The organism is Chryseobacterium candidae, from assembly GCF_004916905.1.
In the GTDB taxonomy this organism is placed as follows: domain Bacteria; phylum Bacteroidota; class Bacteroidia; order Flavobacteriales; family Weeksellaceae; genus Chryseobacterium; species Chryseobacterium candidae.
In genome coordinates, this window is sequence record NZ_SDLV01000016.1 from 1 (window position 1) to 57,671 (window position 57,671).

51 protein-coding genes and 1 riboswitch (1 of these 52 running past the window's edge) are annotated in these 57,671 nt (G+C 36.3%); of the genes, 30 read left to right on the top strand and 21 right to left on the bottom strand.

The window, feature by feature from the left end; translation table 11 throughout:
- Window positions 1–73: 73 nt before the first annotated feature.
- From EK417_RS08450 to EK417_RS08470, 5 genes are all read right to left on the bottom strand, one after another.
- Window positions 74–706, bottom strand: coding sequence for a hypothetical protein (locus EK417_RS08450; RefSeq protein WP_136521906.1), 633 nt, complete (start codon window positions 704–706; stop codon window positions 74–76).
- Window positions 707–896: 190 nt separating this feature from the next.
- Complete coding sequence (locus EK417_RS08455) at window positions 897–1,832, bottom strand: YeiH family protein (RefSeq protein WP_076594215.1); 936 nt, start codon at window positions 1,830–1,832, stop codon at window positions 897–899.
- Between the two features lie 143 nt (window positions 1,833–1,975).
- A complete protein-coding gene (locus EK417_RS08460; RefSeq protein WP_076594216.1) occupies window positions 1,976–2,851 on the bottom strand; it encodes a LysR family transcriptional regulator in 876 nt (291 codons plus the stop codon).
- Window positions 2,852–2,979: 128 nt separating this feature from the next.
- A complete protein-coding gene (locus tag EK417_RS08465; protein WP_181446072.1) occupies window positions 2,980–4,287 on the bottom strand; it encodes a voltage-gated chloride channel family protein in 1,308 nt (435 codons plus the stop codon).
- A gap of 31 nt (window positions 4,288–4,318) precedes the next feature.
- Window positions 4,319–4,386, bottom strand: a riboswitch (Fluoride riboswitch).
- 160 nt (window positions 4,387–4,546) lie between these two features.
- The gene (locus EK417_RS08470) at window positions 4,547–5,014 is read right to left on the bottom strand and encodes an acyl-CoA thioesterase (protein WP_047423514.1); all 468 of its coding nucleotides are present in this window, start codon (window positions 5,012–5,014) and stop codon (window positions 4,547–4,549) included.
- A 121-nt stretch (window positions 5,015–5,135) separates the two neighbouring features.
- Between EK417_RS08470 and EK417_RS08475 the strand changes: the two genes are divergently transcribed.
- Entirely contained in the window at window positions 5,136–5,492 is a 357-nt protein-coding gene (locus EK417_RS08475; protein ID WP_076594217.1) for an arsenate reductase family protein, read from the top strand.
- Window positions 5,493–5,617: 125 nt separating this feature from the next.
- Here the strand turns inward: EK417_RS08475 and gcvT are convergent, their stop codons facing one another.
- From gcvT to idi, 3 genes are read right to left on the bottom strand one after another with little or no spacing between them, the layout of a single operon-like run.
- Window positions 5,618–6,694 (bottom strand): glycine cleavage system aminomethyltransferase GcvT, encoded by a 1,077-nt coding sequence (gene gcvT / locus EK417_RS08480; protein WP_136521907.1) that lies wholly within the window; start codon window positions 6,692–6,694, stop codon window positions 5,618–5,620.
- 9 nt (window positions 6,695–6,703) lie between these two features.
- Complete coding sequence (locus tag EK417_RS08485; RefSeq protein WP_076594219.1) at window positions 6,704–7,177, bottom strand: hypothetical protein; 474 nt, start codon at window positions 7,175–7,177, stop codon at window positions 6,704–6,706.
- Window positions 7,177–7,686 carry an isopentenyl-diphosphate Delta-isomerase gene (gene idi / locus EK417_RS08490; protein ID WP_110367290.1) on the bottom strand — a complete coding sequence of 170 codons (510 nt, stop codon included), beginning with the start codon at window positions 7,684–7,686 and terminating at the stop codon, window positions 7,177–7,179. The genes EK417_RS08485 and idi overlap by 1 nt, the downstream gene beginning before the upstream one ends.
- Before the next feature lie 558 nt (window positions 7,687–8,244).
- Here idi and EK417_RS08495 point away from each other — a divergent pair.
- Complete coding sequence (locus EK417_RS08495) at window positions 8,245–8,655, top strand: LNS2 domain-containing protein (RefSeq protein WP_076594524.1); 411 nt, start codon at window positions 8,245–8,247, stop codon at window positions 8,653–8,655.
- Between the two features lie 86 nt (window positions 8,656–8,741).
- Window positions 8,742–9,701 (top strand): D-2-hydroxyacid dehydrogenase, encoded by a 960-nt coding sequence (locus EK417_RS08500; protein ID WP_076594221.1) that lies wholly within the window; start codon window positions 8,742–8,744, stop codon window positions 9,699–9,701.
- A 77-nt stretch (window positions 9,702–9,778) separates the two neighbouring features.
- Here the strand turns inward: EK417_RS08500 and mscL are convergent, their stop codons facing one another.
- Window positions 9,779–10,156 carry a large conductance mechanosensitive channel protein MscL gene (gene mscL / locus EK417_RS08505; RefSeq protein ID WP_076594222.1) on the bottom strand — a complete coding sequence of 126 codons (378 nt, stop codon included), beginning with the start codon at window positions 10,154–10,156 and terminating at the stop codon, window positions 9,779–9,781.
- Window positions 10,157–10,402: 246 nt separating this feature from the next.
- Between mscL and EK417_RS08510 the strand changes: the two genes are divergently transcribed.
- Window positions 10,403–11,920 (top strand): NAD(P)H-hydrate dehydratase, encoded by a 1,518-nt coding sequence (locus EK417_RS08510; RefSeq protein ID WP_136521908.1) that lies wholly within the window; start codon window positions 10,403–10,405, stop codon window positions 11,918–11,920.
- A 114-nt stretch (window positions 11,921–12,034) separates the two neighbouring features.
- Here EK417_RS08510 and lgt read toward each other — a convergent pair whose 3' ends face one another.
- Entirely contained in the window at window positions 12,035–12,883 is an 849-nt protein-coding gene (gene lgt, locus EK417_RS08515) for a prolipoprotein diacylglyceryl transferase (RefSeq protein ID WP_076594525.1), read from the bottom strand.
- A 450-nt stretch (window positions 12,884–13,333) separates the two neighbouring features.
- Entirely contained in the window at window positions 13,334–13,585 is a 252-nt protein-coding gene (yidD, locus tag EK417_RS08520; protein WP_034695943.1) for a membrane protein insertion efficiency factor YidD, read from the bottom strand.
- 100 nt (window positions 13,586–13,685) lie between these two features.
- Between yidD and EK417_RS08525 the strand changes: the two genes are divergently transcribed.
- Window positions 13,686–14,963 carry a replication-associated recombination protein A gene (locus tag EK417_RS08525; RefSeq protein ID WP_136521909.1) on the top strand — a complete coding sequence of 426 codons (1,278 nt, stop codon included), beginning with the start codon at window positions 13,686–13,688 and terminating at the stop codon, window positions 14,961–14,963.
- A gap of 46 nt (window positions 14,964–15,009) precedes the next feature.
- Here EK417_RS08525 and EK417_RS08530 read toward each other — a convergent pair whose 3' ends face one another.
- The 5 genes from EK417_RS08530 to EK417_RS08550 all read right to left on the bottom strand — a co-directional run bounded on the left by EK417_RS08530 (window position 15,010) and on the right by EK417_RS08550 (window position 20,528).
- Window positions 15,010–15,447, bottom strand: a complete 438-nt coding sequence (locus EK417_RS08530) for a hypothetical protein (protein ID WP_076594225.1) — start codon at window positions 15,445–15,447, stop codon at window positions 15,010–15,012.
- Between the two features lie 116 nt (window positions 15,448–15,563).
- Window positions 15,564–17,798, bottom strand: coding sequence for a DUF2339 domain-containing protein (locus tag EK417_RS08535; protein ID WP_136521910.1), 2,235 nt, complete (start codon window positions 17,796–17,798; stop codon window positions 15,564–15,566).
- Between the two features lie 112 nt (window positions 17,799–17,910).
- Window positions 17,911–18,621, bottom strand: coding sequence for a hypothetical protein (locus EK417_RS08540; RefSeq protein ID WP_076594227.1), 711 nt, complete (start codon window positions 18,619–18,621; stop codon window positions 17,911–17,913).
- A 362-nt stretch (window positions 18,622–18,983) separates the two neighbouring features.
- Window positions 18,984–19,832, bottom strand: a complete 849-nt coding sequence (pheA, locus tag EK417_RS08545) for a prephenate dehydratase (RefSeq protein ID WP_076594228.1) — start codon at window positions 19,830–19,832, stop codon at window positions 18,984–18,986.
- Between the two features lie 285 nt (window positions 19,833–20,117).
- Entirely contained in the window at window positions 20,118–20,528 is a 411-nt protein-coding gene (locus EK417_RS08550; RefSeq protein ID WP_136522006.1) for an acyl-CoA thioesterase, read from the bottom strand.
- Between the two features lie 136 nt (window positions 20,529–20,664).
- On the opposite strand from EK417_RS08550, the gene dnaA reads away from it, so the two are divergent.
- From dnaA to EK417_RS08570, 4 genes are all read left to right on the top strand, one after another.
- Complete coding sequence (dnaA, locus tag EK417_RS08555; protein ID WP_076594230.1) at window positions 20,665–22,119, top strand: chromosomal replication initiator protein DnaA; 1,455 nt, start codon at window positions 20,665–20,667, stop codon at window positions 22,117–22,119.
- Between the two features lie 101 nt (window positions 22,120–22,220).
- Window positions 22,221–22,670: a low molecular weight protein-tyrosine-phosphatase gene (locus tag EK417_RS08560; RefSeq protein WP_136521911.1), complete on the top strand. Its 450-nt coding sequence runs from the start codon at window positions 22,221–22,223 to the stop codon at window positions 22,668–22,670.
- A 63-nt stretch (window positions 22,671–22,733) separates the two neighbouring features.
- A complete protein-coding gene (locus tag EK417_RS08565) occupies window positions 22,734–23,432 on the top strand; it encodes an SAM-dependent methyltransferase (protein WP_136521912.1) in 699 nt (232 codons plus the stop codon).
- Window positions 23,433–23,890: 458 nt separating this feature from the next.
- Complete coding sequence (locus EK417_RS08570; protein WP_136521913.1) at window positions 23,891–25,693, top strand: lytic polysaccharide monooxygenase; 1,803 nt, start codon at window positions 23,891–23,893, stop codon at window positions 25,691–25,693.
- Between the two features lie 290 nt (window positions 25,694–25,983).
- Here the strand turns inward: EK417_RS08570 and EK417_RS08575 are convergent, their stop codons facing one another.
- Window positions 25,984–26,871 carry a DUF4349 domain-containing protein gene (locus EK417_RS08575; RefSeq protein ID WP_136521914.1) on the bottom strand — a complete coding sequence of 296 codons (888 nt, stop codon included), beginning with the start codon at window positions 26,869–26,871 and terminating at the stop codon, window positions 25,984–25,986.
- A gap of 166 nt (window positions 26,872–27,037) precedes the next feature.
- Between EK417_RS08575 and EK417_RS08580 the strand changes: the two genes are divergently transcribed.
- Window positions 27,038–28,105, top strand: a complete 1,068-nt coding sequence (locus EK417_RS08580; protein ID WP_076594235.1) for a DUF2891 domain-containing protein — start codon at window positions 27,038–27,040, stop codon at window positions 28,103–28,105.
- Here the strand turns inward: EK417_RS08580 and EK417_RS08585 are convergent.
- Window positions 28,102–28,575, bottom strand: coding sequence for an Mpo1 family 2-hydroxy fatty acid dioxygenase (locus EK417_RS08585; protein ID WP_076594236.1), 474 nt, complete (start codon window positions 28,573–28,575; stop codon window positions 28,102–28,104). The two genes, EK417_RS08580 and EK417_RS08585, sit on opposite strands and share 4 nt — an antisense overlap.
- 74 nt (window positions 28,576–28,649) lie before the next feature.
- On the opposite strand from EK417_RS08585, the gene EK417_RS08590 reads away from it, so the two are divergent.
- The 5 genes from EK417_RS08590 (at window position 28,650) to EK417_RS08610 (ending at window position 34,784) form a co-directional block, all read left to right on the top strand.
- The gene (locus tag EK417_RS08590) at window positions 28,650–29,495 is read left to right on the top strand and encodes a helix-turn-helix domain-containing protein (RefSeq protein WP_076594237.1); all 846 of its coding nucleotides are present in this window, start codon (window positions 28,650–28,652) and stop codon (window positions 29,493–29,495) included.
- Between the two features lie 89 nt (window positions 29,496–29,584).
- Window positions 29,585–30,895: a TolC family protein gene (locus tag EK417_RS08595; protein WP_076594238.1), complete on the top strand. Its 1,311-nt coding sequence runs from the start codon at window positions 29,585–29,587 to the stop codon at window positions 30,893–30,895.
- 24 nt (window positions 30,896–30,919) lie between these two features.
- A complete protein-coding gene (locus EK417_RS08600; protein ID WP_136521915.1) occupies window positions 30,920–32,035 on the top strand; it encodes an HlyD family secretion protein in 1,116 nt (371 codons plus the stop codon).
- A gap of 109 nt (window positions 32,036–32,144) precedes the next feature.
- Complete coding sequence (locus tag EK417_RS08605) at window positions 32,145–33,737, top strand: MFS transporter (protein WP_136521916.1); 1,593 nt, start codon at window positions 32,145–32,147, stop codon at window positions 33,735–33,737.
- A 342-nt stretch (window positions 33,738–34,079) separates the two neighbouring features.
- Window positions 34,080–34,784, top strand: a complete 705-nt coding sequence (locus EK417_RS08610) for a class I SAM-dependent methyltransferase (RefSeq protein WP_136521917.1) — start codon at window positions 34,080–34,082, stop codon at window positions 34,782–34,784.
- A 184-nt stretch (window positions 34,785–34,968) separates the two neighbouring features.
- On the opposite strand, the gene EK417_RS08615 is transcribed toward EK417_RS08610, so the two are convergent.
- Both EK417_RS08615 and metG read right to left on the bottom strand, forming a co-directional pair.
- Window positions 34,969–35,637: a hypothetical protein gene (locus EK417_RS08615; RefSeq protein ID WP_076594242.1), complete on the bottom strand. Its 669-nt coding sequence runs from the start codon at window positions 35,635–35,637 to the stop codon at window positions 34,969–34,971.
- Window positions 35,638–35,701: 64 nt separating this feature from the next.
- A complete protein-coding gene (metG, locus tag EK417_RS08620; RefSeq protein WP_136521918.1) occupies window positions 35,702–37,738 on the bottom strand; it encodes a methionine--tRNA ligase in 2,037 nt (678 codons plus the stop codon).
- Window positions 37,739–38,073: 335 nt separating this feature from the next.
- Here metG and EK417_RS08625 point away from each other — a divergent pair, with 335 nt between their 5' ends.
- The 9 genes from EK417_RS08625 to EK417_RS08665 all read left to right on the top strand — a co-directional run bounded on the left by EK417_RS08625 (window position 38,074) and on the right by EK417_RS08665 (window position 50,226).
- Window positions 38,074–40,812, top strand: a complete 2,739-nt coding sequence (locus EK417_RS08625) for a SusC/RagA family TonB-linked outer membrane protein (protein WP_136521919.1) — start codon at window positions 38,074–38,076, stop codon at window positions 40,810–40,812.
- 5 nt (window positions 40,813–40,817) lie between these two features.
- Entirely contained in the window at window positions 40,818–42,416 is a 1,599-nt protein-coding gene (locus tag EK417_RS08630) for a RagB/SusD family nutrient uptake outer membrane protein (RefSeq protein ID WP_136521920.1), read from the top strand.
- A 20-nt stretch (window positions 42,417–42,436) separates the two neighbouring features.
- A complete protein-coding gene (locus tag EK417_RS08635) occupies window positions 42,437–43,507 on the top strand; it encodes a SusE domain-containing protein (RefSeq protein WP_136521921.1) in 1,071 nt (356 codons plus the stop codon).
- Between the two features lie 82 nt (window positions 43,508–43,589).
- Window positions 43,590–45,743: a glycoside hydrolase family 97 protein gene (locus tag EK417_RS08640; RefSeq protein ID WP_136521922.1), complete on the top strand. Its 2,154-nt coding sequence runs from the start codon at window positions 43,590–43,592 to the stop codon at window positions 45,741–45,743.
- 84 nt (window positions 45,744–45,827) lie between these two features.
- Window positions 45,828–46,046: a hypothetical protein gene (locus tag EK417_RS08645; RefSeq protein ID WP_136521923.1), complete on the top strand. Its 219-nt coding sequence runs from the start codon at window positions 45,828–45,830 to the stop codon at window positions 46,044–46,046.
- A gap of 63 nt (window positions 46,047–46,109) precedes the next feature.
- Complete coding sequence (locus EK417_RS08650) at window positions 46,110–47,354, top strand: radical SAM protein (RefSeq protein ID WP_136521924.1); 1,245 nt, start codon at window positions 46,110–46,112, stop codon at window positions 47,352–47,354.
- Window positions 47,351–48,184 (top strand): hypothetical protein, encoded by an 834-nt coding sequence (locus EK417_RS08655; RefSeq protein WP_076594249.1) that lies wholly within the window; start codon window positions 47,351–47,353, stop codon window positions 48,182–48,184. Before EK417_RS08650 ends, EK417_RS08655 begins: the two co-directional genes overlap by 4 nt.
- 5 nt (window positions 48,185–48,189) lie before the next feature.
- A complete protein-coding gene (locus EK417_RS08660; RefSeq protein ID WP_136521925.1) occupies window positions 48,190–49,062 on the top strand; it encodes a hypothetical protein in 873 nt (290 codons plus the stop codon).
- Window positions 49,063–49,080: 18 nt separating this feature from the next.
- Window positions 49,081–50,226 (top strand): hypothetical protein, encoded by a 1,146-nt coding sequence (locus EK417_RS08665; protein WP_136521926.1) that lies wholly within the window; start codon window positions 49,081–49,083, stop codon window positions 50,224–50,226.
- A 75-nt stretch (window positions 50,227–50,301) separates the two neighbouring features.
- Here the strand turns inward: EK417_RS08665 and EK417_RS08670 are convergent, their stop codons facing one another.
- Window positions 50,302–51,225, bottom strand: coding sequence for a sterol desaturase family protein (locus EK417_RS08670; RefSeq protein WP_110367269.1), 924 nt, complete (start codon window positions 51,223–51,225; stop codon window positions 50,302–50,304).
- A gap of 153 nt (window positions 51,226–51,378) precedes the next feature.
- Here EK417_RS08670 and EK417_RS08675 point away from each other — a divergent pair, with 153 nt between their 5' ends.
- The 6 genes from EK417_RS08675 to purM all read left to right on the top strand — a co-directional run.
- Window positions 51,379–53,238, top strand: a complete 1,860-nt coding sequence (locus EK417_RS08675; protein WP_136521927.1) for a glycoside hydrolase family 13 protein — start codon at window positions 51,379–51,381, stop codon at window positions 53,236–53,238.
- A gap of 9 nt (window positions 53,239–53,247) precedes the next feature.
- Window positions 53,248–53,766: a nuclear transport factor 2 family protein gene (locus EK417_RS08680; RefSeq protein ID WP_181416118.1), complete on the top strand. Its 519-nt coding sequence runs from the start codon at window positions 53,248–53,250 to the stop codon at window positions 53,764–53,766.
- Window positions 53,766–55,184 carry an MFS transporter gene (locus EK417_RS08685; protein ID WP_136521928.1) on the top strand — a complete coding sequence of 473 codons (1,419 nt, stop codon included), beginning with the start codon at window positions 53,766–53,768 and terminating at the stop codon, window positions 55,182–55,184. Before EK417_RS08680 ends, EK417_RS08685 begins: the two co-directional genes overlap by 1 nt.
- 587 nt (window positions 55,185–55,771) lie before the next feature.
- Window positions 55,772–56,500, top strand: a complete 729-nt coding sequence (locus EK417_RS08690; protein WP_110367265.1) for a pirin family protein — start codon at window positions 55,772–55,774, stop codon at window positions 56,498–56,500.
- 37 nt (window positions 56,501–56,537) lie between these two features.
- Window positions 56,538–57,089, top strand: a complete 552-nt coding sequence (locus tag EK417_RS08695) for an NADPH-dependent FMN reductase (RefSeq protein ID WP_076594255.1) — start codon at window positions 56,538–56,540, stop codon at window positions 57,087–57,089.
- Window positions 57,090–57,397: 308 nt separating this feature from the next.
- Window positions 57,398–57,671: the start of a phosphoribosylformylglycinamidine cyclo-ligase gene (gene purM, locus EK417_RS08700; protein ID WP_110367264.1), read on the top strand. The gene runs 719 nt beyond the window's last position; 274 of the gene's 993 nt are visible here — the first part of the coding sequence; its start codon is at window positions 57,398–57,400; its stop codon lies beyond the right edge, outside the window.

The following is a 57,671-nucleotide window of genomic DNA, read 5'->3' on the forward strand; positions in this document are numbered from 1 at the left end:
TAAATATTGTCTAATTTTATGTCAACCTATTTTAGGACTAGTCAAAAGGTTTAGGCTGGATCTTATTATTTCCTTATCCCCCCAAAGCCACTACAGAAATCTGAGCTGAGGTAATGGAAGAAGTTCTGGTGTAATCAGTAGTAAGTTTGAAAGTATCACCAGGGTTTAAATATACTACATAGGTGAAATTCTGATTAGTTGATTGTGTTCCAGGAAGATATCCGTTGATTATAATATTTACGACAATGTTGTTGACTAATAAGCTAACAGCCGATGATCCGTCAGTTGGATTATTCATACTGACATCTTTGTTTACGGTTGCTGTAATTTGATAATATCCCTGTTTTAAAGCTGTATATACACCGGTAGCTGAGGCATAAGTAAAATTATTAAGAAGCGGATTGGTATTAAAAATAACAGTTGCTTGTAAGTTCGCAGCAATATTAGAGCTTTTTGTTGTTTTACTTCCTATTACCGAAGTGCTGGGAATAAATAAACTGCTTTTTACTTTTAATACCCCGTTGGGATCTGTAACGACCAATTTGTCTGTAGAATCAGTACTGATGTTTGAATTGATATCCCTTATTCTGATATTTCCACTGGCCACATCAATAGACTCTGTAGGCTGTGCTGTCTTTATACCTATCTGTGAAAAGGCAAGTCCCGGCAGTAATATAAATGACAGGTTTACAATTGTTTTTTTCATTTGTTGTTTTTTAGAAATAAAAATCATTCTGATTGCGAATTTATATAATACCTTCGAAAACGTAATAATAAAAACATACATCAAATATACATCACTTATCTATGATTTATTAATAGGTGCTTTTTTTGAATAATGATGTACATGAAGCGAAACAACTAGATCAAGAAAAAAATATAAACGACAGAGATAATTATCCTATAATATAGACCAGACTTCCTGTACTGATAACAACCCATAGAATTACTGCGACTAATAAAGGTTTTAATCCTATTGATCTCAACGTTTGAATAGAAAGGGTAGAACCAATGAAAAATAAGGTCAGATTCAATCCTGATTTTGCCAAAACTGTAATGGAAGCACTGAAACGGTCAAGAAACGGGAAGTAAGTATTCAAAAGAATCGCCACAATAAAATAACCAATAAACCACGGAATCTTTATTTTGGAATCCTTACTTTTAAAAATAAACATGGTAATCAACGAAACAGGGATGATCCATAAAGCACGGGCGAGTTTTACTGTAGTTGCAATTTTCAAAGCTTCATCTCCATACTTACCGGCGGCACCTACTACAGAACTTGTATCATGAATTCCTACTGCACACCAGAGTCCAAACTGTTCCTGGGAAAGATTAAGAAGATGCCCTACGGCAGGGTAAATGAATAATGCAATAGAATTTAGGGTAAAGACGATCGCCAGGGCAAGAGAGATCTGCTTGGTGCTTGGTTTAATAATAGGAGATACTGCTGCAATTGCACTCCCTCCACAAATAGCTGTTCCAGCAGAGAGAAGATAGGATAAAGGTCTTTCCAGTTTAAATGCTTTTCCCAGCAAATACCCCAGAATCATGACTGTAAAAATACTTACAACCGTTAATAGTAAACCTTCTTTTCCTGCGTGAAGTGCTTCATCCAGTTTCAGCCCGAATCCCAGCCCAACAATTGAAATCTGCAACAGCAAATGGATATAATGATGCAGATGTTTTTCAAAAGGATTTCCTATGAGAACAGCCAGTACAAATCCTAAAATCAGGGCTATAGGTGAAGATATAAATGGTGTAAGACATAAAACTGCCAATACAATAAAAAAAACTTTCCGTATCGTTTCATTTTGAATGAAATCTTTCATAATGCGAATTTTTAAAATCTGCACCAAAATTCCGGAAAATAGTATTACAAAGTAAATTGTATTTCGTTATGTTGGATAACTAGAAGTTATATCTTTGCTTATCACTTATCACTTATCACTTATCACTTATCATTTATCACCTGTCATTCTGCAAATCTCAGGAAAAGTTTGATAAGTTCAGACTGGTCTCCTTTAGGTAATATAAAATGAAAATCTCTTTCAATACTGAAATTTTTAATATCAATAACGGTCAATATATTGTTTTTAAGCTCATTCAGGATGGTGCTGATGGAAAGAAATGCCATACATTCCGAGTGAAGAAGATAATTTTTAATACTTTCACTGCTTCCCAGCTGCATGACGGTATTCAGCTCATGAATATTAATTTCTTTTTCTCTGAGTCTGTTTTGTATAAACTCTAAAGTCCCGGAACCTTGCTCTCTGAAGATAAGATCCAGTTGATAGAGATCTTTTAAGTTTAAAGTTTTATGAGCAAGAGGATGATCTGACTTTGCTGCCAAAACAATTTCATCCGGCTTAAAAGTTTTATATTCAAAATAAGAAGACTGTGATTCTCCTTCAATGATACCGAGATCAATTTTTTCTTCTTTTAAAAGCGTTGAGATCGTTTCTGTATTTCCTGTAAGAAGTTCAATCTTAATATCTCTGTAATACGAATTGAATTTGGCTAAAATTTCCGGTAAAATATACTGTGCTACAGTTGTACTTGCCCCGATAATCAATTTTCCTTTATGCTGCTGACTGATCTGGCTGATCTCAAATTCCATGTCACGGTAGATATTTCTGATCTTCTCTGCATGCTCAAACAAAATTTTTCCGCTTTGGGTCAGTTGGATAGAAGTTCCTTTACGGTCAAATAATTTAGCGCCTATCTGAGTTTCAATCTCTTTAATGTGTTTAGTAACAGCGGGTTGTGAAATATGCAGCTCTTCTGAAGCCTTAGTGAAGCTTAATCGGGTAGCCACCGTGTGGAAAACTTTTAATCTGTAATCGAACATGGGAGTAAAATTACGAATTAAAGTTGGAAATGGAGTGAGGGAATTGGTGAGTTTGAGAGTTGGAGAATTCGAGAGTTTCGGGTTTCGGGATGCGAAATACGTACTTCGCATCCCTAAACCCGAAACCTTTATAAAAAATCCGAAATAGAGCTGTCCTGCTGGTTTTCAAACCTACTGTTTTTTGCCTCTCCAATCTTCTGTTTTGTATAAATACTGTTATGTCCTGAGAGAAGATAAGAAACTACACAGGCAATGGCTACATACACACCAGATTCTGCTCCGAACAATTCAATTCCCATCAGCATACAGGCTAGTGGAGTATTGGTTGCTCCGGCAAATACAGCCACAAATCCCATTCCTGCCAATAATCCGAAAGGCAGAGGAATAAACAGAGACAAAGCACTGCCTAATGTAGCTCCGATAAAGAACAAAGGAGTAACTTCCCCACCTTTGAATCCAGCTGAAAGCGTCACAATCGTAAAGATCATTTTTAAAGCAAAATCATACAACGGAAGCGGCTTTTCAAAAGATTCTGCAATCACAGGAATTCCTAATCCAATATAGCGGGTTGTGTCTATTGCAAAAACGGCAAGTGCAATAATAATTCCTCCCACAACGGGACGAAACGGAGGATATTTGATTTTTGATTTGAAAACAGAACCCATCCAATGAATTATTTTGCTGAAAGCAGCGGCACAGATTCCGAAGGCTATTCCTGCAAGAATACTGTAGAGGATTGGCAGCAGTTCAAGTTTGGGTATAAAATCAATATGATAATGGGTGTGTTGTACATTCCAGAGATTGGTAGCCCAGTCCGCCAGAATTGCAGAAGCAAATGCCGGAAAGATAGCATTGTAGCGAATTCTTCCCATCAGAAAAACCTCAAGACCAAAAACAGCGCCGGCCAGTGGAGTTCCGAATACAGAACCAAATCCAGCTGCAATAGCTGCAATAATCAATATTTTTCTTTCGTTTCTGTCAAGTTTAAAAGGTCTGGTAAGCTGGTCGGCAATAGCCCCTGCCATTTGAAGTGCGGTTCCTTCACGGCCTGCTGAACCTCCGAAAAAATGAGTTACAATTGTCCCCAGATAAACAAAAGGTGCCATTTTGAAAGGAATGATTCCCTTAGGCTCATGGATTGTATCAATCAGCAAATTGTTTCCGGCCTCAACATCTTTTCCGAAATAATAATAGAGAAGTCCTATCAGAAATCCTGCAACAGGAAGTAAAGCAATCAGCCATAAATGATTTTCCCTGAAGTTCGTTGCCCATTCCAATGACTGAAGAAACCCTGCAGAAGCTGTTCCTGCCAAAGCACCAATAATGATACTGATACACAGCCATTTTAAAATATAGAGAAACGCCGGAAATTTTCTGAAGAAAAAATGAGTGTGAAAAACTGCTTTTTTAACAAGTGTTCGTTGACTTTTTGACATAATACTCCTGATTAGTTATTTGTTAATAATCTTTTAATCAGGCGTCATCAGCTTTTGTAAAGCGGTTGGGTAAGGAAGAACACCATTTCCTTTGATAGTGCAAATATAAAAAGAAGAATTTGTTTTTCAAAAAGAATTTCTTGTTTGCTGGTTGTTTTTGGGCTGCTGATTACCCAGAAACTTTAAATCTTAAACTTTGAACATTTAACATTTAACTTTCATCCTTAAACTCTCAAACCCAAACTCCGCATCTCACGTATTACAAAAAAGGCTTCATCTCATCTTCAATCTGTGTTCTCAGCTCCATCAGGCGCTTTGCATATATTTCCTGTTGTTTCTCTTCTTCTGTTTCCGGTGTCCATTTCGGTACAGGCAGCTTTTTTCCATTTTCATCTACAGCTACAAAAACGATGATACAGTGGGTTTTTTTCTCAAAGTTTGGCTGTTTCAGGTTTCTTGAAAAAACATTGATGGCGATATGCATGCTTGAAGTTCCGGTATAGATCACCTGTGCGTCTACTTTTACAACTTCACCAATTTTAATGGGATCATAAAAACGGATTCCCCCTACATATACTGTGACAGAATAATTACCGCTCCAGGTTGTCGCACATGCATAACCGGCCTGGTCAATCCATTTCATGACACTTCCTCCATGTACATTTCCTCCGTAATTAACATCTGAAGGTTCCGAAATAAACTGAAAAGTAATAGGCTTGTTCTGCATCTTTATAAAATTTGAATAAAGTTATTTAATAATTTCCAAAGTTTTAGATTAAATCCTACTTTTGAAAGACGAAACTTTCAATGAAAGGGAATTTTAACCAATAACAGATTTAGCAACAGTAATGAAGAAAGTATTTTATCTCAACACCTGTGATACCTGCAGAAAAATTTTAGCCCAATTTGATCTTACAGACTGGGAACTTCGCGAAATAAAAAAAGAACCTGTCACGAAAGAGGAATTGGCAGAAATGCATAAGAAAACAAAATCATACGAAGCATTGTTCAGCAAAAAATCTACTCAGATCAAATTGAGAGGACTGGATGTGAAATCACTGACAGAAAAAGATTTTAAAGAATTATTGCTGGATCACTATACATTCCTTAAAAGACCTGTCTTTATAACAGACAAAGAGATTTTTGTTGGAAATGATAAAAAGAATGTGGAAGAATTGCAGAAGTTCTTTGGGGTAAATGAATAAATTTAACCGGAGACTGATTTTGCAAATAATAAACCTTACAGGTTTTTAAAACCTATAAGGTTTGGATATAAACCCAAAAGAGGCTGTGATTTGTTCACAGCCTCTTTTTTGCTATTTTTTTTCAATTATACAAAAGGAGCTTTCACCACTTTTGCAGGAATGTTCTTGTTTCTTACCTGAATAAAGATCTCAGACCCTAATTTGAAGTGAGGTTTGTCCACATAAGCAAGGCCCAAACCTACTTTTTTCATTGGAGACTGTGTTCCTGAAGTTACTTTTCCGATTATGTTTCCTTCTGCATCCACTACAGGATAGTCGTGTCTTGGAACTCCTTTATCTGTAAGTTCAAAACCTACTAATTTTCTTGTAATACCTTCTTCTTTCTGTTTTGCGAAAACATCTTTAGAAACGAAGTCTTTATCAAACTTAGTGATCCATCCTAAACCAGCTTCAATAGGAGAGGTAGTATCATCGATATCATTTCCGTACAGACAGAATCCTTTTTCTAATCTTAAAGTATCTCTGGCAGCCAATCCGCAAGGAATGATTCCTTCTTCTTTACCAGCTTCCATTACAGCATCCCAAAGTTTTTCAGCACTGGTATTGTTGAAATAAATCTCAAAACCTCCGCTTCCTGTGTATCCGGTGTTTGAAATGATCACATTATTTTCTCCTGCAACACTTCCTACAGTGAAATGATAGTAAGGGATTTCTGAAAGGTTTACATCTGTAAGTTTTTGAAGGATTTCAGTAGCTTTAGGCCCCTGAACTGCCAATAAAGACATCTCATCAGAAGCGTTGGTCATTTTAGCTCCGAAAGTGTTATATTTTGAAATATGATTCCAGTCTTTGTCGATGTTGGATGCATTTACTACCACAAAATATTTGTCATCTTCCATTTTGTAAACGATAAGGTCATCTACAATTCCTCCGTTTTCGTTCGGAAGACAAGAATACTGTGCTTTTCCGTTTTCAAGAGCATCTACATTATTGGAAGTTACCAATTGTAAAAGATCTTTTGAGCCTGGCCCTTCGATGAAAAACTGTCCCATGTGGGAAACATCAAATAATCCTGCTTTTTCTCTTACGGCAAAGTGCTCTTCTGTAACCCCTGAGTATTGAACAGGCATTTCAAAACCTGCGAAAGGTACGATCTTAGCTCCCAAAGAAACATGTTTGTCGTACAAGGCTGTTTTCTTCATATTTAATTTTTATTTCTTTATTTTAAAACTGTTAAAAGTCTCATTGAATAAGGTCATATAGTTTCCGTTCCAGAACTTCTGGCCACAATTGATGGAAACTAAATATAAGTTTTTGTCTTTCTGAAAAGCTTTGGTGATCCAGAACAGCTTCTCTTTTTCATCGAAATGTTCATAGAAATATTCTGTATACCCTTTCTGGCTCTTCTTTTCTTTTACTTTTTTCTCTTCATCATGGGATTGATAAAGGGCCAGAATGAATTTTTTTACTTCTTCCTTGGGCAGCGGAAGATCATGGTATTCCGAAATGGTAATAGCTCCGATCTGGCTGGTAGGGAAAATGTTGATAATCTCGCTGTCATTAGTGGATTTCCAGCCTTCAGGAACATTGATAGAGTAATTTGGAGTGTCAAATACACCTGCTTTTTGGGCAAAAAACAGACTTCCTGTCAAAAGAGCAGAAAAGAACAATATTTTTTTCATCATTAAAAATGGTGTTTATATTCTTCGAGGATGATTTTAAACCATTCCGTAAAATTTTCAGGATGTTCGGAAATTTCCTTGTCCAGCTCTTCCATGGAAATGAATCTTACTTCTTCCACTTCTTCTTTATTTAAATTGAAATCAGCTTCATGACTTCCCACAAACACATGATCCAGCTCGTGTTCCCACAGACCACCGCCTACATCTGCTTTGTAAATAAAATTGAATTTTTCTGAAAGTTCCGCTTCAATTCCCAGTTCTTCCTTCAGCCTTCGTACCGCTCCTTCCTGATAAGTTTCCCCTTCTCGCGGGTGTGAGCAAACCGCATTGGTCCATTGGTTGGGAGAATGATACTTCCCTGAAGCCCGTTTCTGAAGAAGCATTTCTCCTTTACTGTTGAAAAGAAATACAGAAAAAGCACGGTGTAACAGGCCATTGATGTGAGCCTGCTGTTTTTCCATCAGTCCTAAAACTTCATCTTCAGGGTTTACTAAAACGACAAATTCTTCCATTCCTACAAATGTAAGAGTAATAAATGTATTTTGGAAATTTTTAGATAAACATCATGCTTTTTATAATAATGATAACAAGATAAAGGGAAACATAAAAAGTAACGGGTAAAATTATCATTCTCCGATTTGTTTTATCTGTAATCCTGATTTACTTTAAGGTTGTTTAAACTTTATATTCATTATTTTAACCACAAAAGACACAAAAGTTTTAAACACTTAAGTTTTCAGAACCAAGCCTTATGCTTAATATGTACACTCAGGTTTTGCGAAAATCTTTGCCTATTGAGCGAAGTCGAAATGTTCCTCTTGTCTGAACTTTTCTGCGGTATCATTTTAAATTAAAACCTTTTGTGACTTTTGTGGTTGGGTAAAGTTTTAACAACTTTTTATTAAAAGAAAATTAAAAACGAAAAATTTTAACCATTTGCAGTAAAATAACGAATAAAATATTGATATTATTCTTTAAATAATAGTTTTTATAGTAAAATATTAACATAAATCGAGATTATCATGCCTGATAGTTGTAAAAACGCTAACTTTGTTACTTAATATTTAATGATGGAATTAGAATACATTGAACACATTAGTCCTATTCTAAAGGATGGAATAAAAAATTATTTAATAGATATCGACGGAACCATTACTGATGACGTTCCCAATGAAGAGCCCGAAAGAATGGTTACCTGCGAACCATATCCTGATGCCCTGGAAACGATCAACAGATGGTATGACGAAGGACATCAGATCTGCTTTTTTACTTCAAGAACCGAAAATCTGAAACAAATCACAATCGACTGGCTGGATAAGAATGGCTTCAAATACCACAGTGTGCTTTGCGGAAAACCTAGAGGAGGAAATTATCACTGGATAGACAACCACCTGGTAAGAGCTACAAGATACAAAGGAAGATTTACGGATTTGGTTGAAAAACAAGTAACCATTGAAGTATTCAAAGAAGACGGAGAATAAAAATATAATTCAAAGATTTAAAGATTAAATGCGAACCTGTTCCTTTAATTTTTAAATCTTTCATTTTTTAATATACTTGATATTTTATGAAAGTTTTAGCAAACGACGGCCTGGATCAATCTGGAATAGATGCATTGACAGAAAAAGGCTTTGAAGTGATTACTACAAAAGTTCCACAGGAGTTTTTAGTAGATTATATTAATGAGCACAAAATCCGCACATTATTGGTTAGAAGTGCTACACAGGTAAGAAAAGATATTATAGACGGATGTCCGTCCATCGACATTATTGGGAGAGGAGGTGTTGGTATGGATAATATTGACGTAGATTATGCAAGAGAAAAAGGAATCCATGTGATCAATACCCCTTCAGCTTCTTCGGAATCTGTGGCGGAGCTTGTTTTCGCCCATTTGTTTTCCGGGGCAAGATTCCTTCAGGATTCGAACAGAAGAATGCCGGTTGTAGGAGATACTGAATTTGCAGGTCTTAAAAAAGCATATGCTGCAGGTATCGAATTGAGAGGAAAAACCATTGGAATTGTAGGAATGGGAAGGATCGGTCAGGAAGTGGCAAGAATTGCTTTAGGACTTGGGATGAGAGTGGTTGCTGCTGATAATAATGTAGGAAGAGCAAGTATCAAAGTGAAATTTTACAACAATCAGTTCATCAATGTTGATATCGAAACAGAGCCGTTACAGGATGTTTTAAAACATTCAGATTTCATTACTTTACACGTTCCTGCACAGAAGGACGGTTACATGATCGGAAAGAATGAATTTGAAATCATGAAAGACGGAGTGGCTATTGTAAACTGTTCAAGAGGTGGGGTTATTGATGAAGCGGCTTTAATTGAGGCTTTGGACTCAGGCAAAGTAAGATTTGCCGGATTAGATGTTTTCATTAATGAGCCAACACCATCCAAAGAAATTCTTACTCATTCCAAAATCTCTCTTACCCCGCACACAGGAGCCTCTACTCTTGAAGCACAGGATCGAATAGGGCTTTCCCTTGCAGAGCAGATTTCAAGTATCTTACAGATTCAATAATTTGAAATAGATCATAAATAAAAGCACCTCGGTCTGCTAACCGAGGTGCTTTTTTATTTTAAACTGTTGTTTGCAGACTAGATATTTTTGCTTTTCAGCAAATCTCTGATCTCCATCAGTAATTTTTGATCTTCTGTAGGTCCGGCAGGAGCTGGAGCCTCTTTTTTGTTTACTTTATTGGCGAATTTAATGATCCAGAAAAGAACCATCGCAATACAAAGAAAACTGATTACTGCGGAAATAAAATTTCCGTAAGCAACACCATTCCATGAAAGTTTTGAAATGTTTTCTGCACCGGCTGCTTTTAATGCCGGGTTGAGTATCAGAGGAGTGATTACATCTTCCACTAAAGAGGAAACAATTTTACCAAATGCTGCCCCAATGATCACACCGACAGCAAGATCGAGAACATTACCCTTAAAGGCAAACTCTTTAAATTCTTTTACAAATCCCATAATTTATATTTTTTTAATTAGCATAAACACAAAAATATAATTAAAAAATGTAAAAAACACTACGTTTTTATAGTTTTTTGTTCCCAAAATATTGAATTTTATGCAGAATTTCTATCATCTGTTTTAATGAATATGCCAACATTATATCAATACATTATTTCATTAATGATGACTTTTTATTTTTATTAATGACGTGATATCATAATAAAAAATCTTTTGTAATTTGCTTAAAAGTTTGTTTTACCTATGAAAGTTTTCACCGCAGAACAGATACGCAGCTGGGATCAGTTTACCATCTCCCATGAGCCTGTTTCTTCTATTCAATTAATGGAAAGAGCTTCAATAGCTGCAGCTCATTGGATTTCGGAGCACTTTAAAAACCATAAGAAACTTGCTGTATTCTGTGGTAACGGAAATAACGGAGGTGACGGCCTGGCTGTCGCAAGAATACTTTATCTGAAAGGTTTTGATGTGGATGTATTTGTTGGTGATTCCAAAAGGAAATTTTCAGAAGATGCTTCTGTAAATCTGAAAAGACTTCGCGATTTGTCGGGAATTTCGGTCAGAAAATTGAGCCCCGGTGAACACTATAATTTCGATGAGAAAACAATTATTGTAGATGCTCTTTTTGGAACAGGATTATCCAGACCATTGGAAGGAGATGATAAAAAGCTTGTTGAACAATTGAATAATAAAAAAAATAGTAAAATATCCATCGATATCCCTTCAGGATTGTCTGCAGATGGAATATTTGATGATAGTTCTGTTATTCTGAAAGCTGATTATACGTTGACTTTCCAATGTTGGAAAAGAACCTTTCTTCATCCTGAAACCGGAAATTATACAGGAAAAGTAGTACTGCTGGATATTGATTTAAGTAAAACATACGCAGAAACAACCGGTTCTGATTACTCTGTGATTGATGATCAGCTGATTGGTTCGATATTCATTCCGAGACAGGAATTTTCTCATAAAGGAACTTATGGTAAGGCAGTTATCGTAGGAGGCAGCTACGGAAAAATAGGAGCTGCAGTGCTGGCAACACGATCGGCGTTGAAAACAGGGGCAGGGCTTACCTTTACACTCGCTCCGGAATGTGGGTATGACATTTTGCAGCTCTCTTGTCCTGAGGCCATGTTTATAAAAGGAGGGGATACATTTATATTCAATTTTGAGACTGATAAAGATGTTACCTGTGGTGTAGGACCCGGTTTGGGAACTCATTCCGGAACAGAGAAAAGCTTTTTGAGTTTTTTGAAAAGCCATTCTCAGCCGTTGGTTCTGGATGCAGATGCGTTGAATATTATTTCAAAAGATCAGAAGAATTTGAAACTGATTCCCAAAAAATCAATCATAACCCCTCATCCGAAAGAGTTTGAGCGACTTTTCGGAAATACAGACAATTCTTTTAAAAGACTTGAACTGGCCAGAAAAAAGGCAAAAGAACTTAATCTTTATATCATTCTGAAAGATCATCACACGCAGATCATTACTCCGCATGGGAAGGTATTTTACAATATAACGGGAAATGCAGGGCTGGCAAAGGGCGGAAGCGGAGATATTCTTACCGGAATTCTTACTTCGCTGCTGGCCCAGAAATATTCCGAGGAAGAGACTTGTATTCTTGGTGTGTGGTTACATGGCAGAGCTGCGGATGTAGCTTCAGAAAAGCATTCAAAAGAATCGATGCTGCCTACTGATGTTATTGATGCGTTGGGGACTGTTTTTGAGGAACTGAACAGGAAAGCAGAAAGGAATCTGTAATAAGGCGAACAGACAAAGAAGTCAATGATTTTAAAATATTTAAAAAGGCAAATCTGTATTTTACAAATTTGCCTTTTTATTTTTTTATTGCTGAATAAAACGTTTAGTCTTCAATTATTCCGGCTTTGCGTTCTCTTCTTCTGTGATTTTAAATTTCTTGGAAACAATCATGATGACAACCCCTGCAATCATAAAAGGAATTGAAAGAACCTGACCTGTATTCAGACCTCCAATCTGGATAAACTCATCTCCCTGTGGCTCTTTAAGGAACTCTACAAAGAATCTGATAGCCCAAAGAATGATAAAGAACAGACCGAATAACCATCCCTGCTGATATTTTTTATCTGTTTTTCTGTAAAGTACCCACAATAAAATAAAGAGAAGAACATATCCTGCTGCCTCAAATAACTGGCTTGGATAACGGGGTACAGTAAGACCATACTCACTGCTCTGCTGCGGGAAAAGAAGAGCAAACGGAGAGTTGGGATCAGCTGGTTTACCAACAATTTCAGAGTTGAAAAAGTTCCCCATTCTTACAAATGCTCCTCCTAAAGCTACTACAATACCCAATCTGTCATATACCCAGAAAGGATTTTTCTTAATAATTTTAAATGAATAATACAGCGTAGTGAAAATCAAAGCAATGGTAGCTCCGTGGCTTGCCAATCCTGAAAATCCTGTAAACTTAAACCCGTTTTTTGTGCTGATGGGTAAAAATACGCTCCAGAAATCTTCTTTAAATAATTCCGGCTGATAAAAGATAACATGTCCTAATCTTGCTCCCAGAATAGTCCCGATTAATGTCCATGTGAACAGAGGTTCAAGGTATTTTTGATTCACATTATCAATCTTAAAGATTCTCATCATTAAAACATAGCCGAAACCAAATGCAAAAACAAACATCAAACTATAAAAGTGAAGCGTAAATGATCCAATGTGAATACCCTTTGAAGGATCCCATATTTTAAAAGAAGTTTTAAGCTCTACTTTATCAGAATCAGTGATAGGTTTTACAGATTTTACAGCATATTTAAAAGTGGTGATGTTTTCTTTGGTAACACCGGTATCAATCAGTTTAAAATTTTTATCGAAAAACTGATATTTTGAATCTTTGTACTTTGCTAAAGTGGAAGCTCCATAATTATAATAAGCAGGTTCAAAACTAGATTCATTAAGGATGACAACAAAAGACTGGTTCTTATCTGATTCTCTGTCCGGAAAAGCCGTAAGGTCTCCCATCTCTGTAGTAGAATAGATTTTTACAGGAATATTGCTTCCATTGATATCTAAAGTTCCGTCAGATAAACCCCCAGGGTATTCCTGTGCAAAAAGAAGCTGCGTTGTAAACGCAAACAGCACAAGATAAATTCTGAAAAAGATAGTATTCATTTTTCTATTGATTTAATAGTTTGATTATTGACATTTATGTTTGGGTGGAACAGGATCATAACCGCTTCCTCCCCAAGGATGGCATCTTAAAATTCTTTTAAATCCCAGCCAGAAACCTTTAAAAACACCATGTACCTGAAGGGACTCAATCATATAATGAGAACAGGTAGGTTCGTAACGGCAGTTTTTGGGAAGTAAGGGCGAGATGAACCATTGGTAAAATTTGATCAAAATTACCAGCGGAAATGTAATGATTTTATTGAATGTAAGTTTCAAAACAATGCAAAAATAGGGTAAAAAAATGAAAATTAGTTTAAATTTGTTATAAGTTTCGGAGATCAGAAATCCGGACATTGATCTTAAAAAAAGAATTACTTTGAATCAAAATATTCCATTAGCTGAAAAATTAAGACCTAAAACCCTTAACGATGTATTGGGACAGGAGCACCTTACCGGCGATAAAGGAACAATCAGAAAAATGATTGAAAATAATACCCTCAATTCACTGATATTCTGGGGACCTCCCGGAACAGGAAAAACTACGCTGGCTGAAATTATCTCAGAACAGTCTGGGAGGAAGTTTTATAAACTTTCGGCAGTTTCTTCAGGGGTAAAAGACGTAAGGGATGTAATTGAAGATGCCAAAAAACAGAATCTGTTCTCTGGGAAATCACCTATCTTATTTATTGATGAGATTCACCGGTTTAATAAGTCGCAGCAGGATTCATTATTACATGCAGTAGAGAAAGGATGGATTGTTTTGATTGGAGCAACTACCGAGAATCCAAGTTTTGAGGTGGTCTCGGCACTCCTGTCAAGAAGCCAGGTCTATGTTTTAAAAGCCTTAAGCTACGAAAAGCTGGAGGAGCTAATTGATATCGCTTCAGAAAGATACAATAAAGATGAAGGAACAGATTTTACAATCCTTGAAAAAGAAGCTTTCATCCAGTATTCCGGCGGTGATGCGAGAAAACTGATCAATTCCGTAGAACTGGTTTTGAATCAATATAAAAATTCCGGGACAACAGAAATTATTAATTCTGATGTACTGGAAGTTTTGCAGGAGACAATGGCTCTTTATGATAAAAACGGAGAACAGCATTATGATATCATTTCAGCTTTTATCAAATCTATGCGTGGAGGTGATCCGAACGGAGCGGTGTATTGGCTGGCCAGAATGATTGCCGGAGGAGAAGATATTAAGTTTATTGCAAGGAGAATGCTTATTTTGGCAGCTGAAGATGTGGGTTTGGCTAATCCCAATGCTTTGGTGGTTGCCAACAGCTGTTTTCAGGCGATTAATGTAATCGGGAATCCTGAAGCAAGGATTATATTAAGTGAAACAGCGGTGTATCTGGCGGTTTCACCTAAAAGCAATTCTGCATATATGGCTATCAATGAGGCTTTAGCTTTGGTAAAACAGACGGGAAATCTGCCTGTGCCGCTTCATTTGAGAAATGCGCCTACCAAACTAATGAAAGATCTGGATTATGGAAAAGAATATAAATATGCCCATTCCTACGAAGGAAACTTTGTAGAACAGGATTTTCTTCCGGAAGAAATAAGAAATGTCAAACTGTACGAACCGGGAAATAATGCTACGGAGAAGAAAATCTATGAGGAACTCAAGAAAAAATGGAACAATAAATATTAAAATAAAAAGGATGCTGTTTTTTAGCATCCTTTTTTATAGTATTCAATTATTCGGTAGTATAAATAAATAATGTTTTCTTACCGTTATAATCTTTTGTTTCCGTTCTTTTTTTGATTTCAGGATAGATCATAGTATTGGTATCCGTAAATTCATATCCTTCAATAAATACCGGATTGTCTGCCGGAATATTGTATTGTACGTTGATGGACGATAATGGCATTCTGTCCAGAATATTTTCTCCGTTTTTGAACTTATATTCGGTAACTCCTTTTGTAAAAACAGAACTGTATTTTTTTAAACTTTGGGGAAAGCCTGAGGGAGTATTGTATACTTTTAAAACCTGTAATGCGTTCTTTTTTGTATTGAATAATTCTACTGTCCCAATGGCGTTATCAGCCACTGCGAACTTCACAGCAGGATTTTTTTGCTGGGCAAATAGAGCAGCTGAGGACAGGAGTAAAAAAGAATAGAGTAATTTTTTCATAATCAGAATATGTAACTGTTAAAAACGTGATAAATATAGTTATTTTTTGTAAAATTTGAATAAAATATTGAATTGTTTTAAATATTATTTAGAAATAAAAACTTTTACCCTTATTGTTAGTCTGTGCTTTCTTCCTTTTTATCTTTTTTATCCACCATATTTCTGATCATGTTTTTCAGGCGCTGAAAAGTGAAAGAGCTTAGCAATAAAATAATTCCGAGAACAATAAAGGCGCTGATTCTTGAAATATTATCCATCTGCCACACATCGTAACCATAAAGTTTTAATACCATAAGGCCTACCAATGCAAAGCCAATCTTGTTGTATTCCTGAATATTCTTTTTCAAGCCGGTATAAATAAAGATGCTGGCAAGAATTGTCCATATAATAGGAAGATAAAGAATATTGAAATGTTCACTTGCTTTGTAAGAATGAGGAAGGTCATTGGAGGTCATTAAAATATAAGCATGATGAAATTCGCAACTTACAGAGATAATGAGTGCTAAAGATAGCATCCAGTAAGAAACCTGTTGTTTGTGGAACGCTGAAGAAGGAATAATCCTGTACCATACATATATAAAAGGAATCCATTGTAGCAGATGCAGGAAATAAAAACTTAAATGGAGTGTCTTTGTTAAGATAGCCGTCACAACGGGAAGCGTAGATACAGAGGTGTTTATTGCAATCAGGAAAAAAAACAGATACATCAGTATATTTTGGATGTCGTTTCTGATGTTCAGTAGTTTTCTGAAAAGCAATAAAACAAAAATATAATAAATACTGAATAAAAGTCCTGTGCTGGTAACGGCTGACCATGGCATTTCTGAAACATGGTATGTAATCTCAAGAAGAAAAGTGATGTAAATGACCCCATAGCTAATCACCGTAATAAGATCTTCAAAAAAGTTACTCTCTTTTCCATTGGGCTCTTTGGAGAAGTTCCTTAATAAATACAAATTAATTATTATGGAAACAATGGTAAACGAACTGGTGATAAACGGAGGATTGAATATGATATTGAGATCTTTTGTTTCAAAATAATCAGTCCAGGTTACGAGCTGGGCAATCATCACTAATGGAAACAGGATATAAAAGAAAATCTTGAAAATCTTCTGACCGGTTTTTTTCCAGATAAAAAGAAGAAGAGTAGTTTCTATTGCCCAAATGCTGGTAATGAGGTGGGTTTTAAACTGAATAGCAACTGCAATTGTAATAAGACTGGTAACAAGTCCTGCGAATACGGAATAGGCAACTCCGGAATCTTTCCGTTTATATTCTCTAAACAGCAGAACAGAATTGACAGCAGTAAAGATAAGAGGAAAAATAATGGGAGGTTCGTATTTTAATGTATCAAAAATATAAAGCAGCCCCAGAATACTTGAAAAATTAGCGAGAGCAAGTATTAAAATATCTGAGGTTGAAAGTATATTTCTTTTGAAATAGTCATTCAGGGCAAAAATGTAGAAAATTGCATAACTGATAAGATAAAAGGTGATGTTTAAAAGCTCAGGGCTTTTATGAGTCCAGGATAGAAGATAGCCTGTGGTAAAAATATAAGCTGTCCATCCCACGCTTTTCCAGTGCTGCAGAAAAGAGGCGGCCAGCATTCCGGTATTTAAAAGAGTAATATAAATAAAAAGGAAAAGATAGTTACTTTGTCCTGTGCTTATCATGAGAGGAGCTGCAAAACCTCCTATGAGCGAAAAGATAATCAGTACTTCACTTTTATAATAATAGGATAGAATAATAGAGGCTGCAGTAATCAGTACCGTGATGATAAATGCCGTATTCTGGGTAAACAGATGGTATTCACGGAAGGCAATGGTGGCAGTGAAATACAGAACAGCAACACCACCTCCTGTAATGATGGAAGAAAAGGCCTGGTAATTTTTTCTGAGAAAATGGGCGGTTATGATAATTCCTGCACCGGTACAAAAACCAATTCCTGCTCTTGCTGCTTCACCAATCCAGTTTTTATCAATGGCATATTTTACAAAATAACCGATTCCGAGAACAAGTGTGAAAATACCAATAATGGTAAGCGCATTTTGTTTTAAAAAATCAAAAACAGGAGTGAGCCGGTCTTTTTGACCTGGGGTTGAATTTTTTTCATTTTCTTCACGGTATTTTCTGCTTTCATGATGAATCTGCTGAGATTGCTCTTGCTGTGGGAGGAATGTCTCTTCCGCAGAAGTTTTTTTATGAATTACTTCAGTCTGAGCCGGAGGGATATTATTGATTTTATAATTAAGATCTGAAATCTCCTTCTCCAATTTTCTGATTTTGGTATTCAGATTATTGAAAATAATGAAGATAATTATAAAGATGATGACCGCAACAAATTCATTCATTTCATTAGTTTTATCAAATATAAAGAAATGTTTTGTATGCTATTAAAAAAATTAACCCATCGTGGTATAAACGATGGGCTAAATGGTATAGATAACTAACAATATGTTTTTACTAGTTTGATACTTTATAAATGTAGAAGGATGCAATACTGGATCCTAATAATCCTGCTGAAACAATACCGGAATCTACAATTCCAAAAGATACTTTGTCACCTGCCTGAAATGAATACAAAGAATTAATACTGGAATCGGAAAGTGTTAAGTTAACTGCTAATGCAAGATTAACACCGCTGAACGGACGTGTGTCTATAAGAGTTGTTATTCCGGATCTGGTTCTTGCAATTGCGATACCAGGAGCTCCTGATAATAAAGAAGCTTGTAATCCTGTTCCATATCTGAATGCGAACCCAACAGCATATACTCCAGTGGATGGAATATTATAAGAACCGTCAGCATTGGTAAACAAAGCAGCACTTCCTATAGTTCTATCAGTTTGTACAAAGCTTACAGGTTGAAAATCAGAAGGTAAAACTCCTAGATTCAAGAGCGTTATACCTGTTGTTTTTTTTGCGGAATAGACAGAAGTATTGGTTCCTGCAGCGGCTGTTATTAAGGATGGATCCATGGAGAAAACCTGATTAGTTCCCTGATTGAGTGCTAAAATTTGATATCCCGGTAGTGCTGTAGCTGCAGGGGTAACACGAACTTTCATAGTTCCATTTACGTCTAAGGTTGCGGATGGGCTAGCTGTATTGATACCAACTTGCGAGAATAATAGTAACGCAGCACATGCTAACATTAAGCTGTAAAGTTTAGTTTTCATGATCAATATTTTAATTAGTTGCTAGACAAATATACAACAAAAACCATACCCTGAATTATTGTATTTGTAACATTTGTGTTAATATAATGTAATATTTTTAAACATATGTTTATATTTTAATTAATAATTGTATATAATTTAATTACTGTTTATTATATTTATTTTTAAATTAATTGGTTGTTTATCAGTGTTTTAATAAAAAAAAATTCTCTCTGTTGTGTGGGTTATTTTTTTATCAGACAGAATGTGCTGTTTGTGAAATAATTTATTATAAAAGTTATTTGAATTTTATTTCTTTTGTTTAGTATGAATAAAAAAACACTGCTGTTAAGGCAGTGCTTTTTATGGATTTATGGATTTTTCTAGCTTTCAAGAAGAAATTCTTTATAATTTCCAAGGAAATCTACATTGGCATTGATAGATTCAAGTTCTTTTAAGGCGTTTTCATGTAAGACTTTTTTCCATGGCCCTTGAACATTGATGAAGAAGAAGTAATTTCCCAGTCCTGTTTTTAATGTTCTGGATTCAATCTTACTGAGATTCATTTTTCTCCATGCAAAAACTGATAAAACCTGATGTAATCCACCGGGATGATCTTCCGGAAGAGTAATCAGCATTCCTGATTTTTCACCCAGTGTTTCCAATTTATCATTTTGGTATTTATTCTGCTCCTTGGAAATGATAATAAATCGGGTATGATTCTGTTCAAAATCCTGAATATTCCGGTTTACGATTTTCAAACCATATAAATTGGCTGCAAACTGATTGGCTACTGCAGCAATTGGAGTTTCGGGATTCTCAGAAACAAATTTTGCTGCAGCTGCTGTGGAGGAAAAGTCCTGTTTGGGAATTTCTTTATAATGAGTGTCCAGAAAATGAAAACTCTGTGCGAGAGCCTGTGGGTGAGAATATATTCTTTCCATATGCTCAACAGAATTTCCCGGATGAATCATCAGATGATGTGCAATAGGCATTACAGCTTCTGCTTCTATCTTAATAGACGGAGTTTTATATAAATAATCCAGCGTCATAGAGACGGTTCCTTCAATAGAGTTTTCCAAAGGTACAACGGCTTTTAATGCTTCTCCTCTTTCAACAGCATTAAAACAGTCCAGAATGCTGGCCTGTGGTACTATTTCGTCATCAGGGAAAAGCTGTGCTGCGGCAAGCTGGGTAAAACTGGCATGAGGTCCCAAAAATGCAATCTTCATAATATATAATATAAAGGAGGTTAAAATAAAGGTACAAAGGTGCGAATTAATTCATAAATAGAATACGTATTGTGGGGTGTTTTGTTACGGATGAGAGTTGCTGGTTTATTTTGTTGCTGGTTTCTTTTGTTATTAGTTAAGTAGAGATAAATATATCTTAATTGCGTTAAAACATTCACCTTTCACTTGCGAAGCAAAATTGACCATTGACATCAATACTCCTGCATTAATATTTCACAGAGTAATTTCTCTAATTCCTGCAACCTACAACCTGCTACCTACGATTTATTTCTTCCAGTTCTTCTCAATAAGTTCCATCAGGAAATCCGGGCACTTGATCACTTTATTGCTTTTTGCGTCGAGAAAGAATAGAGTAGTGGAAGCTTCGGTTATTTTAATATGCTCTTCATTGTAAATTTCATACTCAAATTCAAGCCTCACCCCTGGAATTTTTTTTACATAAGTATGAATTTCTAATTTTTGATCGTACAAAGCAGGCCGGATATATTTAATTTTGTAGTCCGAAACCGGCAGCCAAATTCCTTGGTTTTCAATTTCATCGTATGAAATTCCTATGCTTCTGAAGAGCTCAACTCTCGCTACTTCGAAGTACGTTGCGTAATTGCCATAGTATACATATTTCATTGGGTCTGTCTCCGCGTAACGTACTCGTATTGAGTGGGTTGTGTGTATCATTTTAGATGTTAAATTATACATACAAATATATTTTTAAATAATCAATACCTGCAATATTTTTTTTTGAAAAGAAAATATTGGACCTTTGTCTTCCTTCTAAACACAGTACAAACAAAGAATAATCGGGGCTTAAAAAATGGATGACAATTTAATGATGATATGGCAGAAATGCCTTCAGTTTATGCGCGATAACCTGAACGCTGCTGAAGACAATTCTGACCTTAAAAAACTTGAAAAATCTTTCGATATGCTATTCGATAAGGTTCAGCCGCTTTCATTGGTGGCCAACAACCTTACGTTGATCGTGCCGAGCGATTTTTACAAGGAATATATAGAGGACAATTACCTGTCCTTACTTTCTGCTGCCCTGAAGAAAAATATTGGAAAAGGAGTGAAATTATGGTATTCTGTGATGGAAAACAGACCAAAAGGTGAAGAAAAACCTGTTACCATGAACATCAAAGGACAAAGCGTTCCTACTCCAAAAACACAGGAAACTATGCCACAAGGATTTTCTGCTAATATTGTAAATCCGTTTGTAGTTCCTGGAATTAGAAAAGTAAATATAGATTCTAACCTGAAGCCTGACTATTCATTTGATAGTTATGTGGAAGGAGAAAGCAATAAATTTGCAGCCACTGTAGCCAGATCCATTGCAAAAAGACCTGGAGCAACAGCTTTTAACCCATTATTCTTATATGGAGGTTACGGAGTTGGAAAAACCCACCTGGGACAGGCTGTTGGACTTGAAGTAAAAAATCAGTTTCCGGATAAAGTAGTTCTTTATCTGTCTTCTGAAAAATTTATCCAGCAGTTTATCTCTGCTGCTAAAGCTCATAAACAGACTGAATTTGCAAACTTCTATCAAATGGTAGATGTGCTGATTATTGATGATATTCAGTTCCTGTCTGGTAAATCTGCTACTCAGGATAGTTTCTTCCATATTTTTGACCACCTGCATCAGAATGGAAAACAGATTATCCTTACCTCAGATAAAGCGCCTGCAGATATTATGGATATCCAGGACAGAATTGTTTCCCGTTTCAAATGGGGGCTTTCCGCAGAAATAAAATCTCCTGATTTATCCACAAGAAGACAAATTATCGAGGATAAGCTAAGTAGGGATGGGATCGTTCTTCCCGATGATATGCTTGATTTCCTTGCTGTTGAAACGAAAACCAATGTGAGAGAGCTTATCGGGGTTATTAACTCCGTGATCGCTTACTCTACCGTATACAAGAGAGATCTTAGTCTTGAGTTGCTTAAGGAAACCATCAACAGAATTGCAGCTAACCAGAAAAAGGTGATCAATATTCCTTACATTCAGGAAGTGGTCTGTGATTATTTTGGAATCAAAAAAGAGCAGCTGCTTTCAAAAACAAGAAAAAGAGAGATCGCATTACCAAGACAGCTTGCCATGTACTTCTCCAAAGAATTCACCAATTCTACATTTACTAAAATCGGTGAAGAAATGGGAGGAAAAGATCACTCAACAGTAATGTATGCTTGTGATACTATCAAAGACGTTTCGAAAATTGATAAAGAAATCAAGAAATACGTAAAAGATCTTACTGAAAGAATCAAACAATAAGTAAGGGTGAGCTTACATAAATTAAAATGAAGGATAGTTGTATTCTTCATTTTTTATTTAGTTTTGTTATAGTAAAAGACTTTTTTTAAATAAAACGGAACATGAAAATATTAATGGTTTGTCTGGGAAATATATGCAGAAGCCCATTGGCAGAAGGAATTATGAAAACAAAACTGCCGGAGGATTATATGGTAGATTCAGCCGGAACCATTTCCTTGCATGAAGGGGAGCATCCGGACAAAAGAGCTGTTAAAACTGCCGCTAATCATGATATAGATATATCGCAGCAAAGATCAAGACCTATCACCAGGAAAGATTTTGAAGTCTTTGATAAGATCTACTGTATGGATATTGATGTGTTGGATGATGTTGTTTCTAAAACCAAAAATGAAGAAGAACGTCAGAAAGTATCTTTGTTTTTAGAAGTAATGGGAGATCGTAAAAATACTGAGGTTCCCGATCCGTATTGGGGAGACATGAAAGATTTTGAAGCGGTTTTTCAACTTTTGGATAAAGGATGTGAAGCTATCAAAAACCAGCTGTCAAAATAATAAACATGAAAATGTAAAATATTTCTATAAACATCACTCAACGAAAGAACTAAAAATAATACAATGCTTTTTTTACTCCCTGCTTATTTATCAGAAAACACTTCTATCAACCATTTTTCACCTGTTGTGAAGGATTATATCATGCAGACCGATTATTTCTTTGTGGAAAATGAGAAAACTGCCCGAAAGGTCGTTAAATTTTTTGCTCCGGAAAAAAAGCAGGCTGAACTGAAATTGTTTTTATTGGATAAATACACGGAAAGCACAGATATCAAGGAAGCCCGGGAGCTTATGCTGAAAGGGCAGGACTTCGGACTGCTGTCTGAAGCAGGGTTGCCATGTATTGCAGACCCGGGAAATCTGATGGTGAAATGGTGTCATGAGAAAAATATCAGAGTGATTCCAATTTCAGGGCCTTCATCCATTATCCTTGCCTTGATCTCAAGTGGATTCAATGGGCAGGAATTTACTTTTCACGGCTATCTTCCTATTGATAAAAGTGAAAAAAAGAAACAGATCATGAACCTCGAAAACCTTGTTCAGAAGACCGGATATTCACAGATTTTCATGGAAACACCTTACAGAAATAACCAGCTGTTGGAGGATTTATGTAGGTTTTTGTCACCCAATACAAAACTTTGTATCGCTGCCAATATCAACGATCCGGAACATGAGTTCATCAAAACAAAAACCATAAAAGACTGGCAGAAACAAAAGCCGGAACTTCATAAAATTCCCGCAGTATTTGTACTTGGGAAGTAGAACCTGCTCTTATAGCCTATAATAGATAGGCGTTTTTTAGAAGACTGTGAAAAGGCTGTGATTATTGATCGCAGCCTTTTTTAGTTTAAAATGAGGTTTGAATTTTGTGAATAGGCTTTCTAAACTTCTATTTTCTCTTCCTTTCAGCGATTTAATAGGAGTTTTAAATAATAATATTTCAATAATTAGTGATAAATATCATGGGGTTTATATGGTTTTATAATATAAAAAATCCTAATTTTATATCCAGATATAATGCATTATGGATTTATATTTTTTAATAAAATGAATGATATTGTTATACTTTAGTTGTTTCGTTTAATTTTTATTATACATATTATAATTGAGTTACTTTTAATGATATAAGTTAATTTCGCTTGTATTTATTGAATTACAGATGATTTAAATTCAGTTTTGCTTAAAAGCGATCAAACCAATCAACACCAAAATATTAAAATATGATGACACGTAAATTTTTTTTTCCGGTATTGCTGATGCTGGCTATGCTGGTACCATCTTTAATTCATCTGTCTGCACACGGATATGTACTGAGTCCTGCCTCAAGAGGATATCAGGGAAGCCTGGACAAGGCCACACTGGGTTATTCTGCAGCATTTGGAATCTATGGATCTGTCATTAATGAACCGGGATCTCTGGAAGCTCCGAAAGGGTTTCCTGCGTTGGGTCCTGCCGACGGAAAGATTGCCTCCGCTAATGGAAGTATAGGAGGAGACACTACACTGGATATCCAGACTGCCGACAGATGGAAGAAAACAAATATCTCCACGGGTGTGAATGCCTTTATCTGGAAATACTCGGCGTATCATGCGACAGCGAAATGGCATTATTATATGACAAAGCAGGGTTGGAATCCCAACCAGCCTCTTTCCCGTCAGGATCTTGAGCTTATTGGAACAGTTGCACATAATGGAACACCCCCCCAGGATAATGTTTCTCACCAGATTACCGTTCCTGCAAACCGTACCGGCTACCATATTATTTTAGCGGTCTGGGATGTAGCGGATACTATCAATGCATTTTATAATGTGATTGATGTTAACGTAACCTCCGGAACAGGAGTTTCTGCTCCTGCCACCCCAACAGGATTATCACAAATAGGAGTAACCAGTTCTACTGCTAAAATAAGCTGGAATCCACAATCTGATGCGGTATCTTATAACGTTTTCCGCAACGGACAGAATGTTCAGCAGGTAAGCACACCTTCATTTCAGGATACAGGTTTAACTGCCAATACAGTTTATATATATGAAATACAGGCAAAAGGCTCTTCCGGACTTACTTCACCGAAAAGTTCACCACTCAATGTAAAGACAAACAGTGAAGGTATTCCTGAAAAGCCTACAGCACCCTCAAACCTTCATTCAATGGGAGTTACCGAAAACTCCGTTTCCCTAATGTGGATGGCATCCACTCATACACAGGGAATTAAAAATTATCAGGTCTTTGAAAACGGAATCAAAGTAGGAGAGACTGTACAAACAAGCTTTTTACGGACAGGATTATCACAAGACACAGAATATACCTATACCGTAAGATCTGTTGCAATGAACGATCAGCTTTCGGATATGGGTAATGAATTAAAAGTCAGAACAAAAAAAGTTACACCAGGAAATGGGCAATCCTATTGCGGAGCAGAGCAGTATAATGCTGCTAATGCATATCCTGCAGCCGGAGTGAAAGTTTTTTACTCTTGTAAAATCTGGAAAAATAAATGGTACGCAAATCCTGGAGAACTTCCGGGAGCGAATATGGTGTGGGAGGAAGTAAGTGTATGTACAGAAGGTTCTGGCTGTGAATCAGGCGGTCCGGTTACGTATTGCGGAGCACAGGAATATAATCCGGCAAAAACGTATTCAACAGCAGGAACTAAAGTATTCAATGCCTGTAAAATCTGGGAAAACAAATGGTACGTGAATCCGGGAGAAGCGCCGGGAAGTAATGCTGTCTGGAAATTTGTAAGCGACTGTAATGAAGGGCAGGGTTGTAAAACATCTGTTCTTGCCAGTAAAGAAAATGATCTTTCAATCATAGTATCTGAGCATTTGATCAATTTTGCACCTGAAAACTTCTATGATAAAATAAGCAGAATAGATATTATTACTCCACATGGACTTCAGATAATGACTTTTATGAATCCAGAAAAAGACAACATGGATATCAGCCGCCTTCAGCCTGGAATCTATTTTATAAAGATCCACTATAAAGATGGAAGAAATATGACCAAAACCATCAGAAAATAGTAAAAAGAATAAACAAAAAGGTGGTCTCAAAAGTGTCATTCTGAATGAAATGCAACGTAATGAAGAATCTCATATTACAAATTGTGAATAAGACTATTCCTTCGTCAGAATGGCGAAATGCAAATAGTTTTACTTTTGAGACAATTTCTTTTTTCAAAAATATTTAACAGCCGTTAACAAGACTATTGCATTGTTATTGATTTTAAACAAACACTGGAAACGGAATAAAATGCTGGTAATGCAGTGAAAATCCGGGCATCTTTGATGCCCGGATTCTTAATAAGTTAATTTTAATCTTCTTTCTTTGATTTCCATTTTCTCCAAATAAAAATAATAACAGGAATAAGCAAAAAGAAAGGCCACAGAGAAATGATTCCGAGCATAAAGCTTACAAAACTGTTCCAGCCTTCCGTTACCGAATCTACAAACCGGCTTCCAAAACCTATTTTTGAGGTTGCTGAACTTCTCACTTTTTCTTTATATAAATTTAAATTCAGAGTGCTGTAATTCACACGGTCATCAATAAAACGAAGACTCCCTTCTGCCACATCAATCTCATCTTCCAGATCGCGTATGTTTTCCTGAATTTCAAGCATATCTTTTGTGGTAGCTGCCTTTTTAAGCAGGTCACGGTATTTTTCCAGATATATCTTTTTATTGGCCAGCTTTATGGCTATATCCGTATATTCTTCTGTTACATCATTAGATGAAATATTTTTAGACAAAACAGTTCCTACACCATCCGAAAATGAATGGATCAGAGCATCAAAATTTTTATGAGGCACGCGGATAATCAGGCTTAGATTATCATCCATATCCGTATTTTGAAACTCTTCTTTCTGGATGTAAGCATTGTTTTTCTTGATGATCTCATAGACCTGATTCTGTGTCTTTTTGATATCACCCACCTGAATCTTCATATCTCCGTTTTTGATGATTTTTTTAGAGATCGTATCTGTTTTCTTAGGGATATAAGTTTCTTTGTTTGTAACATTTTCATCAGATACCAGCTTTTCGGAGACAGAAAGTGGTGGAGGTGGAGGTGCCGCTGCAGGAGAAGGGGCTTTATCTTCGGTTAGAACTTCCATCAGGTCGGCTTTCACTTCCTGTTGTTCACCCCCTGATTTGCTGCAATTGATCAGGATAAGACCTGATAACAGGAAAATCATTTTTTTCATGGCTAGTTAGTTTTTTATGGATACGATCAAAAAGTGTGCTCAAAAATGACCATTTGTAAAATGAATGAAAATTTAAAACGAAAGAATGTTAATACAAAATCAATAAATAGCTCTAAAACCGATCTGAAAATTGCTGAGACTGATAAATTATTTTTATTTTTAAATCATGAAAAAAAGTCTTTTAGCATTTGTGTTTTCTCCATTTCTGATGTATGCCCAGGAAGCTCCGAAACTTACAGACGATATGGCGATGAAATTATCTGACAAACCTCTTCACTGTATCAACCAGGAATATCCGAATAAAACGGCCCACATCATCAATAATGCAGGCGAAGTTCCTTTAACTCCAAAAGATCTTCACCCCAGTTTCTACGGATGTTTCGACTGGCATAGCTCTGTTCATGGACATTGGATGCTGACAAGGCTTTTGAAAACAAAACCCAATCTCTCTAATGCCAAAGACATTGAAAAAATTCTTGACGAATCATTTCAGAAAGAGAAACTGCAAGCAGAAGCAGATTATTTTACAAAATATCAGCTGACGGGAACTTTTGAAAGAACCTATGGCTGGGCGTGGATCTTAAAGCTGGATGAAGAACTGACCAACTGGGATCATCCGAAAGCTACAATATGGCATCAAAACCTGAAACCACTTACAGATCAGATCCTGAAGTCCTGGAAAACCTATCTTCCAAAACAAACTTACCCAAACAGAACCGGAGTTCACCCAAACACTGCATTTGCAATGGCTTTTGCTATAGACTGGGCAAGAGCAAATAAAGATAAAGAATTCGAAAATCAGCTGATGGAAAAGGCTAAATACTTTTTCTTAAAAGATCAGAAAACGCCTGCTTATCTGGAACCGGATGGGTCGGATTTCTTTTCGCCAAGTCTGGAAATTGCAGATCTGATGCGTAGGGTCCTTCCTCAAAAAGAATTTGTACAGTGGCTGAATGCCTTCTATGAAAAAAGGAGTCTGGAAAATGTTGAAAGAATTCCGGTAGTGAGTGATCTGAGCGATTATCAGACCGTTCACCTTGTAGGATTATCTTTTTCCAAAGCATGGTGTATGAAAGGAATTTCCAATGCACTTCCTGCCAATCATCCTCTGAAAAAAGATTTCAGGAAAACAGCAGATGTATTTCTAAATAACGGATTGCCGCTGCTTTTCCAGGGAAATTACGGTGGAGATCACTGGCTGGCCAGTTTTGCTGTTTATGCGCTGGAAGATTAATATCTGATTCCTGCTTTTTTAAGAACAAAGCCTAACAGCCATATGGGTCCTATCAGAAGAAACTGCAGATCTTTAAGGAAACTAGGCTTTTTTCCTTCAATTTTATGGCCTATAAACTGAAAAATCCATGTGATGATAAATACAGAAAGGTAAACCATCCATGATTGTTTTCCGAAACTAATATTGGTCAGATAGATGAAATGTTCCATCATAAGCATGATCACGATCATTATAATAGCGATCAATAAAGAGAGCCTTACATAGAACAGAGTGATCAGAGTAATCACCAAAAGGCTTATAATACTTGCACATCCGAAGTAGGAAGTGCAGAAATGTGGTGAGGGAATCAGGGAGGCGAACCCCAGAATTGTCCAGAAAATTAAGGGCACACAAATCCAGTGAATGAACTTGTTAGTCGCGTTTCTATGGCTTTTACTGTATTCGGCAAATAATAGATCAACCTTTCTCATGCTGAAGGGAAATTGGATTCCTGCTAAAATAATAAAATTTTGTAATCACTGGTAAGATTGCTTACATTTGTCTTATGTCTGCCCTGGAAAAATTTGGCGTTGATATTTTTACCGAACATAATATTTTCGAGCGAATAGCTGTGGGTAAACCGTTTCGCCCCGAAAATCCTGCTTTTATTTTTATTAAATCAGGAACTATAAAACTCCGTCAGCACTTCAGTGATCTGGAGGTTTCTGCCAATATGTTTATGGTAACCGATCCGCAAACCATTTACGAAGTGGTGGGAGTAACTGATGATTTTCAGTCGAGGATGGTTTCTTACAAAAGAGAATTTATTTCTGCCTTATCATTGAAATTTAACCGTCTGATTACGTATCGATATTTCAGGCAGCAGATGAATAAAGGAGTTCCTTTTCATGAGGACGAAATGGAGGTCGTATGGAAAAGTGTCAATTTTCTGAAATATATTCTGGATTCTGATACCGAAATGCTTTATAAAAAGGAAATGGTGGAGCATCTTTTCTCCGTTTTCTGCTATCAGATGGCAGGAATTATTTCTAAGGAAGATAACAGCTCTATGAACCAGATGTCCAGACAGGAAGAGATTGTATTCGTATTTCTTACCGACCTCGCAGAGCATCATCTTACCGAGAGAACCGTTGAGTTCTATGCCGAACGGCAGTCAATTACAACCAGACATCTTTCTTCTGTAGTAAAGGCGATCACGGGAAAATCTGCAAGCCAGATCATCGCCTTAATTGTGATCAACGAGGCGAAAGTGCTCCTAAACTCTTCCAATAAACCGGTTTCAGAGATTTCTTCTATTCTCGGATTCAGTGATCAATACTCGTTTTCTCACTTTTTTAAGAAGCATCTGGAGGTAAGTCCTACACAGTACAGACATCAGTTCGAAAATTAAAATCTTACATTTGAACATCTTTTTCCAAAAATCAAACATTTGATTGATTTTGTTGTTGATCTAACTTTGCATCTGTAAAACAAGGTAAAATGACAAAGAAAATAAAAACAGCACTATCTGTACTGATAGCAGCTTTTCCTGCGCTGTTTTTTTCACAACAGATCAAACAGATGACTGCAGGTGAGGTGGCGGAACTCGCTGTTCAGAATCATCAGCAGCTCAAAGTTTCTGCGCAGAATATTGGTATAGCAAAACAAAATATGAATGTCGTTAAGCTTCAGAAACTTCCTACGATTACCGCTTCTACAAGTCAGTTCTATTTGGGAGATGCAGTCGCTATTGATAAAGACTTTTCGAATTCTACAAACGTTCCGATGCCGCATTACGGAAGTTCGTATGCGGTACAGGCCACGCAACTGATCTTCAAAGGAGGATTGGTAAATAAATCTATCGAAATGGCGGGGCTTCGCGAGCAGCTTTCCGAACTGGATTTAGAGAAAAACAAACAGGACGTGAAATTCTTAGTGATTTCCAATTATCTGGATGTCTATAAGATCATTAATCAGGAAGAGGTATTTCAGAATAATAAAAAACTGGCTCAGGAACGTTTGAAAAATATCCAGAAATTCTATCAGCAGGGAATGGTCACAAGAAATGAGGTCATTCGTGGAGAATTGGCTATCAAAAACCTGGATCAGGGAATTCTTACCCTTACCAATAATAAAAAAATCCTTAATTATAATCTGAATATTGCATTAGGCCTATCCTCTGATACGGAGATTATCCCTACGGAAAGTCTGGAGAATAAAGAATCCGGAATCGGTATGGAGTATTACAGAGAGCTGGCTCATGAAAGCAATCCATTACTGAAATCTGCTCAAAAAAACATTGCTGTTGCAGATAAAAATATTGAAATTATCAAAACAGACAATTCACCTACACTTGCCGGATTTGGCGGATATACGCTGCAAAGACCTATCACGACAAGAAATCCTGTTTTGGATATGTATTCAGGGGGCTGGCAGACAGGGGTTTCTTTGAGCTACAACATTGATACGCTTTATAAAACAAAAGAGAAAGTAAAATTAGGGGAACTACAAAAGGATCAGGCGAATGACGCACTGACTCTGGTTCAGCAGAATGTAGATATGGCGGTGAATGCAGCGTATACCAAATACCAGGAAGCGATTCAGCAGGCTGATATTCTGAATGATTCCAAAAGACTGGCGGAAGAAAACTATAAGATTACGGAAGCCAAATATCTGAATCAACTGGCTGTACAGGCAGAAATGATTGATGCGCAGAACCAAAAACTGCAGGCAGAGCTTGATTATGCCAATGCTGAAATCAATGTTCTGTATCAGTATTACAACCTTTTGAAATCTACAGGAACACTTTAATTTTTAAAACTGAAAATCAATACAATGGGAAACAAGGGACAAACCACACAAAATACAACACCAAATCCGGCAGCATCCACCGCAGAGAATAAAAAAAAGAAAAATAAAACCAATAAAATCAGAGCAATCATCTCCAATATCATCGTTTTTCTGGTGATCGGTTTCGGGTTATTCTGGTTAATACGTGAATATTTCCATATCGGAAGCAAAACCTATACGGAAGCGGCTCAGGTAGAGGAATTTATTAACCCTATCAATACGAGAGTTTCTGCTTATATCAAAGAAATCAAGTTCATTGAACATCAGCGTGTTAAAAAAGGAGATACTCTGGTAATACTTGATGATCGCGAAATTCTTACACAGCTGGGGCAGGCAGAAGCAGCTTATCAGAATGCGATGGCACAAAAAACAGCTACCAGCTCTTCCGTGAATACAGTTTCCAACAATATCAATGTAATGCAGTCCAATATCGCAGGAGCAAAAGCAAGATTATGGAATGCTGAACAGAATTTAAACCGATATAAAAACCTTTTGGCAGCCGAAGCAGTTACCAGACAGCAATATGATCAGGTGAAAACTGAATATGATGCGCAAAAGGCTGCTTATGAAACCTTAGTGAACCAAAAACAATCTGCTAACCTTTCCACTACCGAAGTAAAAAGCAGATTGGGAATTAATGATGCTGAAATTAAAAGAACAAAATCTGCTTTGGATATGGCGAAAATTAATCTTTCGTATACTGTAATTACAGCACCTTATGATGGAGTAATGGGAAGAAGAACAATCTCTGAAGGTCAGTTGATTCAACCCGGACAGCAGGTTGCCACGATTGTTCTGAATGGCCAGAAGTGGGTAACTGCCAACTTCCTGGAAAGCCAGATGCCGAATATCAAAGTCGGAGAAAAAATTTCCATGACGGCTGATGCTTTGGGAGGGAAAAAATTTGAAGGAATTGTGACTGCAGTTTCAGCGGCTACCGGATCAAGGTATTCAAGCGTGCCTACAGACAATTCTACCGGAAACTTTATCAAAGTACAGCAGAGAATCCCTGTAAGAATAGAGTTTACAGCTTCCAACAAAAAAGAAGATCTGGATAAACTGAGTGCCGGAATGAATATGAACGTGAATATTGGTCAGTAATTTAAAAATTTAATCATTGAAAGATTAAAAGATTGGAAAATGCAGATGTTAAGCTGAAAATTTTCAGTCACTAACTTCTATTTTCTAACCTCTAACTTCTATATTCATTATGTACAATAAAGGATTATATAACGACTGGGTACCCAAACCCGTACAGCTGCTGTTGATTGTATTGCTGCTTACTGTGGTAATGCCAATCGGTGGGGTGTATACCGGAAATATCAGTTCTCTGGTAAGCGGTACCGGAGCCATGACAGAGTATTTTATGTGGGCCAATTACGCCACTACCATTGGGATGGGAGCCTGTATGCCTGTTGTTCTCAGAATCAAAATGAGATTCAAAGTAAGAGATAAGATGGTTGTGCTCCTGATGTTTTTAGGAGTGCTGAGCTACGTGAATGGGACGACTTTACAGCCCATGATTTTTATTTTTACTTCTTTATTGATTGGTTTTATGAAAATGATGGTTACCATAGAGCTTTTCCTGCCATTGATGGTTATGATCGGAAACAGGGGAATATTTTACGGAGCTTTCTATACCTTCGTTCTGGTAATGAACCAGGTAGCTACCTACTATGCGGCTGAGTTTGCCCTTCTTTATAACTGGCAGCAGTTTTACCTGCTCACAGCCGTTTTATGCTTTATTTTAGCTTTAATACACTGGATTTTTATGCATAATAAATATTTTGCGTTAAAAGTTCCCCTGCATTATATTGACTGGCTGAGTATTTTGCTTTTCATTTCCACATTTATGTTTTCGGCGTATGTATATTCATTTGGAAGACAGCAGGATTGGTTTAATTCCCAGAATATAATGAATGCGAGTATTGCCGCTTTTGTAAGTTTTGCACTGCTTTCTATCCGTCAGCTGACTTTAAAACGCCCCTACCTTTCATTTAAAATTTTCACAAAAAATAATGTACAGCACGGCTTATTCATGCTTTTCTGGCTGGGAATGTTTCTGGGAACTGCTTCTATTCAGAATACTTTTGCAGTGGGAGTTTTAGGATATGATCAATTGACGAATACCAGATTGAGTTTGCTGATGATTCCGGGAATTATTTTAGCCGGTGTCATTGCCATTTTCTGGTTCAAAAAAGAAAAACCTTTGAAAATGTACATTTTTTCCGGTTTTGCCTCAATGGTAGGATATGCCATTATCATGTACTTTTCAATGGTGTTGGAGTTCAGTTATGACAACTGGTATCTGCCGATGTTCTTAAAAGGTTATGGAATGTGTTCATTGTTTATTTCCGTATGGTTTTATACGCTGGATAAGCTTGAAATGGATGAAATGCTGGCAGCCATCGGACTTGTATTGGTTTGGAGAACTTTCCTTGCCGTAGGAATTTTTTCAACACTCTATTCATGGTTTCAGTACCGTTTTCAGCTTACAGCAATGGGTGATCTTGCAGTTTATATGGACGGAATGACTATTACTCCTCAGAATGTAGCCGCCAATATGAAAGCCATCCAGCTCAATGCAGTCATCATAGCTGCCAAAAAGATATTTGGATATATTATTCTGGTCGGATTTGGAGTGCTTATTTATGTTGCTACCCATCATTTTGGTGCCAAACGTTTTCAGTATTTCAGATTTGTAAGGGTTCTTGGTGGTAAATCCGTTATTGCAAGAAGAAGACTTCGCGAAAGAAAAAAATTATTGGAAGAGATAAAAGACGCTGCAGGGCCTGCAGTATAAAGAATACCTTGTTTTTCACCAGTAAAATCCTGGTCCTTCATTGGGCTGGGATTTTACGTTTTCTAACGAGGGAAGCTGGATGCTGGAAGTGGGAAGTACTGAAAGCCGGGTTATAGCTATTTGTTTTATGTAACCTCTTTATCTTAAAAGAAGTTATTGTAATTTTATTGGATGTACATCATAAATAACTTCCAGCTTTCCTTAAAAGAGTATGAGCATCTTCAAAAAATTGCGATCTAATAATGTACCCAAACGCTATAATGAAAAACAACAAGAGTCCGTAACTCAAAAACGTGAATCACCAGCTTTGAACTTTAGTTTCTGAAGCTGTATCTTTGCACTATGAAAGATTTAATGGGCAGAGCGATCTGGGATTATTACCACAATGAAAATCCGGAAGATTTGCAGACTGAAACATCAATCTCTGAGCTGGATGAGCTTCCGGTGGATTATTTATTCAGAGATTTTGAAGAAATGAATGATATTGAGCAGAAAGCACTGCAGTTATCCAACGGAAAAGTTCTGGATATCGGAGCGGGTGCAGGTTCTCATTCTTTATACCTCCAAAATGAAAGAAATCTTGAGGTGACGGCTTTGGATATTTCACCCAAATCCGTTGAGGTCTGTAAGTTAAGGGGAATTAAAAAAGCAGTTTGTGAAAATATGCTTAATTTCTCAGGAGAAACTTTTGATACCATTTTACTGTTGATGAACGGTACCGGAGTTTTTGAAAGTCTTGCTAAAATTGATACTTATCTTCAAAAACTGCATACTTTACTGAATGATGGCGGACAGGTTTTAATTGACAGTACGGATATTCTTTATATGTTCGATCGTGATAAAGATGGCGGAGTGTATATTCCGGCGGGTGGATACTACGGAGAACTGGAATATGTGGTTCATTATAAAGGTGAATCTGAAGAACCGATTACCTGGCTGTATCTTGATTTTAATACCTTGAAAAATGCTGCCACAAATAATGGTTTCAAAATAGAAAGAGTATTGAAAGACGAAGATGCTTACTTAGCGAAACTTACTAAGAAATAATTAACAACAAGTCATTGCGAGCTGAAAGCGAAGCAATCTCAAAAAATAATACATTGTCATTCTGTACACCGGAATGACTTTTGTTGTGCCTGTTCCTAGCCCCGATAGAAACGGTTACCCCACAGCAAGAGTTAGCCATTTAGGCAGGCGCGAGGAGTAAAAGTGGATAGCGGGAATAAGCTCCTTACCATTGTCTGAATAGATGAATGGTTCTTGCAAGCGGATAGTAAGAAAACCATTCCTGAAAATAAAAATACATCAGAACAGCGCTTGCTACACATAAAATCACTGGAAGAACGTAGGATTTTTGGCGGTATGGCAACTTTTTTGGAGTAGCCACAACCCAAATAATGATTAATCCAAGTGCTCCTACGGCTATAACGCCTATTTCCGGGCTCAACCGTGAGATTGAATTGGGATCAAAATTGGATAACAGAACATATTTTTGCACCATGAAAAAAAGAAATCCATATATCAGCGCCAAGATGGCGGCAGGATACTTTTTTAATTGTATTAAATTCAGAAAAAGTAGAATGGCTCCCGGAATGGTGCCAAAAAAAACACTGACTACAAGAATCGTAATTCTTGAATGGAGCTTAACGGCATTGGGATCTTCTGTAACATGATCTTTCCAGACTTCAACCTCTTCTGTATGTTTTGCTTGCTCTTCTTCCTTTTTATTTTGAATCAATTGCTGAACAGCTGTTTTTTCCTGCTCATTGAAAACCCGCCCTCTTTCTTCCAGAATTTCAAAAGCTGCCTGAACAGCCTCCGGAACAAAGCGGTTGCCTTCTTTTAAATATCCCTCCAATTCCTGATTGGAAAGCTTTCTTAAAACATTTTTACTGACCATAAGCTGTATATAAAAGAAAGGCTGCTTCTAATGAAACAGCCTGTGATCTTTATAAGGATTTTAATTACCCGATCTCAATACCGTTTTCAACATTTCTGTCATCCGGTGTTACGAAAGATAATTTTCCGTCTGGTTTTGTTGTTAATAATAACATTCCCTGAGATTCAATTCCTCTGATCTTTCTAGGAGCAAGGTTCAGAAGGATCATCACCTGCTTCCCGATTACTTCCTCAGGAGTGAAACTTTCTGCAATCCCCGAAACAACAGTTCTTACATCTACTCCTGTATCTACAGTAAGTTTTAATAATTTATCTGCTTTTTCTACTTTTTCAGCTTCTAAAATGGTTGCTGTTCTAAGGTCTATTTTAGTAAAGTCATCAAACGTGATCTCCTCTTTCATAGGGTTGGCGTTAGGGTTTGTTTTTTTATTGTTTTGTTTTGTGTTTTCCAGCTTTTGGATCTGAGCTTCAATGACATCATCCTCAATTTTTGAGAAAAGAAGAGATGATTCGTTGATTTTATGACCAGTTTCAATCAATACAGATTGGTTTTCAATAGTGTTCCAGTCTTTCTTCTCAACATTGAACATATTCAATAGCTTTTCAGAGCTGAAAGGCATGAAAGGTTCACATAACTGAGCTAATGCAACAGCTATTTGCGCCCCAACGAATAAAGATTGAGCTGCTTTTTCAGGATTGTCTTTAATGGTTTTCCAAGGCTCTTCCGTCTGAAGATACTGGTTTCCAAAACGGGCAAGGTTCATTAATGCAGTTAACGAATTTCTGAACTCATAATTTTCAAGAAATCCTGAAATTTCTTTTGCAGATTTACTTATTTCCTGCAATTCTGGACTGTTTACATCTCCTTGCGGAACTACACCATCATAATATTTATGAATAAGAACAGCAACTCTGTTGATGAAGTTTCCGAAGATCCCTACCAATTCAGAATTATTCTTAGTCTGGAAATCCTTCCATGTAAAATTATTATCTTTAGTTTCCGGAGCCGATGAAAGAAGAGCATATCTTAAAACATCCTGCTGTCCGGGGAAGTCTTCTACATATTCATGAGCCCATACTGCCCAGTTTCTTGAAGTCGAGATCTTATCGTTCTCAAGATTCAGGAATTCAAAAGCAGGAACATTTTTAGGCATGATATAATCTCCGTGAGCTTTCATCATTGAAGGGAAAATAATACAGTGGAATACAATATTATCCTTTCCGATAAAATGTACCAGGTCACTGTTTTCACTCTGCCAGTAGTCTTTCCAGTCTTTTCCATTCTTTTCCGCCCATTCTTTGGTGAAAGAAATATACCCGATAGGAGCATCGAACCATACGTATAATACTTTTCCTTCTGCATTGGGAAGTGGAACAGGAACACCCCAGTTCAGGTCTCTGGTCATGGCACGAGGCTTAAGGCCGTCATTCAACCATGATTTAACCTGTCCGTATACGTTAGGCTTCCAGTCATCTTTATGACCTTCAATGATCCATTCATTTAAGAAGTCTTCGTATTCATTTAACGGAAGATACCAGTTTTTTGTTTCTTTAAGGATAGGAACATTTCCGCTAAGCATTGATTTCGGATTAATCAGCTCAGAAGGAGAAAGGGTAGAACCACATTTTTCACACTGATCTCCGTAAGCGTTTTCATTACCACAATTAGGGCAAGTTCCTACAATATAACGGTCAGCAAGGAATTCTCCTGCCTGCTCATCAAAATACTGTTCAGAAATTTCTTCAGTGAATTTTCCTTTTTCGTATAAAACTTTGAAGAAATCCTGACTTGTTTCATAATGGTTTTTAGACGTTGTTCTGGAGTATTCATCAAATGAAATTCCCAGATCAGCAAAAGACTTTTTAATGATCTCGTGATATTTGTCCACGATATCCTGAGGAGTTACTCCTTCTTTTTTAGCTCTTATGGTAATAGGAATCCCGTGCTCATCCGAACCACAGATAAACGCTACATCTTTTCCTAATCTTCTCTGAAATCTTGCGTAAACATCCGCAGGAATATAAACACCTGCCAAATGTCCTATATGAACCGGCCCGTTTGCATAAGGCAAAGCTGCCGTAATCATCTTTCTGTTTGACATTTATAGTAAAGTTTTAACTGCAAAGATAAGGAATATCTGCTGAATACCGCTATTGAAGGTGTTATTATGCTTCAGAATGCAAATTTGAAAGACTGAATATGAAATTAAGTTAAACAATTGTTTAACATTTTCTTAAATTAAAACAAATAGTATGCAATACATAAGACGTTGTAAAATATTGGAATTTAAAAAACTAACTAAAATAGGTTTCGTAATATACATAATTTTAACTAAAATTATATTAAATTTATGATAATTCTATTTTTTTTTTAAATTGCAAGTCTGGCATAAGGCCAAAATATGACTGAAAAACGAAACTATAAAAAAATAAGATTGTGAAGAATTTTACAACAGTATTAAAAATTGCGCCAGCTTTTTTACTGGCCAGTACAGTAATACATGCGCAGAAAAAAGATTCTCTTCCTCAGGAGAAGAAAATAGAGGAAGTTGTCTTGATTGGATATGGTAAGCAGAAGAAGACAGATCTTACAGGATCTATTTCTTCAGTAACATCCAAAGATTTTAATGGGGGAGCAGCCACTGCTGATCAACTAATTGTTGGTAAAACTCCTGGGGTGCAAATTACTGGTAACAGTGGTGCTCCTGGTTCAGGTTCTACAATTAGAGTAAGAGGTGGTTCTTCATTCATTAATAATGACCCGCTAATTGTTATCGACGGTGTTCCTATTGATTTTAACAGTTTGAGTGGAGCAACGAATCCGTTGTCATTGATTAACCCAAATGATATAGAAACATTTGATATCTTAAAAGATGCATCTTCCGCAGCTATTTACGGGAATAGAGCTTCGAACGGGGTTATTTTAATTACAACGAAAAAAGGCACTGCAGGTAAATTCAAAGTTAATTTCAATACTAATTTTTCTGTCTCCACTAAAATGGGTAATGTAGATGTTTTGGATGCTGATCAGTTTAGAAGTTTTGTGAATACTTTTGGAACGAGTGCTCAAAAATCTTATCTCGGCACTGCAGATACTAACTGGCAGGATAAAATTTATCAACAAGCCTGGGGAACAGACAATAATGTTGCCTTTTCAGGCGGTGTAAAAGGTTTGCCCTATAGAGTATCTTTAGGATACAATGAGCAAAACGGAATTGTAAGGACAAATGAATTCAGAAGAACTTCATTAGGATTAAATTTTTCGCCTAAATTTTTTGATAATCATTTAACAGTTAATGGTAATTTTAAAGGAACTTTTTCTGAGAACAGATTCCCAGATGCTGGAGCTATTGGAGCTTCCATTTATTTTGATCCAACGCAACCAGTATATTCAGGGAATTCTAAATATGGAGGATATTATGAATGGTTAGATCCTGCCAATACAGCAACAGGTTTAAACGTAAATGGAACAAGAAACCCATTAGGTTTATTATATGGTAAAAGAGATATTTCATCTGTCTTTAGGATTATTCCAAGTTTACAACTAGATTATAAGTTTCATTTTTTACCTGAATTAAGATTGAGCATAACAGGATCTTATGATTATGCAAAAAGTGATGGTTCTGTTAACACATATAAAGAATACGCTCAAGGAATTGGAACTTTAGGATCTTATCGTTCATATTCTCAGGAAATTAAAAGTAAGTTATTTGAATCTTATCTGAATTATGTAAAAAAGATTAATGCAATTAATACCACTGTGGATATTATTGGTGGTTACTCTTATCAAGATACACGATCAATTACTCCGGAAGCTCCTACATATTATGGAAATGGGCAAAAAACCGATTTTTCCACTGCAGGAGATACTCAGAGAACTTTACTGTCTTTTTATGCCAGAGGTATTTTTACTATAGCAGATAAGTATGTTATCAATGGTTCTATCAGAAGAGACGGGTCTTCTACATTCTGGAATGGAGCTGATAAAAGCCAGTTATGGGGGAATTTTCCAGCAGTGTCAGTTGCCTGGAAGATTAATGAAGAAAGTTTCTTAAAAAGTATTTCAGCGATTAATTCATTAAAAATAAGAGCAGGCTGGGGTAAAACAGGTCAGCAAGAAACAGGTAATTTCTATCCTGCATTCGGTTCTTATTCTTATAGTAATAGCAGCACGGCCCAGTATCAGTTTGGTAATAGTTTCTATACTTTACTTCGTCCGGATGTTTACAATCCGAATTTGGTTTGGGAAACAACAACTACTAAAAACTTAGGTTTAGACTTTGCAATTTTAAATAATAGAATTAGTGGTTCAATAGATTATTTTGATAAAAAATCTGAAAACCTTATTGCAAAAGTACCTACCTGGGCAGGTGATTTAAGTAACTTTAATATTAAAAATGTTGGAATTATTGCTAATAAAGGTTTTGAAGCTAACTTGAATTTGGTTCCGGTGAAAAATGAAAGTATAACTTGGGATGTAAATCTTAATGCTACCAGATTTAATCCTAGGGTTACAAGTTTATCTCAATATGTAGATTCATCATATAAAATTCAAGTAGGAACGCTTACTGGTATTAATAACTACATTCAAGCAATTACAGTGGGTCAGCCCCTTAATGCATTTTATGTGTATCAACAAGTATATGATAGTAACGGAAAGCCTTTAGAAGGAGCTTATGTTGATAGAAATGGTGATGGAAAATCCACTGAAGATGATAAATATTTCTATAAATCCCCAAATCCTGATGTAATCTTAGGCTTTTCTACAAAGGTAAGTGTAAAGAAATGGGAATTTAGTACATCGCTTAGAGCTGTTTTAGGAAATTACGTTTATAATAATTCTGCTTCTAATAGCTCAATTGCAAATATTCAGGCGAATAATTTCTTGAGCAATACAAATTCAAGTGTTCTAACAACACAGTTTGCTGCAACACAACTTTTCTCGGATATGTTCATTGAAGATGCATCATTTCTTAGAATGGACAATTTATCAATTGCTTATAATGCAGGAGAATTTATGGGAAAAGGAACAAATTTAAGAGTAAATGCAATGGCACAAAATGTTTTTGTGATTACAAAATATAAAGGTGTAGATCCTGAGGTATTTGGAGGAATTGACAATGGTTTCTATCAAAGACCAAAAGTGTATTCAGTAGGGTTTAACTTCCAATTTTAATCAACATGAAAAATAAATATTTATATAAAAAAATAATTATAGGGTCTATTACTCTAGGAACTCTATTCTTTGCAGGTTCTTGTACACAAGATCTTGAGAGAGAACCAAGTTTAGGATTAACAGCTACTGTTTTATACAAAGATTTTAATAATTATAAACCTGCTTTAGCTAAAATTTATGCAGGACTAGCAATTGGGGGGCAGGGAGATCAAAATAATGCAGATGGTAATACGGATATAGGTGGAATTGACGGTGGTTTCTCAAACTATCTTCGTCAAATGTACAGTATGCAGGTTTTAACAACAGATGAAGCTGTTATTGCTTGGTCTGATGCAGGTCTTCCAGATATGCATAATATGACTTGGAATGCTTCCAATCCTTTTGTTGCAGCGATATACTATAGAATATTCAATGTAATTGCTGTAAGTAATGAATTTATTAAAAATACGACTGACGAAAAACTTTCTACAAACGGAATCACCGGAAGTAATCTTACAGAAGCGAAATATATGCGTGCAGAAGCTCGTTTTCTAAGAGCTCAATCGTATTATCATGCAATGGATCTGTTTGGAAATGTACCAATGGTAACTGAGACTACTGATATCATTAATACACCTCCTCCAAGAATTACCAGGGCAGAACTATTCAAATATATAGAGTCTGAGCTTTTAGCTTGTGCAAATGAGCTTAAAGATGCAAGAAGTAATGAATATGGCAGAGCAGATAAAGCTGCTGCTTGGTCTTTATTAGCAAGACTATATTTAAATGCACAAGTTTATACAGGCACAGCAAGATATACGGATTGTATTACATACTGTAATAAAGTAATAAATGCAGGATATTCATTAAAGTCAAGCTATCCATCATTATTTATGGCAGATAATAATGTAAATAATCCTGAAGTTATTTTATCTGTAAACTATGATGGTACAAGTACAAAAACTTACGGAGGCTCAACTTTTATGGTACACGCTGCAGTTGGAGGTTCGATGCCTGCTTCTCAATTCGGAATCAATGGAGGTTGGGGTGGTATAAGAACTACAAAATCTTTTGTTAATCTATTTGCTGGTTCTCCAAGTGACAAAAGAGGAAATTTCTATACAAATGGTCAAAATTTAGAAATAAATAATATATCAACATTTACAGATGGTTATGCATTTATTAAATATAAAAATATAAAGTATTCTAATGGGGCCCCTGGATCAGATGTATCAGGTAATTTTGTTGACGCAGATATTCCTTTATACCGTTTAGCAGATATTTATCTTATGTATGGTGAAGCCGTTTCAAGAGGTGGATCAGGTGGAGATGCAGCCACTGCATTAGGATATGTAAATGCCTTAAGAACGAGAGCAGGAGGAACTACTGTTGATTCAGTTAATACCGATTTTTTCTTAGACGAAAGATCTAGAGAAATGTCATGGGAAGCAACGAGAAGAACCGACCTGATTCGTTATGGTAAGTTTACTTCAGCTTCATATCTGTGGCCTTGGAAAGGAGGTGTAAAGGAAGGTAAAGGTGTAGATGATTATAGAAATCTTTTCCCTATACCGGCAAATGATATAGTAGCTAATCCTAATTTGGTTCAAAACCCTGGATATTAACTTTTAAACACAATCTGAAAATGAAAAACTTTTTTAAAATTTTAGCAATAGCATTTATTGGAATTTTTGTTATTTCATGTGAAAAAGATGAGGACCAGGCAGTTATTACAGAAACTGTAAAAAGTAAGATTACACCAGATAAGACAATTCTTGTTTTAGATAAGGCTAATCCTGACAAGGTTGCTCTAAATATCACTTGGAATAAATCAACCTTTAACATACCTGTAGTTTATACACAACAGCTTCAATTTGCAATCAAAGGGAAAAATTTCAAGGATGCCTCTACTATGGAAGTGACAGCTTCACCTCTGACCTTTACAAATAAACAGCTTAATAATATAGCATTAGGTTTAGGAGCTGCTACCAATGTAGTTGCTGAGATTGAAGTTAGGTTAAGAACTTTGGTGGGTGCTGCACCTTTCTATTCTGATGTGAATACTTTAACAGTAACACCGTATCTTTTAGGACCTACTTACAATTATAATGATCTATATCTGATTGGGGATGCTACATCGGCAGGATGGGATAATACCAGTACCAATACGAAGTTTCTTCCGCTACAAAAAACAGCTGCAGCAGGTGTTTATTCTTATACCGGATACTTTGCACAAGGCGGTTTTAAAATGATTAAAACTCCAGGATCCTGGAATACTCAATATGGAATGGGCACTGCAGGTACATTAAGTACAAGCGGTTCTTCAGGAAATATTTCTGTGTCTGCTGCAGGATATTATGAATTGACAGTTGATATCAATACTTTAACATATACTTTTACTTCAATTGGATCTCCAACGGTTACCTATAATACGATTTCAATGATTGGAACTGCATCAGGAGATTGGAATACAGATTTGGATTTACAGAAGTCAACTTTTGATTCTCACATTTGGGTTAAGAAAAATGTTACTCTAAATTCAGGTGAATTCAAATTCAGAGCAAATCATGATTGGGGAACAAACTGGGGAAAAGCTCAGGAGTTCTTTGGTGTAGCTGAGCTCGGAGGAGGAAATATTCCGGTAAGTGAAACCTTTAAGTATGACGTATATTTCAATGATATAACTGCGGAATATTCGGCAATTCCAATATTTTAATATAAATAAAAATCAAACTAAAATAAAGCAAAGTGCTGTTTTACCGCAGCACTTTATTTTTTAAGTTAATTAAATAGTCATTATGAAGAAAATTACAGTTGGAGCGCTTTTGCTCTCAATGATGTTTACAGGTGTGAAAGCCCAATCTTTAAAATCTCCGGACGGGAAATTTGAAATGAATTTCCAGTTGAAAGAAGGAGTGCCTTACTACAACCTTAAGTATAACGGTACAGTAGTGGTGGAAGATTCTAAATTGGGTTTGAGATTATTTAAAGACACAGCCATAAAATTTGCTTCTGAAATAGCCAAACCGGAAGATGCAAAATACGATCTGAACAACGGTTTTGCAAAGACAGATGAAAAAAGAGACTCCAAAAATGAAACCTGGCAGCCGGTTTTAGGAGAAAAGAAAAATTATATCAACCATTACAACGAGCTGGCAGTTACCCTGAATCAGGCTTCTACAGACAGAAGTATTGTGGTAAAGTTCAGATTATTCAATGATGGACTGGGATTCAGATATGAATTCCCACAGCAAAAAAATCTTAATTATTTTGTGATCAGAGAAGAAGATTCTGAAATTGATTTCCCTACCGATATGAAAGCGTGGTGGATTGTTGCAGATTATGATTCTCAGGAATATCAGTATCAGGAAACGAAAGTATCCGAGATTCCCTCAAAATGGGATAAGGCATACGATGCGAACGCTTCCCAGTCATTGGTGAAAAATGCAGTTCAGTCTCCGTTGATGCTTAAAAAAGAAGGAAAAGAACCTTTGTACATCAACGTTGCAGAAGCAGCAGTGTTGGATTATCCGGCTTCACATCTTGAAGTAGATGCACAGAATTTTAAGTTTAAAACACATTTAACTGCAGACAGACAAGGAGCGAAAGGGTATATCCAGACTCCATCGGTAACGCCTTGGAGAACCATTATTGTAGCTCCGAAAGCAGAACAGGTAATGGATTCTAAAACGATCTTCAATCTTAATGAGCCTACAAAGTACACTGATACTTCTTACATCCACCCTACAAAATACATGGGAGTCTGGTGGGAAATGATTATTGGAAAATCACAGTGGGCGTATTCTACTGCAGAAAATGTTCACTTAGGGAAAACAGATTTTACAAAGCTGACTCCCAACGGAAAACATGCAGCCAACAATACAAAGGTTAAAGAATATATTGACTTTGCTGCAGAAAACGGATTCCAGGGATTATTGATCGAGGGTTGGAATATCGGTTGGGAAGACTGGTTCGGACACTCAAAAGAATTTGTTTTCGATTTCATTACCCCTTATCCGGATTTTGACATCAAAATGCTGAATGAATATGCTCATTCGAAAGGAATTAAACTAATCATGCACCATGAAACTTCAGGTTCTGCCACGAACTATGAAAGATGGGCGGATAAAGCCTTCCAGACAATGAATAAATATGGCTATGATGCTGTGAAAACAGGATATGTAGGAGATATCATTCCTAGAGGAGAACATCACTATTCTCAATGGACTATTAATCATTATTATAGAATTGCGGAAAAAGCAAATGACTATAAAATCATGGTGAATTCTCACGAATCTGTACGTCCTACAGGAGAAAGCCGTACCTATCCGAACTATATCTCCGCAGAAGCAGCACGTGGAACAGAATATGAAGCGTTCGGAGGAAATAAGCCGGATCACCAGACCGTTCTTCCGTTTACAAGATGGATGGGAGGTTCTATGGACTACACACCAGGAATTTTCCAGACAAAACTTGATTATTATTTCCCTGGAGATACACGTTTTGTAAAAACTACGCTGGTAAAACAGCTGGCTCTTTATGTAACCATGTATATGCCGCTTCAGATGGCTGCAGACCTTCCTGAAAACTACAAAAAACATATGGATGCATTCCAGTTCATCAAAGATGTAGCAGCAGATTGGGATGATACCAGGATTTTGTCCGCAGAACCTGGTGATTATGTGGTGACAGCAAGGAAAGCAAAAGGTACTGATAACTGGTTTGTAGGAGGTATTACAGATGAGAATAAACGTGAATATACTGTAGACTTCTCATTCCTGGATAAAGGAACAAAATATGAAGCAACAATCTATGAAGATGGAAAAGATGCTGATTATATTGATAATCCTCAAAGCTATAATATCTATAAGAAAGAGATTACAACTAAATCAAAAATTAAATTTAAGATGGCAAGAAGTGGTGGTTTTGCAATAACAATTAAAAAAAAGTAATTATTTCGTAAAAAGTTATTTTTCATTTGATAAAATTTCTATATTTGGAGAATTATTATAATTTACTAACCAAAACTATTTATCATGAAAAAGAAACTGAAAATTACCAGTAACTTAGAGCAAAAGAACATTCTTAAAAAAGCGATGCAGTCTTCTGAAAATGTAGATTTATACAAATCTATTTTCGGTGGGAAAAATACAGTTGTAGGAGTGCCAAATAACTGTACTGTAACAGCTATATCTGGAGCTTCGGCAGCTTATAACAGAGCTGATCAATTTTTATTGGCTACCACTAAGCTATAATCGCTAAATCAAAATTTGCAGTTCTCCGCTATAGCGGAGAACTATTTTTTTATCTGATAAGATATGATTACATCTTTTGTATTAAAGGTTGCAAGTAGATGCAATCTTAACTGTTCATATTGTTACATGTATAATTTGGGTGATAAAACTTATTTAAAACAGCCTAAATTCATGTCAATTGATACCATAAAAGCTTTCGCCACCAAACTTAATCAATATAGCCTGGAAAATAATTTGAATAATATACAGATTGTTTTTCACGGAGGAGAACCTCTTTTGATATCCAAAGATTTTTATCGTGAATCTGTTAAAATTTTCAAAGAAATACTTCCCGGTCATTACTTTGACTTTGTAATCCAGACCAATGGGGTTGGATTGGATGATGAGTGGTATCAACTCTTTAATGAGTTGGATATCAGAGTGGGAATAAGTATAGACGGCCCCAGAGAATATCATGACAAATACCGTGTTTTTCATAACGGAAAAGGCTCTTATGATGAGGTGAAAAAAGCAGTTATGCTGGGGCAGAATTATGGGCTTAACGGAGTTCTGTCTGTCATAAACATTAAAATTCCTCCTCAGGAACTTTATGATGAAGTGAAGAGTCTTCAGGTAAAAGGCCTTAATATTCTTCTGCCGGATGGCCACTTTGATCAGCTTCCTGACGGAATGGAAAAGGAATGGGTTAATACAAAAAATTATACCCCCTATGCAGACTGGCTTATAGAGCTGTTTAAGATCTGGAAGAACGACCCGGAAAGGGTGAGTGTAAGATTTTTTAAAACCCTTATTGATCTTATTGTGGGCGAGGATGAGGGAGATCAGATTTTAGGTAAAAATATTAATGGTGTTGCTGTACTGGAAACCAATGGTAATTTGGAAGTAGCAGACTTTATAAGGGCTTGTTATGAAGGAATTACCAGAAACGATATTAATATTCATACCCATGCTATCGGGGATGTTTTCAATGACAGGCTTTTTGATGTGTATATGAATGCGCACGCAATGGTATCACAGAAATGCCTTAACTGTTCTGTTTATGATTTTTGCGGGAGTGGATTTTTAGGAAACCGTTATTCTAACGAAAGAGGTTTTGATAACCCCACTATTTATTGTCACGATATGATTAAACTTATTACCTACATTCAGAATGATATTATAGATGATATTCCGCAGGAAACACGAGAGGAAATGGAGCTGTCGAAAGTTTCTTATGATGATATAGTACATGAGCTGGAATTTGACAACGGGGAAATTATGATTGAATCCGAAGTTAAAGAAAAATTAATGCATTATCGTTTAACATGAATCTGAAGAAAGGAATGTACTTAGCTGGGGATTCTTGTTTTAATTGGAAAAATCAGCTTAGAATTAATAGAGGAGTAGTGGCTGAAAAAGTTGTCAATACAGGAATCGGGTATTTTGATAATGCTTATCTACCAGATGATGAATGGCGGGATCTTACCGAATCTGAATATAAAATTCTTTCTTATTCAGAGAAAGGGAATAAAATGTTCAATACCTTGGGATTGGGTGAAATTCCCAATGAATTAAAGACGCTGTTTAAAGCCGTAAAGCTGGAAGAGTGCAAGACACTTTTTGAGGTTCAGCCTAAATTTCAGGAAGATGAAAAACTCACACTACAACTTAATAAAGTTTTAAATCAGTTTCTAAATCAGAAATCTGATACCCAAAGATATAATTTTCACCGCATTACAAGATGTCTTCCGGATATGCATACCACTACTTTTCATCTCCATAACAGAGAGCATATAAAGTATACAGGTTTACATATAGATCAGAGTACAAAATTTACCCCCAATACTGCTTATAAATCAGACAATAGGATATCTATCAATATCAGTGAAGAATCCAGATATCTGTATTTTGTAAATTTAACATTGAAACAAATTTATATTGCTGTTAAGAAACATTATCAGGATGTTACTATTACCTCAGATAATATTGTGGAATTGTTTTTTTCATTATATCCTGATTACCCGATTATCCGGATAGAAATAAAACCGTATCAGTATTATATTGCACCAACAGATAATTTCATTCATGACGGAAGTACACTGGGAAACAAAAAGTTTGATATAACCATGGTATTTGTGGGAGAATTTAATAATTACTAATGATTATGAAACTAAAATCAGGAATTAAAATATACGGTGAGCATCTAGAAGAGGTCCTGGAAATCAATTCCGGACTTGTTCATCATTCAAAGCAGGAGCCTGTAGAAATTGCATTTAAAAACATTAAGTTCAAAGCACAATATGAGCCCAATGCCCATCTGGCAAAAAGAGACTGGAGAAAGCTTTCTGAGCTTGAGCTTTATACATTGAAAGGAGATCACGTTAATAAGAAAGATTATAACTCCGTTTTTATAGGAGAAATACCGGAAGAATTAAAAGATATGTTCCATAAACTGAATCTTCATTCAGCCACTTCGGATAGTGATGCATTTCAGAAATTTATGGATAATAAAGAGTTGGTTCATGAATTAAATACCCATCTCAATGGGGTGTTGGACGAAATTTCATTGGCTCCTTACCGCTTTATGAGTATTGCAACCAACTATCCCAATAGTGAAGTGGTTTCTTTGAACAAGAGAAAACTGCCTGAAAATTTTACCTTTAAGGATATTCATTTTATTGGTGTTCATAAAGACAGTTCCAAAGATATGACTTTACACACCTGCTACCGGTATGGAAATAGATTTACCATTAATTTAGGAGAACAGGCCCGCTATTTTTTGTTTGTTAATCTTACCATGAAGCAGGCATATAAAATGCTTAAAGAAAAAGAAGAACTTAAGGATGCAGAGATCACCAATGAAAACATTACTGATTATTTTCTGGAGCATTATCCTGACTATCCTGTTATTAAAGTAAAGCAAGAACCTTATCAGTTTTACATTGCTCCCACAGATAATTGTTTTCATGACGGCACTACAATAGGAAATACTGCCATAGATGTGGTAATGACCTATTTAGGAAAATTTTGTATTTAATTTAAATAGTATTGAGGTATGAAGTTTTTTTTATCATTATGTATGGTCTCATTTTTAACGTCCTTTTCATGGGCTCAGACTAAGTTACCTGTTCTGAAAGCAAATGGAACTAAAGCCGTTATTTATGAAAAAGACAATGGCTTAAAAACAGATTGGAATATAGATCCTAAAATTAAACCGGATGTCTATACAGTATCCAAAATAGCCACTTCCAATAAAAGGGTTATCATAAAAACAGATATAGATTCTCTTGCCGTAGACCTCAAAAAAGGAGAAAAAAAAGATATTATCATTCTTCTAAAAGATAAAGATTCCGCTTTGACAAGAATAGAATCTCTGCCGCCAAAAGACTTCAGTAACAGGTCTTTTAAAGATACGATGAAGCTTCATATCAATGAGCAGAATACCATATTCGTAAAAGCAGTACTCAATAAAACAGATACTCTTTTGCTCAACTTTGATACCGGTACAAGTGATCTTGTCCTTACCCAGGAAACACTTAAGAATAAAATCAAAAGTTCATTAAAATCAGGGACCAATATTCTGCAGATTGGAAATAGAGAATATCAGGGATTTACCATTTATCCTGCACAGCTTACAGGCCATGGTACAGATGGTAGGTTCGGCTGGGATCTGTTTGATGGGATGATTGTAGAGTTAAATTATGACAAAGGTTTAATGGTGGTACATTCTCAGCTTCCATCTGATGTGAAATCTCAATATTCTTCGGTTCCGATAAAATATTTTAATAACGTCTTTCTGGTGCAGGTAGGCATCACGCAGGATAAGGTTAAAAACAAAGATTGGTACCTGTTTGATACAGGATATCAAAGAACGGCCATGCTGGACGGCCCTTTATTGAATGAACAGGGTTTTCCTGCCGATAAAATGACGGTCATTAAAAAAGTAATCATGAAAGGGGCTCAGGGTAATGAAATTCCGGTGATGACCTCCAATCTTCAGTCTTTATCATTAGGAAAAACAAAACTAAAAAATATTCCTGTACAGCTATTATCTCAAAGCAGACCAGTAACGGGTACCAGGATGAATATTTTAGGGAATGAAATACTAAAGAGATTCAACGTATTTTTAGATTTTCAAAAAAATGTCGTTTATATGAAGCCTAATCAATTGGTTAATGTAACTTACATAGAAAGTAAATAAATTTTTTAGTCTGATATTTTTAATCCACTATAACCAAACAGTCTACAGGTTCATGCCCTGTAGACTGTTTATTCTTTAATTGGGAATGTTTTTTACCTTTTCTTTATATTCCTTCTGATACTGCTTTACCGTTTTCCCAGAGCCGTCATGCCTCCATCCCGGCGAATAAAAAAGATATTTTATCCGGTCCTTAAAAGAAATTCCCGGCTGTCTGATATCTTTTCCGATTCTTCTCCATTCATAGAAAAGCATCGTAGCAGGATCTTTGGATTTTATTTTTGGATATACACCATATTTCACAGGAACTTCAGGGTCTTCTTTTTCAAAAGTTCCAAAAATTTTGTCCCAGATAATAAGTCCCATTCCCATATTACGATCCAGATATTTGATGTTACACGCATGATGTACCCTGTGGTGGGAAGGCGTAACCAGGATATATTCCAAAAATCCCATACTTTTAATCGATTGGGTATGAACAAAAGTGCCATAAATCTGTATAGAAGAATAAGCTACCAGAATATGCCACGGATGAAAGCCCATGAAAGCTAATGGAGAGAAAAACAGATATCTGTACAATGGTTGAAAAACAGGGCTTCTGAATCCTGTGCTGATATTGAAATAATCAGAATTATGGTGTGTAATATGTACCGCCCAGAAAACCCTGGAATGATGATCTACATAATGATGAACATAATACGCAAAGTCCTGAGCCAGAAATACCGCAATCCAATACCATATGCCTTCCTGCCAGTCAAAAAGACGGTGCTGGTAGAAAAACATCATCACGAATAAGGAAAAACCTTTCATAATGATATCCAATCCATAATTAAGCAGGGCGAAAAGAACGTTTGTTGCTACATCTTTAGTTTCATATATTTTCTCTTTATTAAAGTGGCTGTAGGCCATTTCCAGGAAAATTATAGCAGCAAACACCGGGATTGTCCAGGTGTAAACAACATCCGGTCCTTCAGTTTTGAACATATTGCTGAAATCCAACATTTTTTCTATAAAACTAAACATAAAAAGCATGGGAAATTAATTTTATGCATGAATTTTTTATGAAAAATTTAAGTATTCATTGTAAAAAAAATACACTTTCTGTTGTGTTTTTGGATGCATATATAAAAATTTAATGCTAAATTGAACACTAATATGAAGACAATATATGCAGCATTCGCCCTTTCGATAGCTTCCTTTGCTTCTTCCCAGAAAAATCTGGAAAGAGTAGAGCCGGCTTTCTGGTGGAAGGGAATGAAAAATCCTGAACTTCAGATCCTTGTTTATGGAAAAGATGTAGCCAATCACGAGATTACGCTTTCAGATGGGATACAGATCAAAGACATCCGGAAAGTGGATAATCCTAACTATGTTTTTGTTACGGTGGATACCCGGGAAATAAACATTCCGAAGTTTATTATCAATATTAAAAAAGATAAAAAGAATCTTGGTTCATATACCTATGAGTTAAAACAAAGAAATCCCGGATCTGCCAATCGTGAGTCTTTTACTTCAAAAGACTTTATGTATCTGATCATGCCGGACCGATTTGCCAATGGTGATGAAAAGAACGATTCAAGACCGGAACTTACCGAAAAAGCAGATCGCACCCTTCCCAATGGCAGACATGGCGGAGATCTTCGGGGAATTATCAACAACCTTGATTATATCCAGAATCTGGGAGCTACCGCTGTCTGGCTTACTCCTGTGAATGAAGACAACGAAAAAGTATATTCCTATCACGGCTATGCCCAGACTGATCTCTATAAAATAGACGGCCGCTATGGAACCAATGAAGATTATAAAACATTATCCCGGGAGCTGAATAAACGAAATATGAAGCTCGTGATGGATTATGTAACCAACCATTGGGGCGGGTCACACTGGATGATTAAAGATCTGCCTTCCAAAGACTGGATCCACTGGTTTGATGAAGGAGAAAAAGGATTTAAAAGGTCCAACTACAAAACGACAACACAGTTTGATACCAATGCTTCTGATATAGATAAAAAATATGCACTGGATGGTTGGTTTGATACCACCATGCCTGATATTAACCAGAAAAATCCATTGGTTCTTAAATATCTGACCCAAAATGCAATCTGGTGGATCGAATATGCTGAGCTGGGAGGATTCCGCGTAGATACTTATCCATATAATGATAAAGAAGCCATGGCAAAATGGGCTAAAGCAATTACGGATGAATATCCGAAATTCAATATCGTAGGAGAAACATGGCTGTATACAGCAGCACAAATTGCAGCGTGGCAGAAAAATTCGAAAATAGGGGCGATAGAAAATTATAATTCAAATTTACCGTCGGTAATGGATTTTATGCTCTTTGAAAATATGCCTAAAGCCCTTAGTGAAAAAGAAAGCTGGGATAAAGGGATGATTAGAATTTATGACTCTTTTACCAGCGATTTCCTGTATCCGGATATCAATAACCTGCTTGTTTTCTTTGAAAATCATGATACCGAAAGATGGAATGAAATCTTTAACGCCAATCCGGAAGCTTACAAAATAGGACTTACTCTGATTTCCACAGTAAGAGGAATTCCACAGATTTATTACGGATCAGAAATAGGAATGAGAGGTGATAAAAAGACGGGAGGCGATGCAGATATCCGCAGAGACTTTCCGGGAGGCTGGAAATCTGATACACAAAACGCTTTTAATCCCTCCTCTCAGACCCCGGAGCAGAAAGAATTTTTCCGGTTTACCCAAAAACTACTGAACTGGAGAAAAGGCAAAGAGGTGATTCATAATGGAAAGACTAAAAATTTCGTTCCTCAGGATGGGGTCTTTGTATATTTCAGATATAATGAAAAAGAAAGTGTAATGGTGGTGGTCAACAATAATGAAAAAGATCAGACGTTAGATTTGAAACGGTTTGCAGAATCACTTAACGGATTTACAAAAGGAAAAGAGATTATTTCAGACAAAGAAATTTCATTACAAAAAAGCATGAATATTCCTGCCAAAACTCCACTGATCATTGAACTAGAAAAATAATAATACCCTATGAATAAACTAACGACTGCTTATACATTAATCCTTTTTTTAATGGGTTTTTCTTTACTTACAGCACAATCGAAGACCGGATTTGAAAAAGAAAAATCGGAAATCACTACCATGCTTGATACCTTCAATGCTATGGCAGCAAAGGCCGATTACATTGCCTATTTTAATCTGTTTGCAGAGGAATCTACCTTTATTGGAACAGATGCTACTGAAATCTGGGATAAAAAAGCATTTATGGTATGGGCAAAACCTTATTTCGATAAAAAGAAAACCTGGAATTTTAAAGCCCTTAAAAGAAATATTTATTTCAGTAAAGACGGAAAACTGGCCTGGTTTGATGAATTACTGGATACCCAGATGAAAATTTGCAGAGGTTCGGGGGTAGTGGAAAAAATCAACGGAAGCTGGAAAGTAAAACAGTATGTTCTTTCCATGACTGTTCCCAATGAAGTGGTAGATAAAGTAGTTACAGAAAAAGCACCTATTGAAGATGCATTAATTAAAAAACTGAAATCATAATGGCAATAATGATGGGGAAATATGATACAGGAGCAGTAGGAAAAAGAAAAAAACCGGACTTATCCATGCTCCAGATTATTAATATGAGCATGGGATTCCTGGGAATTCAGATGGCGTTCGGATTACAAAACGGAAATGCCAGCCGTATTCTGGGGAATTTAGGAGCAGACGTTCACGAGCTGTCCTGGTTCTGGTTGGTGGCTCCCATTACAGGCTTGATCGTTCAGCCTATTATCGGTCATATGGGGGATAATACATGGAGTCCGTTGGGTAGAAGAAAGCCTTATTTCCTGATTGGAGCAGTCTTGTGTGCAATAGGGTTGGTTTTACTTCCTAATGCAGCTTCTGTTACTCAAATGTTTGCTGCCAATGCACTTTTGTTAGCCGTAATATTCCTCGCCATGATGGATGCTTCGGTCAATATCGCCATGGAGCCTTTCAGAGCTTTGGTGGGAGATATGCTCCCTAAACATCAGGGGACAATAGGGTTCTCGGTACAAACCATTCTGATTGGAATCGGGGCAGTACTGGGTTCATATTTGCCTGACTGGTTAACAAAACTGGGAATTTCAAACGAAGCACCAGCAGGATTTGTCGCCGATAATGTTATTTATTCTTTTTATATCGGGGCAGGATTGCTTATTATATCAATTCTGTATACCATCATGACAACCAGAGAATATTCTCCACAGGAATTTGCTGATTTTGAAGATGGAAAAGAAGCGGATCAACACAAATCCAAGTTTTCAGATATTTTTAAAGACTTTGCAGCAATACCTTTGCAGATGAAAAAGCTGGGAATTGTTCAGTTTTTCTCATGGTTTGCATTGTTTACCATGTGGGTTTTCACAACCAGTGCTCTGGCCACCCATCATTTTGGACTTTCCCCGGAAGATACCCATTCCAAGGCATTCAATGATGCCGGAGACCTTACCGGAAAGCTTTTCGGAATGTACAATCTCTGGGCAATTCCGTTTGCTTTTCTGCTGACACCTATTGCTAAACTGATCGGTAAAAAACAAACCCATGCTTTAGCCTTATTGTGTGGAGGTTTGGGATTGGTTTCAATGTATTTCATTAAAGATGTCAATAATTTATGGATCTCCATGATCGGATTAGGTTTTGCCTGGGCAAGTATTTTAGCAATGCCTTATGCAATGCTTATTGAGGTGATTCCACAAAGAAAAATGGGTGTTTATATGGGAATATTCAATTTCTTTATTGTGATTCCACAGATCATCAATGGTTTGTTCGGAGGTCCCATCGTAAGCGGGATTTTCGGAAAGCAGGCGATGGATTATGTGGTTGTAGGAGGTGTCTGCATGCTGATTGGAGCTGTAGTAACCATGATTTTTGTAAAATCTGAAGATGAAACTCCAAAAGAAATCGAAGAAGAAATCAAGCAGGTACACTTTTAAAAAATAAATAGTTGTACTGACCTATTCGTTTTAGTCATAATAGTTTCGATAGTCCCTGCCTGACATCGCTTAAAATTTAGGTTGGTATTCGGGTTGTCACCCTGAGCCTGTCGAAGGGTTATCACTAAGAAAACCTTCGTTAATCATTAATCTTGAGTATTAGGAATAAGTTAACTGGTTTAAACAAGTATCAATAGGAGCGGGCTTTAGCCCGCTTTTCTTTTAAACATTCATCAATTGGCTTTAGCCAAAACTTAAAATCTATCCTTCGTATACTTATTATTTTTTTTGATCCAAGATTGCAATAATCTCCCACAGATTTTTACAGATAACACGTATGCTTGCACTTGTTTAATCATTGGAAGAAAAAATATCCCATATAAAATTTTATCCCACATAAAATCTTTGTGCCTTAAAAACATATTGAAAATAAAAAAATCGCGTCTTTGCGTAATCCAACCTATAAAATGATCCTCACTTTCTGAGCTCTCTCAACCTTTTTAATTTCTCCAAATTTCCTTTCTTAACCTACATCAACTTTTTAAACATCCGCATACCGTACATTTGTAATATAAATAATCACAGAAATGAAAACAGTATATCATAAAGCAGATTCAAGAGGCCATGCCAACCACGGATGGTTAAATTCTTACCATACATTCAGTTTTGCCAACTATCAAAACAGAGACAGAACGAACTTTGGTGTTTTAAGAGTATTGAACGATGACACCGTTTCTCAGGGAATGGGCTTCGGAACACACCCGCACAGGGATATGGAAATTATTTCAATCCCTTTGGAAGGAGATCTGGAGCATAAAGATTCAATGGGAACTACAGCGGTGATCAGAAAAGGAGAAATCCAGGTGATGAGTGCGGGAACCGGTGTACAGCACAGCGAATACAATAAAAATAAAGATGAAGAAGTAAAATTCCTTCAGATCTGGGTTTTCCCAAGAGAATTGGATGTTGAACCTCGATACGATCAGAAAAGCATTAAAGAAGGTGAAAAGATCAACGGCTTCCAGCAGATCTTATCTCCCAATAAAAATGATGACGGAGTTTGGATTCATCAGGATGCATGGTTCAACTTAGCAAATTTTACAAAAGGAAATGGTAAAAATTATATGCTCAACAAAAAAGGAAACGGGGTTTATGCATTCGTTTTAAAAGGAAGTGCCAAAATAGGAGACCGTATTCTGAACGAAAGAGACGGATTAGGAATCTGGGATACCCAGAGTTTTAATATCGAAGCCGTGGAAGACACCGAAATATTATTAATGGAAGTCCCAATGGAGCTGCCGTCTTATCTTAAATAAAAAACTAAATTTGTAACCTTAAAAATAAGCCTCATATATGAAAATTTTAGCCATAGCAGGAAGTAATTCAGAAGTTTCAATAAACAAACAGTTGGTAGCCTATGCATCAACATTATTTGAAAATGCAGAAGTAGAAGTAATTGATTTAAATCCTTTTGAAATGCCAATCTATAAACACGAAAGAGAATTAGCAGGTGGTGTTCCACAGGAAGCTCATGATTTCGCAGCAAAAATTGACGGTGCTGATGTATTACTGGTTTCTTTGGGAGAGCACAACGGAACGTATTCTACAGCATTCAAAAATGTGTTCGATTGGGTATCCAGAATCAAAGACAGAACTGTCTGGAACGAAGTACCTATGCTATTGATGTCTACATCTCCCGGAGGTAGAGGCGGAGCAGGAGTTTTGGAGGCAGCGTCAAAGCGTTTTCCTTTCCATGGAGGAAATGTGGTAGAGACTTTTTCTCTTCCTTTCTTTAATGATAACTTTGATAAAGCAGCTCAGAAAATTTCTAATGAAGAGAAAGACAGCGAGTTAAAAGAAAAAATTAAGAAGATTGCAGCCATTGAAACAATCCTTGAAAAATAGAATTTGAATATTCGTTTAAAATTACTATTTTTGCAAAAAGAAAAGAGATGAAAATTCAGACCTCCTATAAACAATGTTTTTCTCATAAAGGGAAAGTTGTGGACTCTGAAATTCTGAGATAAAATAACGGCCGATAATCTGAAAAGATTGTCGGCTTTTTTGTTTTCTAAAATCGAGTATAAAAGTAATTATTAAAATAAAATGTACCAATATACTAATGTACCAATTTACCAATTCTCCGGTTTCCAAAGTGAAGCTATTGTTACATTGCTAAACTGATATATTGTTACATTATTAAATTATTAGACATGAGCAACACTTACAAATCAGCAGGAGTAGACAAAGAAGAAGGATATAAAACCGTCGACAAGATCAAAAAAGCGGTTGGTGAAACCCACAATTCCAATGTACTGAATCATTTGGGAAGTTTTGGGGCGTTCTATGAAATCGGGGGATACAAAAATCCGGTTCTTGTATCAGGAACAGATGGAGTAGGAACAAAGCTGAAAGTAGCTTTAGATACTAAAAAATATGATTCTATTGGGGTAGATTGTTTCGCAATGTGTGCCAACGATATTCTTT

Excerpts from the sequence above, each read along its gene's own strand:
- EK417_RS08665 (WP_136521926.1), top strand. The coding sequence starts at position 49,081 with ATGAAGTTTTTTTTATCATTATGTATGGTCTCATTTTTAACGTCCTTT.
- EK417_RS08605 (WP_136521916.1), top strand. The coding sequence starts at position 32,145 with ATGTACAATAAAGGATTATATAACGACTGGGTACCCAAACCCGTACAG.
- EK417_RS08630 (WP_136521920.1), top strand. The coding sequence starts at position 40,818 with ATGAAAAATAAATATTTATATAAAAAAATAATTATAGGGTCTATTACT.
- EK417_RS08570 (WP_136521913.1), top strand. The coding sequence starts at position 23,891 with ATGATGACACGTAAATTTTTTTTTCCGGTATTGCTGATGCTGGCTATG.
- EK417_RS08690 (WP_110367265.1), top strand. The coding sequence starts at position 55,772 with ATGAAAACAGTATATCATAAAGCAGATTCAAGAGGCCATGCCAACCAC.
- EK417_RS08465 (WP_181446072.1), bottom strand. The coding sequence starts at position 4,287 with ATGTCAAAAAGTCAACGAACACTTGTTAAAAAAGCAGTTTTTCACACT.
- EK417_RS08610 (WP_136521917.1), top strand. The coding sequence starts at position 34,080 with ATGAAAGATTTAATGGGCAGAGCGATCTGGGATTATTACCACAATGAA.
- EK417_RS08645 (WP_136521923.1), top strand. The coding sequence starts at position 45,828 with ATGAAAAAGAAACTGAAAATTACCAGTAACTTAGAGCAAAAGAACATT.
- EK417_RS08650 (WP_136521924.1), top strand. The coding sequence starts at position 46,110 with ATGATTACATCTTTTGTATTAAAGGTTGCAAGTAGATGCAATCTTAAC.
- EK417_RS08655 (WP_076594249.1), top strand. The coding sequence starts at position 47,351 with ATGAATCTGAAGAAAGGAATGTACTTAGCTGGGGATTCTTGTTTTAAT.
- EK417_RS08485 (WP_076594219.1), bottom strand. The coding sequence starts at position 7,177 with ATGATGAAAAAAATATTGTTCTTTTCTGCTCTTTTGACAGGAAGTCTG.
- EK417_RS08495 (WP_076594524.1), top strand. The coding sequence starts at position 8,245 with ATGGAATTAGAATACATTGAACACATTAGTCCTATTCTAAAGGATGGA.
- dnaA (WP_076594230.1), top strand. The coding sequence starts at position 20,665 with ATGGATGACAATTTAATGATGATATGGCAGAAATGCCTTCAGTTTATG.
- EK417_RS08455 (WP_076594215.1), bottom strand. The coding sequence starts at position 1,832 with ATGAAAGATTTCATTCAAAATGAAACGATACGGAAAGTTTTTTTTATT.
- EK417_RS08615 (WP_076594242.1), bottom strand. The coding sequence starts at position 35,637 with ATGGTCAGTAAAAATGTTTTAAGAAAGCTTTCCAATCAGGAATTGGAG.
- EK417_RS08560 (WP_136521911.1), top strand. The coding sequence starts at position 22,221 with ATGAAAATATTAATGGTTTGTCTGGGAAATATATGCAGAAGCCCATTG.
- metG (WP_136521918.1), bottom strand. The coding sequence starts at position 37,738 with ATGTCAAACAGAAAGATGATTACGGCAGCTTTGCCTTATGCAAACGGG.
- EK417_RS08635 (WP_136521921.1), top strand. The coding sequence starts at position 42,437 with ATGAAAAACTTTTTTAAAATTTTAGCAATAGCATTTATTGGAATTTTT.
- EK417_RS08530 (WP_076594225.1), bottom strand. The coding sequence starts at position 15,447 with ATGAAAAAATTACTCTATTCTTTTTTACTCCTGTCCTCAGCTGCTCTA.
- EK417_RS08600 (WP_136521915.1), top strand. The coding sequence starts at position 30,920 with ATGGGAAACAAGGGACAAACCACACAAAATACAACACCAAATCCGGCA.
- EK417_RS08660 (WP_136521925.1), top strand. The coding sequence starts at position 48,190 with ATGAAACTAAAATCAGGAATTAAAATATACGGTGAGCATCTAGAAGAG.
- EK417_RS08450 (WP_136521906.1), bottom strand. The coding sequence starts at position 706 with ATGAAAAAAACAATTGTAAACCTGTCATTTATATTACTGCCGGGACTT.
- EK417_RS08685 (WP_136521928.1), top strand. The coding sequence starts at position 53,766 with ATGGCAATAATGATGGGGAAATATGATACAGGAGCAGTAGGAAAAAGA.
- EK417_RS08510 (WP_136521908.1), top strand. The coding sequence starts at position 10,403 with ATGAAAGTTTTCACCGCAGAACAGATACGCAGCTGGGATCAGTTTACC.
- EK417_RS08475 (WP_076594217.1), top strand. The coding sequence starts at position 5,136 with ATGAAGAAAGTATTTTATCTCAACACCTGTGATACCTGCAGAAAAATT.
- EK417_RS08575 (WP_136521914.1), bottom strand. The coding sequence starts at position 26,871 with ATGAAAAAAATGATTTTCCTGTTATCAGGTCTTATCCTGATCAATTGC.
- EK417_RS08500 (WP_076594221.1), top strand. The coding sequence starts at position 8,742 with ATGAAAGTTTTAGCAAACGACGGCCTGGATCAATCTGGAATAGATGCA.
- EK417_RS08595 (WP_076594238.1), top strand. The coding sequence starts at position 29,585 with ATGACAAAGAAAATAAAAACAGCACTATCTGTACTGATAGCAGCTTTT.
- gcvT (WP_136521907.1), bottom strand. The coding sequence starts at position 6,694 with ATGAAGAAAACAGCCTTGTACGACAAACATGTTTCTTTGGGAGCTAAG.
- idi (WP_110367290.1), bottom strand. The coding sequence starts at position 7,686 with ATGGAAGAATTTGTCGTTTTAGTAAACCCTGAAGATGAAGTTTTAGGA.
- mscL (WP_076594222.1), bottom strand. The coding sequence starts at position 10,156 with ATGGGATTTGTAAAAGAATTTAAAGAGTTTGCCTTTAAGGGTAATGTT.
- EK417_RS08695 (WP_076594255.1), top strand. The coding sequence starts at position 56,538 with ATGAAAATTTTAGCCATAGCAGGAAGTAATTCAGAAGTTTCAATAAAC.
- EK417_RS08540 (WP_076594227.1), bottom strand. The coding sequence starts at position 18,621 with ATGAAAACTAAACTTTACAGCTTAATGTTAGCATGTGCTGCGTTACTA.
- EK417_RS08580 (WP_076594235.1), top strand. The coding sequence starts at position 27,038 with ATGAAAAAAAGTCTTTTAGCATTTGTGTTTTCTCCATTTCTGATGTAT.
- EK417_RS08640 (WP_136521922.1), top strand. The coding sequence starts at position 43,590 with ATGAAGAAAATTACAGTTGGAGCGCTTTTGCTCTCAATGATGTTTACA.
- EK417_RS08590 (WP_076594237.1), top strand. The coding sequence starts at position 28,650 with ATGTCTGCCCTGGAAAAATTTGGCGTTGATATTTTTACCGAACATAAT.
- EK417_RS08470 (WP_047423514.1), bottom strand. The coding sequence starts at position 5,014 with ATGCAGAACAAGCCTATTACTTTTCAGTTTATTTCGGAACCTTCAGAT.
- EK417_RS08680 (WP_181416118.1), top strand. The coding sequence starts at position 53,248 with ATGAATAAACTAACGACTGCTTATACATTAATCCTTTTTTTAATGGGT.
- EK417_RS08550 (WP_136522006.1), bottom strand. The coding sequence starts at position 20,528 with ATGATACACACAACCCACTCAATACGAGTACGTTACGCGGAGACAGAC.
- EK417_RS08585 (WP_076594236.1), bottom strand. The coding sequence starts at position 28,575 with ATGAGAAAGGTTGATCTATTATTTGCCGAATACAGTAAAAGCCATAGA.
- pheA (WP_076594228.1), bottom strand. The coding sequence starts at position 19,832 with ATGAAGATTGCATTTTTGGGACCTCATGCCAGTTTTACCCAGCTTGCC.
- EK417_RS08565 (WP_136521912.1), top strand. The coding sequence starts at position 22,734 with ATGCTTTTTTTACTCCCTGCTTATTTATCAGAAAACACTTCTATCAAC.
- EK417_RS08675 (WP_136521927.1), top strand. The coding sequence starts at position 51,379 with ATGAAGACAATATATGCAGCATTCGCCCTTTCGATAGCTTCCTTTGCT.
- EK417_RS08670 (WP_110367269.1), bottom strand. The coding sequence starts at position 51,225 with ATGTTGGATTTCAGCAATATGTTCAAAACTGAAGGACCGGATGTTGTT.
- EK417_RS08460 (WP_076594216.1), bottom strand. The coding sequence starts at position 2,851 with ATGTTCGATTACAGATTAAAAGTTTTCCACACGGTGGCTACCCGATTA.
- EK417_RS08535 (WP_136521910.1), bottom strand. The coding sequence starts at position 17,798 with ATGAATGAATTTGTTGCGGTCATCATCTTTATAATTATCTTCATTATT.